This is a genomic window from Paraburkholderia ginsengisoli NBRC 100965 (assembly GCF_000739735.1).
Classification (GTDB): Bacteria; Pseudomonadota; Gammaproteobacteria; order Burkholderiales; family Burkholderiaceae; genus Paraburkholderia; species Paraburkholderia ginsengisoli.
Window position 1 is genome coordinate 113,410 of sequence record NZ_BBJF01000008.1, and the last position, 56,401, is coordinate 169,810.

The 56,401-nt window shown below is 62.2% G+C and carries 53 protein-coding genes and 1 riboswitch (1 of these 54 cut by a window edge); of the genes, 16 read left to right on the plus strand and 37 right to left on the minus strand.

Translation table 11 applies throughout. The features are described 5' to 3' along the window. Positions 1-146: 146 nt before the first annotated feature. From BGI01S_RS16445 to arsH, 3 genes are read right to left on the minus strand one after another with little or no spacing between them, the layout of a single operon-like run. The gene (locus BGI01S_RS16445; protein ID WP_042327019.1) at positions 147-620 is read right to left on the minus strand and encodes an ArsI/CadI family heavy metal resistance metalloenzyme; all 474 of its coding nucleotides are present in this window, start codon (positions 618-620) and stop codon (positions 147-149) included. Next, a complete protein-coding gene (locus BGI01S_RS16450; RefSeq protein WP_084585397.1) occupies positions 621-959 on the minus strand; it encodes an ArsR/SmtB family transcription factor in 339 nt (112 codons plus the stop codon). It lies immediately after the preceding gene. Between the two features lie 9 nt (positions 960-968). Next, complete coding sequence (gene arsH, locus BGI01S_RS16455) at positions 969-1,658, minus strand: arsenical resistance protein ArsH (protein WP_232624384.1); 690 nt, start codon at positions 1,656-1,658, stop codon at positions 969-971. Positions 1,659-2,094: 436 nt separating this feature from the next. Here arsH and BGI01S_RS16465 point away from each other — a divergent pair, with 436 nt between their 5' ends. The 3 genes from BGI01S_RS16465 to BGI01S_RS16475 are packed head-to-tail and all read left to right on the plus strand — an operon-like array spanning position 2,095 to position 4,351. Next, complete coding sequence (locus tag BGI01S_RS16465; protein WP_042327021.1) at positions 2,095-3,345, plus strand: MFS transporter; 1,251 nt, start codon at positions 2,095-2,097, stop codon at positions 3,343-3,345. Positions 3,346-3,375: 30 nt separating this feature from the next. Further along, the gene (gene arsN2 / locus BGI01S_RS16470; RefSeq protein ID WP_042327022.1) at positions 3,376-3,810 is read left to right on the plus strand and encodes an arsenic resistance N-acetyltransferase ArsN2; all 435 of its coding nucleotides are present in this window, start codon (positions 3,376-3,378) and stop codon (positions 3,808-3,810) included. A 19-nt stretch (positions 3,811-3,829) separates the two neighbouring features. Continuing rightward, positions 3,830-4,351, plus strand: coding sequence for a gamma-glutamylcyclotransferase family protein (locus BGI01S_RS16475; protein WP_042327023.1), 522 nt, complete (start codon positions 3,830-3,832; stop codon positions 4,349-4,351). 256 nt (positions 4,352-4,607) lie between these two features. On the opposite strand, the gene BGI01S_RS16480 is transcribed toward BGI01S_RS16475, so the two are convergent. From BGI01S_RS16480 to BGI01S_RS16500, 4 genes are all read right to left on the minus strand, one after another. Next, on the minus strand, positions 4,608-5,402 hold the full coding sequence (locus BGI01S_RS16480; RefSeq protein ID WP_052400490.1) for a hypothetical protein: 795 nt from the start codon (positions 5,400-5,402) through the stop codon (positions 4,608-4,610). 177 nt (positions 5,403-5,579) lie between these two features. Further along, positions 5,580-5,822 (minus strand): BPSL0761 family protein, encoded by a 243-nt coding sequence (locus BGI01S_RS30590; protein ID WP_167335655.1) that lies wholly within the window; start codon positions 5,820-5,822, stop codon positions 5,580-5,582. Positions 5,823-6,143: 321 nt separating this feature from the next. Then, a complete protein-coding gene (locus BGI01S_RS30250) occupies positions 6,144-6,608 on the minus strand; it encodes a hypothetical protein (RefSeq protein ID WP_157004206.1) in 465 nt (154 codons plus the stop codon). Between the two features lie 586 nt (positions 6,609-7,194). Further along, the gene (locus BGI01S_RS16500) at positions 7,195-7,809 is read right to left on the minus strand and encodes a hypothetical protein (RefSeq protein ID WP_052400491.1); all 615 of its coding nucleotides are present in this window, start codon (positions 7,807-7,809) and stop codon (positions 7,195-7,197) included. Between the two features lie 205 nt (positions 7,810-8,014). On the opposite strand from BGI01S_RS16500, the gene BGI01S_RS29630 reads away from it, so the two are divergent. After that, positions 8,015-8,251, plus strand: coding sequence for a helix-turn-helix domain-containing protein (locus BGI01S_RS29630; protein ID WP_084585398.1), 237 nt, complete (start codon positions 8,015-8,017; stop codon positions 8,249-8,251). Positions 8,252-8,342: 91 nt separating this feature from the next. Here the strand turns inward: BGI01S_RS29630 and BGI01S_RS31130 are convergent, their stop codons facing one another. Together BGI01S_RS31130 and BGI01S_RS30840 are read right to left on the minus strand one after the other, a co-directional pair. Continuing rightward, positions 8,343-8,894, minus strand: coding sequence for a hypothetical protein (locus BGI01S_RS31130; protein ID WP_232624326.1), 552 nt, complete (start codon positions 8,892-8,894; stop codon positions 8,343-8,345). A gap of 395 nt (positions 8,895-9,289) precedes the next feature. Then, the gene (locus BGI01S_RS30840; protein ID WP_084585400.1) at positions 9,290-11,716 is read right to left on the minus strand and encodes an SEC-C domain-containing protein; all 2,427 of its coding nucleotides are present in this window, start codon (positions 11,714-11,716) and stop codon (positions 9,290-9,292) included. A 366-nt stretch (positions 11,717-12,082) separates the two neighbouring features. On the opposite strand from BGI01S_RS30840, the gene BGI01S_RS16515 reads away from it, so the two are divergent. Continuing rightward, the gene (locus tag BGI01S_RS16515) at positions 12,083-13,978 is read left to right on the plus strand and encodes a hypothetical protein (protein ID WP_232624325.1); all 1,896 of its coding nucleotides are present in this window, start codon (positions 12,083-12,085) and stop codon (positions 13,976-13,978) included. A gap of 438 nt (positions 13,979-14,416) precedes the next feature. Here BGI01S_RS16515 and BGI01S_RS30260 read toward each other — a convergent pair whose 3' ends face one another. From BGI01S_RS30260 to BGI01S_RS16555, 8 genes are all read right to left on the minus strand, one after another. Continuing rightward, positions 14,417-15,049, minus strand: a complete 633-nt coding sequence (locus tag BGI01S_RS30260; protein ID WP_157004207.1) for a hypothetical protein — start codon at positions 15,047-15,049, stop codon at positions 14,417-14,419. 276 nt (positions 15,050-15,325) lie between these two features. Then, on the minus strand, positions 15,326-16,375 hold the full coding sequence (locus tag BGI01S_RS16525) for a hypothetical protein (protein ID WP_174447414.1): 1,050 nt from the start codon (positions 16,373-16,375) through the stop codon (positions 15,326-15,328). A gap of 73 nt (positions 16,376-16,448) precedes the next feature. Then, positions 16,449-17,378, minus strand: a complete 930-nt coding sequence (locus BGI01S_RS16530; protein ID WP_084585401.1) for a DUF2971 domain-containing protein — start codon at positions 17,376-17,378, stop codon at positions 16,449-16,451. Positions 17,379-17,678: 300 nt separating this feature from the next. Beyond that, positions 17,679-19,496: a glutamine--fructose-6-phosphate transaminase (isomerizing) gene (gene glmS, locus BGI01S_RS16535; protein WP_042327031.1), complete on the minus strand. Its 1,818-nt coding sequence runs from the start codon at positions 19,494-19,496 to the stop codon at positions 17,679-17,681. A gap of 66 nt (positions 19,497-19,562) precedes the next feature. Beyond that, positions 19,563-20,924, minus strand: a complete 1,362-nt coding sequence (gene glmU / locus BGI01S_RS16540) for a bifunctional UDP-N-acetylglucosamine diphosphorylase/glucosamine-1-phosphate N-acetyltransferase GlmU (RefSeq protein WP_042327082.1) — start codon at positions 20,922-20,924, stop codon at positions 19,563-19,565. A gap of 126 nt (positions 20,925-21,050) precedes the next feature. Continuing rightward, on the minus strand, positions 21,051-22,049 hold the full coding sequence (ttcA, locus tag BGI01S_RS16545) for a tRNA 2-thiocytidine(32) synthetase TtcA (protein WP_042327032.1): 999 nt from the start codon (positions 22,047-22,049) through the stop codon (positions 21,051-21,053). Between the two features lie 3 nt (positions 22,050-22,052). Further along, positions 22,053-22,448 (minus strand): dihydroneopterin aldolase, encoded by a 396-nt coding sequence (locus tag BGI01S_RS16550; RefSeq protein ID WP_007179890.1) that lies wholly within the window; start codon positions 22,446-22,448, stop codon positions 22,053-22,055. Positions 22,449-22,494: 46 nt separating this feature from the next. Continuing rightward, positions 22,495-23,313 carry an SDR family oxidoreductase gene (locus BGI01S_RS16555; RefSeq protein WP_042327033.1) on the minus strand — a complete coding sequence of 273 codons (819 nt, stop codon included), beginning with the start codon at positions 23,311-23,313 and terminating at the stop codon, positions 22,495-22,497. Positions 23,314-23,326: 13 nt separating this feature from the next. Between BGI01S_RS16555 and BGI01S_RS16560 the strand changes: the two genes are divergently transcribed. Beyond that, positions 23,327-24,517 (plus strand): class I SAM-dependent methyltransferase, encoded by a 1,191-nt coding sequence (locus BGI01S_RS16560; RefSeq protein ID WP_042327034.1) that lies wholly within the window; start codon positions 23,327-23,329, stop codon positions 24,515-24,517. 32 nt (positions 24,518-24,549) lie between these two features. Beyond that, positions 24,550-24,744 (plus strand): DUF2905 domain-containing protein, encoded by a 195-nt coding sequence (locus BGI01S_RS16565; RefSeq protein ID WP_042327035.1) that lies wholly within the window; start codon positions 24,550-24,552, stop codon positions 24,742-24,744. A 77-nt stretch (positions 24,745-24,821) separates the two neighbouring features. Here the strand turns inward: BGI01S_RS16565 and BGI01S_RS16570 are convergent, their stop codons facing one another. The 4 genes from BGI01S_RS16570 to BGI01S_RS16585 form a co-directional block, all read right to left on the minus strand. Beyond that, positions 24,822-26,054, minus strand: a complete 1,233-nt coding sequence (locus BGI01S_RS16570) for a multifunctional CCA addition/repair protein (protein WP_042327036.1) — start codon at positions 26,052-26,054, stop codon at positions 24,822-24,824. Then, the gene (locus BGI01S_RS16575; protein ID WP_042327037.1) at positions 26,051-26,704 is read right to left on the minus strand and encodes a glutathione S-transferase family protein; all 654 of its coding nucleotides are present in this window, start codon (positions 26,702-26,704) and stop codon (positions 26,051-26,053) included. The genes BGI01S_RS16570 and BGI01S_RS16575 overlap by 4 nt, the downstream gene beginning before the upstream one ends. A 61-nt stretch (positions 26,705-26,765) precedes the next feature. Beyond that, positions 26,766-27,719, minus strand: a complete 954-nt coding sequence (locus BGI01S_RS16580; protein WP_042327038.1) for a complex I NDUFA9 subunit family protein — start codon at positions 27,717-27,719, stop codon at positions 26,766-26,768. A gap of 81 nt (positions 27,720-27,800) precedes the next feature. Continuing rightward, positions 27,801-29,768 carry a lytic transglycosylase domain-containing protein gene (locus BGI01S_RS16585; RefSeq protein ID WP_042327039.1) on the minus strand — a complete coding sequence of 656 codons (1,968 nt, stop codon included), beginning with the start codon at positions 29,766-29,768 and terminating at the stop codon, positions 27,801-27,803. Positions 29,769-29,845: 77 nt separating this feature from the next. Here BGI01S_RS16585 and BGI01S_RS16590 point away from each other — a divergent pair, with 77 nt between their 5' ends. After that, the gene (locus BGI01S_RS16590; RefSeq protein ID WP_042327040.1) at positions 29,846-30,388 is read left to right on the plus strand and encodes a 5-formyltetrahydrofolate cyclo-ligase; all 543 of its coding nucleotides are present in this window, start codon (positions 29,846-29,848) and stop codon (positions 30,386-30,388) included. 52 nt (positions 30,389-30,440) lie between these two features. On the opposite strand, the gene BGI01S_RS16595 is transcribed toward BGI01S_RS16590, so the two are convergent. Then, on the minus strand, positions 30,441-30,953 hold the full coding sequence (locus BGI01S_RS16595; RefSeq protein WP_042327041.1) for a winged helix DNA-binding protein: 513 nt from the start codon (positions 30,951-30,953) through the stop codon (positions 30,441-30,443). A gap of 206 nt (positions 30,954-31,159) precedes the next feature. On the opposite strand from BGI01S_RS16595, the gene pxpB reads away from it, so the two are divergent. From pxpB to BGI01S_RS16625, 6 genes are all read left to right on the plus strand, one after another. Further along, complete coding sequence (pxpB, locus tag BGI01S_RS16600) at positions 31,160-31,813, plus strand: 5-oxoprolinase subunit PxpB (protein ID WP_042327042.1); 654 nt, start codon at positions 31,160-31,162, stop codon at positions 31,811-31,813. Further along, complete coding sequence (locus BGI01S_RS16605) at positions 31,810-32,862, plus strand: 5-oxoprolinase subunit C family protein (RefSeq protein WP_042327043.1); 1,053 nt, start codon at positions 31,810-31,812, stop codon at positions 32,860-32,862. The genes pxpB and BGI01S_RS16605 overlap by 4 nt, the downstream gene beginning before the upstream one ends. A gap of 19 nt (positions 32,863-32,881) precedes the next feature. Continuing rightward, positions 32,882-33,634, plus strand: coding sequence for a 5-oxoprolinase subunit PxpA (pxpA, locus tag BGI01S_RS16610; protein WP_042327044.1), 753 nt, complete (start codon positions 32,882-32,884; stop codon positions 33,632-33,634). Between the two features lie 331 nt (positions 33,635-33,965). Continuing rightward, positions 33,966-34,712 (plus strand): DUF969 domain-containing protein, encoded by a 747-nt coding sequence (locus BGI01S_RS16615; protein WP_042327083.1) that lies wholly within the window; start codon positions 33,966-33,968, stop codon positions 34,710-34,712. Next, complete coding sequence (locus tag BGI01S_RS16620) at positions 34,709-35,665, plus strand: DUF979 domain-containing protein (protein ID WP_042327045.1); 957 nt, start codon at positions 34,709-34,711, stop codon at positions 35,663-35,665. The genes BGI01S_RS16615 and BGI01S_RS16620 overlap by 4 nt, the downstream gene beginning before the upstream one ends. Positions 35,666-35,847: 182 nt before the next feature. Continuing rightward, positions 35,848-37,704 (plus strand): tetratricopeptide repeat protein, encoded by a 1,857-nt coding sequence (locus BGI01S_RS16625; RefSeq protein WP_084585402.1) that lies wholly within the window; start codon positions 35,848-35,850, stop codon positions 37,702-37,704. On the opposite strand, the gene BGI01S_RS16630 is transcribed toward BGI01S_RS16625, so the two are convergent. The 7 genes from BGI01S_RS16630 to BGI01S_RS16660 all read right to left on the minus strand — a co-directional run bounded on the left by BGI01S_RS16630 (position 37,649) and on the right by BGI01S_RS16660 (position 46,459). Then, complete coding sequence (locus tag BGI01S_RS16630) at positions 37,649-38,821, minus strand: TraB/GumN family protein (RefSeq protein ID WP_042327046.1); 1,173 nt, start codon at positions 38,819-38,821, stop codon at positions 37,649-37,651. The genes BGI01S_RS16625 and BGI01S_RS16630 overlap by 56 nt on opposite strands. Next, positions 38,814-39,833: a peptide ABC transporter ATP-binding protein gene (locus BGI01S_RS16635; protein ID WP_042327047.1), complete on the minus strand. Its 1,020-nt coding sequence runs from the start codon at positions 39,831-39,833 to the stop codon at positions 38,814-38,816. Before BGI01S_RS16635 ends, BGI01S_RS16630 begins: the two co-directional genes overlap by 8 nt. Next, the gene (locus BGI01S_RS16640) at positions 39,830-40,834 is read right to left on the minus strand and encodes an ABC transporter ATP-binding protein (protein ID WP_042327048.1); all 1,005 of its coding nucleotides are present in this window, start codon (positions 40,832-40,834) and stop codon (positions 39,830-39,832) included. The genes BGI01S_RS16635 and BGI01S_RS16640 overlap by 4 nt, the downstream gene beginning before the upstream one ends. Before the next feature lies 1 nt (position 40,835). Beyond that, the gene (locus BGI01S_RS16645; RefSeq protein WP_042327085.1) at positions 40,836-41,753 is read right to left on the minus strand and encodes an ABC transporter permease subunit; all 918 of its coding nucleotides are present in this window, start codon (positions 41,751-41,753) and stop codon (positions 40,836-40,838) included. An 88-nt stretch (positions 41,754-41,841) separates the two neighbouring features. Beyond that, positions 41,842-42,852, minus strand: a complete 1,011-nt coding sequence (locus BGI01S_RS16650; RefSeq protein WP_042327049.1) for an ABC transporter permease subunit — start codon at positions 42,850-42,852, stop codon at positions 41,842-41,844. 138 nt (positions 42,853-42,990) lie between these two features. Then, positions 42,991-44,619, minus strand: coding sequence for an ABC transporter substrate-binding protein (locus BGI01S_RS16655; RefSeq protein WP_042327050.1), 1,629 nt, complete (start codon positions 44,617-44,619; stop codon positions 42,991-42,993). A 196-nt stretch (positions 44,620-44,815) separates the two neighbouring features. Further along, entirely contained in the window at positions 44,816-46,459 is a 1,644-nt protein-coding gene (locus BGI01S_RS16660; protein ID WP_042327051.1) for an ABC transporter substrate-binding protein, read from the minus strand. Between the two features lie 195 nt (positions 46,460-46,654). Between BGI01S_RS16660 and BGI01S_RS16665 the strand changes: the two genes are divergently transcribed. Next, positions 46,655-47,287, plus strand: coding sequence for a class I SAM-dependent methyltransferase (locus BGI01S_RS16665; protein WP_042327052.1), 633 nt, complete (start codon positions 46,655-46,657; stop codon positions 47,285-47,287). A 44-nt stretch (positions 47,288-47,331) separates the two neighbouring features. Here the strand turns inward: BGI01S_RS16665 and metF are convergent, their stop codons facing one another. The 6 genes from metF to BGI01S_RS16695 form a co-directional block, all read right to left on the minus strand. After that, a complete protein-coding gene (gene metF / locus BGI01S_RS16670) occupies positions 47,332-48,162 on the minus strand; it encodes a methylenetetrahydrofolate reductase [NAD(P)H] (RefSeq protein WP_042327053.1) in 831 nt (276 codons plus the stop codon). Positions 48,163-48,172: 10 nt separating this feature from the next. After that, positions 48,173-48,526: a phage holin family protein gene (locus BGI01S_RS16675; RefSeq protein ID WP_042327054.1), complete on the minus strand. Its 354-nt coding sequence runs from the start codon at positions 48,524-48,526 to the stop codon at positions 48,173-48,175. A 139-nt stretch (positions 48,527-48,665) separates the two neighbouring features. After that, a complete protein-coding gene (ahcY, locus tag BGI01S_RS16680; RefSeq protein ID WP_042327055.1) occupies positions 48,666-50,087 on the minus strand; it encodes an adenosylhomocysteinase in 1,422 nt (473 codons plus the stop codon). A gap of 33 nt (positions 50,088-50,120) precedes the next feature. Beyond that, positions 50,121-50,257: riboswitch (S-adenosyl-L-homocysteine riboswitch) on the minus strand. Between the two features lie 85 nt (positions 50,258-50,342). Then, positions 50,343-51,107, minus strand: a complete 765-nt coding sequence (locus tag BGI01S_RS16685) for a glycosyltransferase family 2 protein (RefSeq protein WP_042327056.1) — start codon at positions 51,105-51,107, stop codon at positions 50,343-50,345. 415 nt (positions 51,108-51,522) lie between these two features. Then, the gene (locus tag BGI01S_RS16690) at positions 51,523-52,245 is read right to left on the minus strand and encodes an LrgB family protein (protein WP_042327057.1); all 723 of its coding nucleotides are present in this window, start codon (positions 52,243-52,245) and stop codon (positions 51,523-51,525) included. Between the two features lie 36 nt (positions 52,246-52,281). Then, positions 52,282-52,749 (minus strand): CidA/LrgA family protein, encoded by a 468-nt coding sequence (locus BGI01S_RS16695; RefSeq protein ID WP_042327058.1) that lies wholly within the window; start codon positions 52,747-52,749, stop codon positions 52,282-52,284. 114 nt (positions 52,750-52,863) lie between these two features. On the opposite strand from BGI01S_RS16695, the gene BGI01S_RS16700 reads away from it, so the two are divergent. Then, the gene (locus tag BGI01S_RS16700) at positions 52,864-53,835 is read left to right on the plus strand and encodes a LysR family transcriptional regulator (protein ID WP_042327059.1); all 972 of its coding nucleotides are present in this window, start codon (positions 52,864-52,866) and stop codon (positions 53,833-53,835) included. A gap of 56 nt (positions 53,836-53,891) precedes the next feature. On the opposite strand, the gene BGI01S_RS16705 is transcribed toward BGI01S_RS16700, so the two are convergent. Together BGI01S_RS16705 and BGI01S_RS16710 are read right to left on the minus strand one after the other, a co-directional pair. Further along, positions 53,892-55,661, minus strand: coding sequence for an OmpA family protein (locus BGI01S_RS16705; protein WP_042327060.1), 1,770 nt, complete (start codon positions 55,659-55,661; stop codon positions 53,892-53,894). A 170-nt stretch (positions 55,662-55,831) separates the two neighbouring features. After that, a protein-coding gene (locus tag BGI01S_RS16710; RefSeq protein ID WP_042327061.1) for a GMC family oxidoreductase crosses the window boundary here: on the minus strand, positions 55,832-56,401 show its 3' end. Its footprint extends 1,089 nt past the window's final position; 570 of the gene's 1,659 nt are visible here — the last part of the coding sequence; its start codon lies beyond the right edge, outside the window — the gene reads right to left on this strand; the stop codon is at positions 55,832-55,834.

Sequence of the window (56,401 nt, forward strand, 5' to 3'; positions counted from 1 at the left end):
GCCCCCTAGAAACGAGGCGCCGTGGGACGTCGAAGCACATCGCCACTGGGCGACCAGTCCCACCTGAATTGAATTCCGTTCGAAACCGGCGAAAATTCGGCCTCCGACGGCCGCCTTGGGCGGCCGTTTGTTTTGATGCTGCGGATTCAGCCGCAGCAGACCTTTTTCTCAATCACAGCGGGGATGGAGGTGGCGGGGGCGCAGCACGCGCCACTGGACTCCGACATGGCCGCCTGTCGGCTGTCTGCGCCGAACACAGGAATGTTGCCGAGCGTGTGATAAGTCTCCCATGGCACTCCAGCGGGGTCCTGCGTCCAGTACTTGTTGGAACTCGCGTAGCAGCACTGCGCGCCAGGCTGGTCCTCGACGGTGACGCTTCCCGCGACAACCTGCGCGCGCAGAGCCACCAGCTCCTCGTCGCTGTCGACCTGGAAGCCCAGGTGATTGACGCCAGTCTCGCCGCCGCGCGCCGAAATGGCGAAATTCATGCGCGGGTCTTCGAGCATCCATTTCGCGTAATCGTCTTTAAGCACAGACGGCTCGGCACCGAACATGCTGCTGTAAAACCGCACGCTTTCGTCGAGTTTCGGGACAACAACGTGCACGTGAAATCGCTTCATTCAAGCCTCCGTTTCGTTGGTCGCGCAGCCGCATTGCTCTGCTTGCTCGGCCGCGCAGCAGTTTTCCATCAGGAAATCCATGAGCGTCTGCATGTGGTCATAGCTGGCGCAATAGATGATGAACCGGCCCTGACTCTTGCCTTCGATGAGCCCTGCGTGTGCGAGCTCCTTCAGGTGGAATGACAGCGTGGGCGCAGGCAGCCCCAGCTTTTCAGCGATGGCGCCAGGACTCATACCCGACCGTCCAGCGGTTACCAGAAGGCGAAAGACCGTGAGACGGGTCTCGTGCGCAAGCGCCGCGAGCGCCTTGACTGCCAACTTCGAATCCAGGGTTGCCATCACAGTCCTTTATTGGTTACTCGCCTGAACTTCCTTGCGAGAATGGTCGGCGATTGCCCGGGAAGCTAGGTCGGTCGCGGGGTCGAGCGGACGACCGTCCTTCACCCGTTCGCTGTAACGGTCGACCAGATAGTCGGCACGGCCGCGAAGCAGCAGCGTGAACTTCACGAGTTCCTCCATGACGTCCACCAGTCGGTCGTAATATGACGACGGTTTCATCCGGCCGTCCTCTTCAAACTCTTCAAACGCCTTGGCAACCGACGACTGGTTGGGGATGGTGAACATACGCATCCATCGTCCCAACTGGCGGAGTTGGTTCACCGAATTGAAAGATTGCGAACCGCCGCTGACCTGCATGACGGCAAGCGTGCGACCCTGCGTGGGGCGGATGCCGCCGCTGACCAGCGGCAGGTGGTCAATCTGCGTCTTTATCAGACCGGTGATGGTGCCGTGCCGCTCCGGGCTGCACCACACGTGCCCTTCTGACCATAGCGACAACTCGAGCAGTTCCTTCACTTTCGGATGGTTCTTCACGTCGACGTCGTCTGCGTGCGGCAGACCGCGCGGGTCGAAAATCCGCGCTTCCGCACCGAACGTCTGCAACAGGCGAGCGGCTTCCTCGACAAGCAACCGCGAATACGACCGCTCCCGCAGCGAACCGTAGAGCAGCAGAATTCTTACCGGCGGCTGCCCCTCCATTCCGAGGCGTGTTGCGATATCGGTGTCGAAAATATCTGTCCTGGCGGCCGGGAAGCTCTGGTCGCCATTGATTGCGTGAACTGTCATCTCATTACCCTGCTATTTGACATTTCCAATTATATGGAGGCGTTTGGTCGATTCAAGGCGCTTTGCAGCGCCTCGGAGCACGACCGTCATCATCTCATTACTTGCATTCTACTACATTTCCGGTATTCTAGAAATATGAAATGCTTGGGGCTGTCATGGACTGCGAAGACCGGGTTACGACGGAGTCGCTCCCGCCTGTGTCGGGAAGGGGCCCCCTTCACGAGCGGGTCGCCGCTGTCATCACGCATAGATTCGCGTCGACAACATTTTTTTGCTACGCCACCTTTCGCACCGGCAGCGGCACCGTCCACAAACTGAGCCAGATGAGGGGCTGAAAAAATTGAGCACAATGTCGAGCCGAAGTGAGAACGTCAGCGGAAACACCGCTCCCCGAGATAGCAAAGACAGTCTGGTTACATGGGCGTTGGCGTTAGCGCAGCTAGTCTCCTGGGGCTCCGTCTACTATTCATTTTCCCTGCTGGTCGTGCCCATGGAGCAATCCATGGGCTGGAGCAGAACGGCGACAAATGCGGCCCTTTCGGTCGGGTTGCTGGTTTCCGGGTTTGCCGCATATCCAATTGGTCGCTGGATTGACCACGGATTCGGGCGCCGCGTGATGGTGGCCGGTACGGTCATCGCAGCCGGAATGCTTTTGCTTTGGGCCGACGCGCAGTCGCTGACGGTGCTCTTTGTTGCATGGATTGGCCTGGGAATTTCCATGGCGGCCACGTTCTACGACCCTGTCTTCGCCGTCGTCACGCATCGTTATCCACGAAGCTTCCGAACCAAAATCACGCTCATCACGTTGGTCGCTGGATTCGCCAGCACGGTCTTCATACCGTTGACCCAGTTGCTGGTTGGCTCGGTCGGGTGGCGCACGTCGCTGGTTGTTCTCGCGGCATTGAACCTGATTATCTGCCTGCCAATTCACATACTGGCAATTCGCTCTTCGCGCGCGGACGTGGGCTCCCAACCGAATAATGGCGCTGTGAAACTTGCGAACGATGCGGCCACGCGTCGCGCGCTGCGCACACCGACGTTCTGGGCGCTTGCCGTCTGCTTCACTGCCTACTATGCGACGTTCGCGGCGCTCACTTTCCATCTGGTGCCGCTGATGTTCGAGCGTGGCGTGTCGAATGCAGTGCTCGTCACGACCATGGCTCTTATCGGTCCTGCCCAGGTGGCCGCGCGTGCGGTGTGGTTCACATTCGGCCGCACGCTACACGCCAGCACCGTGGGCATCGTTGTCGTGACGCTGTTCCCGCTGTCGACCATCGTCCTCATATCCGCAGGCCATTCCGCTGCGCTGCTCTGGTTGTTCGCGCTTTGCTATGGCGCCGCGAATGGGATGATGACAATCCTGCGCGGCACCATTGTCCAAGACCTGATGTGGACGGAAGGATATGGCGCAGTAAGCGGCATGCTTTCGTTTCCCTCAAATGTCGCCAAGGGGATAGCGCCGATAGCCGCCGCGAGCATCTGGAGCTTCACGCACGGCTACGTCGCTGTTGAATGGACGGTGTTTCTCGTCTCGATACTGTCTGCAATAGCCTTCTTTGTCGCTGTCCGAGCCGCTCGGCGCGCAATAGCGAGCGCTTGAGACTGCATTATTTCTGCGACGGCATAAACTATGAAAATTCGTGCTGCTTTTAGCGAAGACCTCGACGTCATTAAAACATTGCTCACAAACAACCAATTGGTGGCTTCTGACGTCCACGTGTCCCTGCTCGACAACTTTCTGGTTGCTGAAAGTGAGGACGGCGCGCTCGCCGGTAGCATCGGGTTAGAGCGATTCGGCCAAGATGCGCTGCTGCGGTCGCTAGTGGTCGCGCGCAGCGCTCGCGGCATGGGTCTTGGAGGCAGTTTGCTTTCGCGGATGGAACTGCATGCACGCGCAAGCGGCGTTTCCAACCTATGGTTGTTAACCACAACAGCTGGGGAGTTCTTCCGGAAGAAAGGATACGATGTTGTAGCCCGAGAAAGCGCTCCGATTATGCTCCAGACAAGCTCACAGTTCGCAGACCTCTGTCCGGCAACTGCCGTCTGCATGCTCAAATGGCTGTGAATCATACCGCCAGCAAAAAATGACGCTAACCACAAGACCAGACCATTTCTTGTATTTCGCCTATGGCTCGAACATGTGCGTCGGGCGTCTTAGTGCGCCCGAAAGAGCTCCTTCCACAGCCGTTATCTGTTCGGCATACGTGGCGGGTCGGCGATTGACTTTCGACAAGACAAGTAAAGACGGGTCGGCCAAATGCGATTGTGAATACACCGGGAACGCGACCGACCGGGTGTATGGCGTCGTCTTCGAGATTCATGGCAGTGATAAGGCCGCGCTCGACCGCGCCGAAGGGAAAGGCTATGGATATGATGCGTTAGATATTGAGGTCACCGCGCCAACGGGGCCAGCGGTCATGCTGACGTACATCGCGACGAACAAGAAGGCTGGACTACGCCCTTATGACTGGTACAAGCAGCATGTTCTAGATGGCGCATCGGCAGCGAACTTGCCCGGCGATTACATTAGCATGATTGCCGCCGTTGAATCTATTCCAGACTCCGACGACGTCCGAAGTGCTCGGGAAAACGCGATTCGATGTTGAACGTCCGTGCGGGCGTGGGGAGCATGAATTGCTGACAGCCAATTTGACCGGACGAGCCTGTCGAAGCATCCGCGCGACATGTTCAGTACGCGCGCGGCTTCGTCGCTGCTCAAGTGCGTGACGCCACATCGTATGCTTGAGCTTGCGCATCTTCATTGAATTTCCCTCTAGTCGATTTGTCGAGGGCTCGAGAGTGCATCGGCTGGCCCGTTCAGCGGCCCTGCTCATCTGCTCATGTATCTTCCCTGAAACTACTTTATCGCGACTTTGACTCGCTCTTTCTCGCGGCTACAGCAAAGCGAAGTACGACGTCGACTATGCTTTCTTCGTTCGCGACCTGGATTGAGTCCAGTTCGTAAGTCGGCCCTTCGTGGATGGCGATGACCGCACGCGCTATACCGTCAACTACGCTCACGTCGATACGCGCTTCAGAGGTGGCCCGTGCCTGCCCGGCGGGATGGCGGGCGATGAATACAGTAGCCACAGGTGCACGCGGATACGGCCCGCACGGATGGATGTACCCGCCCGATTGTAGGGCGCCCACCGTACGTTTCCAGATATTTACTCGGGGGTCGACTTCGTCAATTGCAGTCAACGTGGGTTCCGTATCACTGGGCTCATTCTGGTGACGGCCTACGTAAATCGTGACGGAAGTTCGCGACCACTCCGCTGCGTACGCGTGTGCCATCCGGCGAAGCAACCGGTATTGACTCTCATCGCGAAGCGCTTCGATGGGCGAAGTGCCCCCGATATTAGCGTGCCTTGACGACAGATACCCGAGCCTGCAGGATGGTGGCGCCGGGCTGAGGATGCGGCAAACTGCATGCAATCGTTTGAGGTCAATGTTGGGGGCCGACAGGAGCGATGGGTAATAATCGACGCAATCAACTTCTATCGTGAAAACGCTTCCCCTTGCAACCATGCGCGCGAAATGCCCCGCGCTGACGTTGAGTTGCTCGCGGAATTCGTCCTCACTCAGCAGCTCGCCGGAACGCACCATCTGGCGCCTAGCGGCAAGTGCCCGTTGTTCGATTTCATCCCAGAATATCATTGCTATTCAACCCTCGTGCTTCGACAAACCAATGAAATTGAAGACAACGCCGTACGTTTTATCGTTTCGAAAACTCGTGCACAAGCGCTAATAGCGTACAAATTCAGTTCGCCAAATGCTCAGAGCGTTATCTGGCAATGAAGACTTCGTTCTCCTGGGCTTTGCGCATCTCTATCTCTATATCCGTCTTGGCATGTCTAGCCACACTGTTTCCATGGCGATGAGCGCTACCATGCCGTTGTCGAGATAGTGACGCAACACGTGCTTGGCACGCTCCCGCAACATCTCCGTGTCAACGCTTCCTCGCGACTGCGATAGCTCAACCAACAGTTCGCGCGCACGGATTACTGCGAGTGCCCTCTCATCCGGCATCGTCATTTTCGCGCCCTCGTTCGCCATCGGGTTAGACAACTCTGTCATATTTGAGATTCGTTGGACCGTTCGACATTACAACCACGTGCTCGCGCGTTTGGGTTACGTCGTGGCAGTCGTCATCGGCCCGTCGTGGATGGCCAGGGTACCGGACTTCATACCTGGCTCCGAGGCAATAGCCTTTTTCGTATGTCCACAGCTCGGAATCGATAAAGACTTCACGAATTTCGTCTGACTCGTCACTATCGGCATACGAGTCAAGAAACACGACGACGCTGTCCGGGTCAGCGTCTGCCAGCACAGCGATGAGTTCGCGAACTCTCATTGGCAACCTTCCTCCACCTCTTATCTCGGCAGTCGAGATTCCCATCAGAGACCAAGGTGCATGGGAAAAATCGTTCGGAGAACTTTCAGCACGATGTCCCAGACACCATCTTTGTCGTCGTACGCGACTGGAGGAACGTCTGTGCGAGGCTCGTTCTCAGTCGTAATGCTTACGAATGCGGAATGCCTATCAAGTACAAAGTCGAGCCGTGCGACCAGCACCTTGTGGCTCGTCCAGTGGTTTGCAACGCTCTCGACGAACATGGTCATCAGCGGGCTCGGCGCGGTCTTTGGCTCAAGCGGGCGATAGTAGCGGGAAGCTTCGCTGAGATTTATGAGCATTGCAGCTAGGTGGCACGCCGCTTTCGACGACAACAATTCTCGAACATTACGTAGCTCCGCTTCACCGCTTGTTGTACTCAACAACGAGAGCGCATCGCATACTCCAAGGTACTCACCAGCGTGCACGCGAGCAGTCCATAAAACAGGTCTTTCCTCGGCATGGCTCATTCAAGGGCTCCTCACATGGTAGGCCCTCTGACGGTCTGTTGAGTTTAGTGGTCGGATTTACCCTTCGTCCTCGGGCCACTCGATGCGTTGCCGTGGCCGACGGCTACCTGGAATGAGTTCCTCAGTGACATCTTTCCAGGGCTGGCCCTGTCCGATGATTTCCCGGACTCTGTTAAACACATATTCAGCGTCGCTGTTGTACCCACTCGTACCGACCAACTGATATGTTCGCCCACTGGCAGTTCGAGCGGTCCTGGCTTCGATGTTCAGCTCTGTGATTGCGGTGCTCACTCGACCGTCGTGAGTTTCTAGTGAAAATCCCACAAAATGCCGGCCACCGCCAGCAAACTGGCGTATCGACCAAGCCTCAAGGCGCACCGTATCTTCCCCTTCGACGGGAGCGTCATGTAAATATAGAGACACTAGTTTTCTCCAGTTGAAATACCCAGTCCCAAGTCTTCCGCTTCAAGTTCCTCAAGGAATTCAGATACGTCACGAAAGTTTCCCGTTCGAATTTCCATCTGTCATGCTTCCAGGATTTCGCGTAGAGCAGCCGTCTTCGGGTTGTGTTCGTAAGACTTAGAATTCAGGATTCCTCTCTCTTAGTATCGAACAACATTTGCGCAAGACGACGTTGAAAAGCGACGTCTTGATGTGCTCGAAGCGGAGACCGAAAGTTTCGCGCCTTGCGCAGCGCGACGGTGGCGACCGTCGCGCGCAAAATATCGTCATCGGAAAGGTGGGTGGTCGCACGAGTACCGAAACCGCGCAGGTGAACTTCAAGCGCCGCGCGTGTGATTTCGTCAAACCCGCGCTCCTGGTCGACATCAATGCGGGATGAGGCGGTCCGGTGCGTAAACTCAAAATCTCGCGACGCGAGAATGACGAATGGGTCATCGCGATTCGCGAGGAAGTCCAGCACAGCCTGCTCCTTCGTACCTCCGACGGTGTTGAGGACATTGACTACACGCCTCCCGAACCCATGACCCGCTTCCCGCAGATTCCTGAGGTCGTAATACAGCGGCCAGTCGTTCCCGACCACAATCACCGTCCCTGGATACGCGCTGAGTGTTTTCCCGAGCAGCAGGACATCCCTCTCCAGCGAGCGGGTGGCCTCCGGCGCATTTTCACAAGTCGTCAGTGCTGGATGGCGACTCATCGAGCCGAGCACGCCACTTACACAGAAAAAGACGAAGACCATACTAGCTCCGACCATTCAAGAGCGACGGCAAGGAGAACCGGCCCAGGACAGGGGTTATCAATTCGCGTCGAACAAGCGTTGGGCGCTTTTCAGCTATCCCGTGGTATATCCGACAATTGAAATTGTAGATGTTTACGCAGTATGTGTAAACACGGTAGATGTTTGAAGAGTAGACGAAGGTACGACGTTCGGCCACGCTCCGGGGATGGACGAAATTGATAAGAAGGACCTCGACCCCTGGCTGCGACGTAGGCTCGCCCATAACGTTCGCCGACTGCGAACAGCGAAAAAACTGTCGCAGGAACGCCTAAGTGAATCCTGTGGATTTCATCGGACCTACATCAGCCAAGTTGAGCGGTCGGTGACGAACATCACCTTAGATAATTTGCAGCGGATAGCAGAAGCGCTGGGCGAAGAGCCGCCGGTTCTGCTCAAGCCATAGACCGGCGCTCAGGCGCTCGCCAGGCACCCCGATGGGTGCATATCAAATTGCTATCGCGGGAGTACGCCAGTCGTTGGCTGGCCGGATACTCTTAAAGGCACCAGCCGATTTCTCTGAGAACGAATCCCGTTGCATGCAGTGCAAGTTCGGCGTCTTCGTTGGATACCTCTCGCAATTGGTAACGCTGACGCTCGTTCTCTTTCCCACGAGGATGAAGCAGGTTTACGGCTTCAAGTGCGGCACGGACGAGACGTTGATTTTTTTCGCCAAAGTGGTCTCTTACTGCTGTTATGCAAACGCCAAGGTCATCTTCGAGCGATTTCTTATTTCCCGTCAGGTGAAACAGCCACCGAGCGCCAACCACCGCGCAGAGATTCCGGCATTGGTCTACAACCGATGTCGGCGAATCACGATATGCGACGTTCATGACCCGGGTGTAGGCCTCAGATACTGCTTTGTGGCTATATTCAGGGATTACCGACAGGTCGAGGGACGGCAGAACGCCGAACGCGGATTCTGCTCGAAGAGTCACCAGAACGTCCTGATTAACCGTCAGCTCAGTTTGCAGGATTCGCCAAAGGGAATATGCCCCTACTCCACCGATTGCCAGTTGCAGACCTTCCCCGCGCTCGGGACGGTTCAAGAGAGCAGTGCAGTGAATGAATACGCTTAGTTCTTTTCGTACTCGACCGTCACTTCTACCCTGGCCGAAGTCAGACGATGAAAACGGATGAGCATCAACTGTGACCCACTCCCAGCTTATGTTGCTGGAGGTTTGGAATAAACGGCCCCGTCGGACTCGAGACACTGGGTCAAATGACTCTTCTCGGAAAATCCAATGGAAGGGGTCGCTGTCCATCCCGCGTGGCATGCTCGCTAGGTCTGACGTCGACTCAATCAGCTTGCACTGTGAAACCATTGGTGTAGGGACCGCAAGACGGCTCGGATTCTCTTTGCCCTCGTAAATGAAGCCGTTCTGCCGTTCTATTCCTAGGCGGGACATAGGTTCCTCTCGGTTTGTATCTTTATCCGACGCATCTAAGCGCCCCTCTGTTCGTCATCAGGCAGATGGCACTTCTTGTATTTAACGCCACTCCCGCACCAGCACGTATCGTTTCGCCGAGGGAGCTTCGCCGGTCGTTCTTTCGGAAGAGCAGGTCCCGACGCAGACTCCGGGAATCTGAAAGGCACGGGTGCTGGGACAGCGGGGAAGGCCGGCCGCGCCTTTTGGCGCATTTCTGCTGAGCGTGCTTCTGCCACCGTACGACGATGCGAACCCGGCATCGGAGCTTTCACTACCCGAAGGAAAGCATCCACGACGCGACTTTGCATGTCATAGGTGATGACAAACGCCTGGACCGGCTCCTCGTCTTGCATGACTGAAAACGCTTCTGCTTCCGAGTTCATTCTTTCGAGACCGGTGTCAGCGTTTTGCCTCTGCAAGAAAAGCATCGCCGGCTGCCCCGCCAACGAGAGCAATGTCCATCGCTCCCGGTGCTCCCGTAACGTAGGCGCCAGCTTCCGCAACTGTGAGGCCAGCAGCTGTCTGGTGTCTGACGCGCAATCCAGCAGCAGGGCTTGGCCAGCCAACCAGCCCGGCTTTCGCGCCTCGTCAAGCGCGTCGCACAGAGCCCGAAATTCGGCTGGGGCTTCCTGGCGAGGGCGTGCCCGCAACGGCCATTGGTTGTCACGAAAATAGCTATCAACGACATCGGACAGACCACCGGTAACTATCTGGTCGGCCTGGTCCAGCATCTCACGCAGTTCGACGTCGAACCGGTTCTTCTTGATATAGAAGCCAAGGTGGTCGAGTTCGTCGAATATCATCGTCCCGCGAATCCCGGCGGCCTGCTGGCGGACCGACAGATAGTGAAAAAACTCGCCCGCTCCAGGCAACAGTTTTGTGAGAACAAACAGGTCGTCAATCGAGAGCGATACGAACGGATGTTTGCCCAGTATAGCTTCGACATCCGGAAGCTCCTTGCACATTGCAGAAAACGGCGAGAACGACTCGACCGTTAGACCAACAGGAATACACACCCGGTAATCGCTGAGTCGAAGACGTACCACTTCTTCGTAGTGACCTTCACGAAGCCGAAACAGCGGCACCTCTTCCGCTGATGATGCGTACGCGAAGAATCGCTTTGTCTGCTCATACGCTGCTGTCACCAGTTGCTGGACCGCCCGGACATGATTGTTGAAGTTCGTCGCAGGATTGTGCATTGGCATCGCGCCAGCTTTCGCCTCAAGCTGAACGAGAACATCGTCAACTAGCACAAGAACATCGTTCTCCACCCATTTGCCGGTTACCGGATGAGGGTAGTAGACCTCCTTGAAAACGCGTGCGCCGCGAAGCTGTCTCGCGCATATCTTCTCGAACGCCTCTTCGGACATGCGTTGCTGCGCGTCCTTCCACCGCTGGCGGTCTCCGGGAAGCCTCGCCTGAAGACCCCATTGAATGGCGCGGTAGGCGCTGTCGCGTACAAAACTTAGGTCAGGAGCGTAGTACCCGTCATCCAGCCTCACTGCCGGCCGAATCCGCGCCGGAAGCGTGCGCAGCGGCGTGCCACAGAAGTCGCCAGGCGCAAAGAATTCATCGTTGCCGCCACGTTCGAAGGCAAGGTCTGCCAGCAACGCCTGGGGCAATGCCGTCTTCCTTGAGAGGTTGCAGATACCGCCTTCGAACAAGTCCAGCGCTGCCTCCTCTCCCACCGCCGCAAACTGCGGATTTTCGTCCACCAGCGACCGCCACGCATCATCCACTGATACGCCTAGCTTTGCCGCCAAGGCTTCGAGCTTAGCCTTTTCTTCTTTCAAAGCGGCATACGCTTTCGAATGCCCGGACATCATGGAGTCAGTGATTTGCTGGATGCCGTCCGCAATTTCGTTCGCTCCGACGCCATAAGCCTGTCGCAAAGCTTCTTCGTGTGGGCCAAGTACGTAGCAGAAAAACTCCTTCTCCAGCACCTGGTAGCGATGGCCGCGCAAACTGACCCAACTTGTCTTGGCCCAAAACTCAATCTGTCCAGTCTCGGGCCCAAATGCCCCGTCGCCATCAGATTTCGTGCTCGCGACTGCGAACCAGTAGGAAGAAGCACGCATCTTCTCGCATAGCGCGATGAGTTCTTCCGCAGCCCTTTCGTCAAACTGCGCTTCCTCCTGCTCCGGTCTGAAGCACGACAAAATCGCATGAATATATTCGAGTGCGAGCTGCGGCGCCTGACTGGTCGAAGCAACGGAGTCTGCCTGAGCTTCGTGGTCGTTCGTCACCCGGAGAAGAAGGCCCCACATATACCCAAGCAGATGCCTCGGGTTATGCGAAAGGACGTTCGCCTTGATTTTGTTTGCTAGCTCCTCCATTTCGATGCGAACCGCATCGCCGGCATTTTCTGGGAGGGCAAATGGAATCGCCGGTTGCGCGTCCTGCGGTGCGGCTGGTCCCGGCTCGTTATTGTCGTGGGTCATGATTTAGACCAGCATCTGTTCGAAATTGTCATAGACAGGGAGCGCACGGAGATAAAAAACTTCGCCAGCACTTATTTTTTGTTCGCAGACAATTAAACCGCAGCATATCTTCTCCACGCAAGACGCTCATCCGCGACGCAGTGGCACCAGCCGGGGCAGCGGCCTCCAGCCGTATCGGCTGCGACTTGACACCATCGCAAACACCCCGTATGTTTTCAGCTATGGGCTAGTTGCCGCCCGTCAGCGTGTGCGCTCCCTCCCGGGAGTACGGCAAAGGCAGATTCTGTAGCACCTCAAAACCGAGTTTCCGTCCCGGAGCCCGGCAATGCACACCGTCGATATTGGCTCTGCTGACTGGAGACTGATATGTCCTCCCCTATTGCCATGCCTTTGGAGGCTCAAGCCTCCGCCCTCGTGTCGTTCCTCGCACAAGCACAGCAAACCTTGGCCACATCGGCTGCACTTGAGATTTGCGGCGGTATGCGAGCCGCGAAACTACCTCCCGCACGCTTCCTGAAAGCCGCGCTGGCTGAACAAAACATCGAACTCAAGCACACGTCCTGCCTGAAAGCCATTGCATTGATGGACGGTTTCGCGGGACACGTATCGCGACCGAAACCAACCTGGCTAGTGGCACGATATATCTTCGAGGCGCCTGCCATCACCCCCACGGTAAAGAGTCATCCAAAGGGAGCAGATGCCACGGCTGACCTGTGCACACGTCTCGCTGATGACCTGTCCGACACAAAGGAACGGCCATACGGCTTCGTGTTTCGTGCGTCTGACTATATCGAATTCATTTTTGAAGGCGAACCGCAGCCCGACGCGCGCTACATCCTCTCCTGTAAGGGGCCCGGCGATTCGCCGGCGGTACTTGAAGAAAGCGAAGCCCTGAATGCAATAGAACGCGTACGACGCGTTGTCGAAGGCCAATTCAACGGATGGCTCGACGGTGCTGCGAAAATTGCTCAGCCGAGAACAGGCAGACTGCGGCTGCTTAAAGACGGTATGGTCATAGCCGAAGGCATGGAATCGGCCATACTGGCTGCGTGTGAAGCCGACGGCGATTTTGACCTCCAGTCTGAGTCGCTCCTACGTCTGCCAGCAGATGGTCGCCGCTATCGGGTTTTTCATGTTGTCGCCGGCAGCGACCAGCGTGTGCCGGTTGAAGATGAAGTACTTGAGCGACTTTGGCGGCGGCTGGAGGCGTTCTATCGATTCAACGAAACCGACTTCTCGTGGTTTCTCGGTCGTCGACAAGAAGAACACAAAGAGGGCCGCTTTGTATCCGACGGCTTTGACGAAGAGCGTTTGTCCTATGAGCTCCAATCTCGAGCCATTTCACCCGGCGAGGCAGCCGCGCTAGCTGGCGTTAGCTCAGAGGAGTGGCAGGCCGCGATGGAGCGGGGTGAGTTGCTCCGAACATCCCTTTTTAGCCTAACGAGCGGCCTGGGACTGTCCTCGGCTAATGACCTCTATGTCGATTCAAGGGCACCGGTCTGGATGCCAGTTTCCGGCGGTGAGGAAATAGCCCTCTGGATGCGAAACTTTGACCACCTCCGTCTGACTGTATCTGGGGTTGCCAAAGGCGCCCCACTTGCAGAGCGGAGTCTCGAAAAGCTGATGAAGCTATACAGGCGCGCACCGGACCCTATCTCTTTGCAAGCCGTGCTCACCGAGGCGGAAGCAGCCGGACTTCGACTATGCGCCACAATCGAGAAACGGTTCGTCAGCGACTTGCCAATCGCGCGGGAGCGGCTGGCAATGGTAGGTCATCTATCGATTTGGGACGGCAAGGAGATTGAGAAGCTCGGCCCTCCGAAGGCAGGTACCGACGATGATAACGAGGGTGAGGAATGGACCACTATCGACGAGGAATATCTGGTCCGGTTCAACTCCGCCTCTGTCACGGTTGATGATTTGATTGCCCTTCAGGAAGAGGTCACGCGCGCTCGCCACGAAGGACAGGAGCCCGGTTGGGAAACAGCGACGTTTGCCGCAGCAAGGGTGTTCAAGGGGCGCGCCGGCGCTGCTCACCTGGCACACACAGCAATCACACGCATGACCGCCATGAGTCATCTCATTCAGACAGGCGCTCTTGCAGCTTGGATGGAGAAGTCAAATGAGGCGGACGTCGAACTCGTGCCGAAGAACGTCTTGAAAGCTGCTGCGCGGTGTCCCTTGGTTCGCGTCAGAAACGAAGCGGGATTTGACGCGGCGACGTTTCGACATTTCGCGCTGGAGTACGCCGCCGGAAATTGAAGTCCCATTCGACCATCAACCTGATGAAGCGTTGCGGCTAGTTACGATGGCGCACCGGAAATCGCTCGGTGCGTCGTTTCACCGCCAACTTGGTTGCCGCATGGCTTCGTGTCGTCAATCGGCTAGCGGCAGTCACTCCGTCATAGCGTTGGCCTTCGGTCTCGGCGCTGCTCCTCGGATTGTGCCCTTCGTACAGCAGGCGCGCGGGCATTCATTTAAAACTATCTCCTATAGGACATGCGAGTCGGTCACCGACAATCGCAACATCCATCAACACGAGGAGGAGTAAATGCAAACCAAAGAGCTAAAACAAACAGGAACGGCGGAGCCGAACCTGCCTTCCGTCGAACCAGCGTCACCTCCCGAGAAGGACGGCAACTGGCCTATCTACGTGGCTATTATCGGATGGGCACTCTGGATTTGGGGGTTTTTTCGGCACTAGTCCAACCACCACGTCTTCACAAGCAGCATCGCTGTACCAAAAATCAGCATGCCTACGCCTTGCCACGCTCTTTTTGACGCAGTTGCGGCCGCCGCCTTCAATATGGCGAGCGATTCGCTAACGTTGGTATTAACGCTGGTCACAAGTTTCTGCGTTTCCTGATTGGAAAGGATAACTCCCGAGGCCGTCCAGAGAGCGCCTAGCGCTAAAGCCAGGTCGCCCGCTGTTTCGATGAGCTTAGCCGATGCTTTCAGAGCTTCCTTCGCGTTTTCCGTCGACTCATGGCCGGCAACGCCGTTCTTTACAAACAGGCTGACGAAAACTACGCCTGCGAGTGCCATCACACAATAGAAGAAGAGCGTCGTTACTTTGTGCTCAGTCTTCAATGCGTGTTTCAACTTCTTCCAGCCGACCCATACTTCGTCCGGAAATTGGAGGCAGTTCCTCAGCAGCCGACATGCTGGCGACTTGCACCTTCCACGGTGGCGCAGAGTACAGCGGGCAACATCGGCACGGTAAAGATACAGATGTCCATCCGGTACAGGCGGTTGTAGAAGCGAAGCAGGCGCGACTGCTGCACGTTCGTCCTTTGTCAGGTTGCCGATTTTTATTAGCTTTTCGTCTTGCATCTTTGCTTGTCAGGTGCCGCGAAAATCGTTGCCATTCTGGAAAGCATGGCCTCGTGGCAGAGGTTAATATTCGTCCACCCGATTATCGGCATGCGTACGAGGACCTTTAGCCTTAGGGGCACCGCAACCTGTTGTCTTCGACGTACCCGCCCCGTACCCGACCAGCACAATCGTCAAGAGCACCGCACTGCCTTGCCATGAGGATGAGGTAACCTCGCCGCGAGTCGCTCGGTGCTCTCCTACAATGTCAGGCGAGCCATGGCAGGCCCGCGTCCTTCAACCCACCTCAGCGTTGCCCTGCTGTTTCGTCGCCGCCTGCATCGCGTCCTTCACCCATGGGGGTGTGAGCGCGTCGGATATTTCGGCCAAAAGGTTATCGGTTCCATCGAACTTCGCCTCAGGAAACGTCCAGGCACAGTCCGTCGACCGCTCGTAGACCACAATGCCCTCAGGTACAAGTCTCAGTGAAAAACGAGCATCCGCTCGGTGCGCCTCCGGTAAAGCCACATGGAACTGGCCGTTCGAATCGAGCACCAATTGCGCTAGCGCGCGCAGATTGCGTCGCAATCTCATCATCTCGTCCGTCACCTTTCCGGGAGTCGACGCAGACGTCACGCCATGGCCTGGCGAAAAGTAGGCCTTTCCGTCTATGAGCAGCGGCGCCTCGATACCCGATTTTCGAAGCAGCTTCCGGTCTTCATCGCTAATTTCGCGCTCAGGAATTACAACACCACGTTTGAGTTCGAATGGTTCCATCACAGACGGCCAATTTCGAGCCACGACCCTGATTAGGTCTTCTCGCGCGAAGCGTAACGGGTCGCCATGCAACGGATGTGTCGAATGGGGTTGTATGTCGACGAAGAGTGCGACGTCTCGACCGAACACCGCGAACAAGAGGAAGTCTCCACGGGCAGAGAAATAGGCATCTCCGTCTGTCTGTTTTTCAGCGACATGCAGATGATGAATTCCCCAGTCAGCCCAAAGCAAGTCGGTTCTCTCATTCCGGTTCTTGCCACTGGAATCGGACCGCATCAGGCCCTTGCCTTGAAACGGATTGATGTCCTCGCCATTCAAAATTGCCTGCTCGAGTGCTCGAAGCGCACGAGCGGTGGGCTCATCAAGTGACTTTGGGAACCGGTCGGAAACATAGATTTGGCGCGGACGCGGGTCGATTACCCTCAGGCGATAGTCTAGCCACCGCAGCAGTGGAGCATGCAGCCCATCGACCGCTCGGCCGTGTTTCAGGCCGAACCCGGCAATAAGTTCGGTCGCAATCTGGTCGGCATTTTTAAGAAATTCCCCGGTCAATCCCTCTAGCGTCTGCACATGTTTTCCTTCTGTATGTACGACTGCTCCTCGTAGCTCATAGTCCGTCTATTCATGCTTCGGACGGTGCGCTTCATTTGAGCGTGCGTCCAGAAATCTCCCCGGTCGCAGTCATTGGGTCGAACTCAAAATCGTCCATGGCGAAGTGTGCCGACTCACGCAGGCCAAACGCCTCAATCTCCCAAGGGTCGATTTGGTACCGCGCAAGTTTGAAGCCGTCATCCCGCGAAGTGACTTTATAAAATTTTGGCTCTTCTCGAGACTCGGCAAACAGTTTAACGATAGTCGTGACGATAGCGGCGTCGCAGCGCAATCCAAAGTGAACGGAGCCAATCCGGAACGGCCGGTCTTGCTTTCCGTTTGTCTTCGACACCGCGCGCCATTCCCTTTCGTATTTCCACTGCGGTGCCTTTGCGAAAAAATACTGGTCGAAAATCTTTTTCTTGGCCGAGGTTGAGCGCCTGAGCAACCACTCAATCAAGTCGCTGACGTTGACGTATCGACTGGAGTTGTAGTCCACCGGGCCAAGCACTTGGCATCTGTGGTCATCGGTCAGATATTCGACGCAAATTCCTCGATGCTCTTCCGCATAGTGGCTCCACATCAACGGATTGTCCCAGCGCGAAGCCGCTGAAAAAACGCCGAAGTCCTTGAACTGTTGTTTAAGGAAAGCGTCAATGTCGCGAACTAGGAACTGCGTGTAAGCCCGCGTTCCGTCCGCGCCGTCGGCGTACTTGCCGCCGTCCTCAGTCGCGCTGTAGCGATAACTGCTCATTGCGTCGACAGCTCGCTCCCTGCCAAGTTGCTTGAGGGCAATACTCTTCCAGAGGCGCTCGACTTCTTTCCACTCTACGTCAACAAATACGGTCGGATTGCAATCAAAGGGGTCATTGAATGTGGCCGGCTTTGCAAAGAAGACTTCCGCCTCACTCACCATACGCAGCGTGTGGGTGCTGAACGAACGGTACTTATAGAGCCTACGTGGTGGCGGCTTCATATCCATTCAAATAGTCTCAGCTCAAACTATAAGCACAAACGGCCACCGAAAGGTGGCCGCTGCTTGGGGGTCATAGGGCCATTGCCGGCGCACTAGTCGTGGGGAACACCGCACGCCGAGGCGCGATTCTGGAACATACGTATCCTTGCCTTATATCGCGAAAGATTCGAACAATTTTCTATAAAAATCAATTGCTTGACCGTTCAAACCATCAAGCTAAATCCGGCTAAATTGCACAATATTTTTCACTGAAAATTGCAGAATATTTTTTGGCGCCCCAATTCAACCTGGGTACCCGTCGCGCCCTCACTCCACCGTCACCGACTTCGCCAGATTGCGCGGCTTATCCACATCCGTCCCTCGCGCACACGCCGTGTGATACGCGAGCAATTGCAGCGGCACCACATGCAGAATCGGCGACAGCAGGCCATAGTGCTCCGGCATCCGGATCACATGCAGCCCTTCGTCGTTGACGATCTTCGTATCAGCGTCGGCGAACACATACAGCTCACCGCCGCGCGCGCGCACTTCCTGGATATTCGACTTCAGCTTTTCGAGCAGCGCGTCGTTCGGCGCCACCGTCACCACCGGCATCGCTTCAGTCACGAGCGCGAGCGGCCCGTGCTTCAGCTCGCCGGCCGGATACGCCTCGGCGTGAATATACGAAATCTCCTTGAGCTTCAGCGCGCCTTCGAGCGCGATCGGGTAGTGCAAGCCGCGCCCGAGGAACAGCGCGTGTTCCTTGCGCGAAAACTCTTCCGACCACGCGATGATCTGCGGCTCCAGCGCCAGCACGCTGTTCAATGCCGCCGGCAAATGGCGCAACTGTTTCAGGTAGCCGGCTTCCTGCTCGTCGCTCAGATGCCCGCGCAGTTTAGCCAGCGTGGCCGCCAGCACGAACAGCGCGACCAGCTGCGTCGTGAACGCCTTGGTCGACGCGACGCCGATCTCGCGACCCGCGTGCGTGAGGAACGACAACTCGGTCTGACGCACCATCGCGCTCGTGCCGACATTGCACACCGCCAGCGTGTGCTTGTGTCCGAGGGACTGCGCATGCTTGAGCGCCGCGAGCGTATCCGCCGTCTCGCCCGACTGCGAGATCACCACCACCAGCGACTTCGGATTCGGCACCGACTCGCGGTAGCGATACTCGCTGGCGATCTCCACCTGGGTCGGAATTTTCGCGATCGATTCGAGCCAGTACTTCGCGGTCAGTCCCGAGTAGTAGCTCGTGCCGCACGCAAGAATCAGCAGGCTGTCGATCTCCGCGAATACCTTGCCCGCGTCTTCGCCGAAGATCGAGGGGTCGAACGAATCCGCTTGCGGGATCGTGTCGGTGATCGCGCGCGGCTGTTCGAAAATTTCCTTCTGCATGAAGTGACGATACGGGCCGAGTTCGACCGCCCCGCCATACGCCGCCACCTGACGCACTTCGCGCTGCGCTTCGTTGCCGTCGCGATCGACGATGCGCACGCCGTCGAGCGACAGCTCGCACACGTCGCCCTCTTCCAGGAAGATGAAGCGTTCGGTGCTGCCCGCGAGCGCCAGCGCGTCGGACGCGAGGAAGTTCTCGCCGTTGCCGAGCCCGACCACCAGCGGCGAGCCCTGCCGTGCGCCGACCACCGTGTGCGGCTGATCCTTGTGCAGCACCGCGATCGCGTACGCGCCGTGCAATTGCGCTATCGCTTCACGCACGGCGGCGAACAGGTCGCCGCGATACACGCTGTGAATCAGGTGCGCGATAACCTCGGTGTCGGTCTGCGAGACGAACTCGTAGCCCTTGCCCCGCAGCATTTCACGCAGCGTCTCATAGTTCTCGATGATGCCGTTGTGTACCAACGCGAGCGCATCTTTCGAGAAGATCGGGTGCGCGTTGTCGGTCACCGGCGCACCGTGCGTCGCCCAGCGCGTATGCGCGATCCCCGTGATGCCGTCGAAATGCCCTTCGTGCACCTGCTCGTCGAGATCGGCGACGCGCGCGACGCTGCGCGCGCGGCGCGGCCCGTTCTCGCCCAGCACCGCGACGCCACACGAATCGTAGCCACGGTACTCGAGGCGCCGCAGTCCTTCGATCAGGACGGAAACAATATTACGTTGCGCAACCGCGCCGACAATGCCGCACATGGCTCATTCCTTTTTCATGCTCATGCTGGGTTTCAGGGAGCGCGCTTCGCGCACGCGTCGTGCCCATCAGCTCTTCTTTTTTACCGGGCGGACATAGCCCGTTTTGCTTGTTTGCGTTTTATCGTTCAGAACCAGCGCGTCGGCTTCGACGTCCTTCCACACCGTGGTGCCCGCCGCGATCGTCGCGCCGCGCTTCACGCGCACCGGGGCGACCAGCTGCGTGTCCGAGCCGACGAACACGTCGTCCTCGATGATCGTGCGGAATTTGTTCGCGCCGTCGTAGTTGCAGGTGATCGTACCCGCGCCGATATTCACGCGCGCGCCGACATCCGCGTCGCCGATATACGTGAGGTGGTTCGCTTTCGAGCCGCGCCCGAGCACCGCGTTCTTGATCTCGACGAAGTTACCCACATGAGACTCGTCTTGCAGCGATGCGCCTGTGCGCAAGCGCGCATACGGTCCGAGCACGACGTTCGCGCCGACCTCGGCGCCTTCGATGTGCGTGAACGCATCGACGCGCGTACCGGCGCCGATGCTCGCGTTGTGGATCACGCAGTTCGGTCCGACGGTGACGTTGTCGGCCAGCGTCACGCGGCCTTCGAACACGCAGTTCACGTCGATCGACACGTCGCGGCCGCATTCGAGCGTGCCGCGCACGTCGACGCGCGCCGGATCGGCGAGCGTCACGCCTGCGACCAGCAACGCGTCGGCAACGTTGCGCTGATGAATCCGTTCGAGTTCGGCAAGCTGCTGTTTGCTGTTCACGCCGAGCGTTTCCCACTCGTCGTCCGGCTGCGTGGTGACGACTTCGAGCCCGGCTTCGATCGCCATTTCGACCGCGTCGGTCAGATAGAACTCGCCTTGCGCGTTATCGTTCTTCAACGCCGCGAGCCAGCCGGCGAGACGCTCGGTTGGCGCGACGATGATGCCGGTATTGATCTCGGCGATCTTCAACTGCTCGGCGTTCGCGTCTTTCTGTTCGACGATGCGCTGCACCTTGCCGTGCGAATCGCGCACGATGCGACCGTACCCGGACGGGTCGTCGAGCGTGACGGTGAGTACGCCATAGCCGCCCTGCCCCGCGCGCTCGGTGAGCACGCGCAGCGTGCTGGCGCGCGTGAGCGGCACGTCGCCGTACAGCACGAGCGTGGGCGCGGACGGATCGAGCAGCGGCAGCGCCTGCTGCACCGCGTGGCCGGTGCCGAGCTGCTGCTCCTGGACGGCGAACTGGACGTCCGGCGCCGCGACGGCCTCGCGCACGGCTTCTGCGCCGTGGCCGATCACGACGACGAGTCGCGCAGGCTCGAGCGCGCGAGCCGTGTCGATGACATGAGCAAGAAGCGGCCGGCCGGCCAGGGGATGGAGCACCTTGGGAAGCGCGGACCGCATGCGCTTGCCGGTGCCTGCCGCCAAAATGACGATGTTCATGGCGTCGGCAATGAGTGAGTTTGTGGCCGACGATTCTATCATGCGACCTTTCGTGCAAAAGGCGCGCTGGCGCGCATTTCCGGCAGGTGGATTAGCGCGAAAACGCCCATTTTCCGGGCGTTTCCGTCAGATATCGTCGAACTGGACGATGGAGATCGATTTCGCCGCGCCGAGCGTTGCGCCGTCGTCGTTCGCGGTCGAACACGGCTCTTCGTCGAACGCGATATCGCCTTGCGGATCGGCCTCGCCGGTCGCGCGCAGGCCCGCGAACGGGAACAGCTTGTGATCCATCAGATGCGACGGCACGACGTTCGACAGCGCATTGAACATGTTCTCGATGCGTCCCGGGAAGCGCTTCTCCCAATCGCGGATCAGCGCCTTCATTTCGGCGCGCTTCAGATTGGGTTGGCTGCCGCACAGATTGCACGGAATGATCGGGAATTCGCGCAGCTCCGCGTACTTTTCCAGATCCGTTTCCTTCACATACGCGAGCGGGCGGATCACGATGTTCTTGCCATCGTCCGATTGCAACTTGGGCGGCATGCCCTTCAGCTTGCCGCCATAGAACATGTTCAGCAGCAGCGTTTGCAGGATGTCGTCGCGATGATGGCCGAGCGCGATCTTGGTCGCGCCAAGCTCGCCCGCGACGCGGTACAGAATCCCGCGCCGCAGCCGCGAGCACAGCGAGCAGGTGGTCTTGCCTTCCGGCACCAGCCGCTTGACGATGCTGTAGGTGTCCTGATTCTCGATGTGAAACGGAATGTCGAGCTGCTTCAGATACTCCGGCAGGATGTGCTCCGGGAAGCCCGGCTGCTTCTGGTCGAGATTCACGGCAACAATGTCGAAGTTGATCGGCGCGCGTTCGCGCAGCCGCATCAGGATGTCGAGCATCGCATAGCTATCTTTGCCGCCCGACAGGCAAACCATCACCTTGTCGCCTTCCTCGATCATGTTGAAGTCGACGATTGCCTCGCCGACCTGACGCGCGAGGCGCTTGAACAGCTTGTTGTTCTCGTACGCTTCTTTTTGCTCACGACGCGTGAGCGGCGACTTGGCCTTCGTGGCGGATTGCGAGGCGGCTTGCACAGCGTCCAGCGTGTCGTTCAGGATTTCCGGCGCATTCATGGCTCAATCCTCTTTGATGCGGAAAACTTCGACGCCCACCGCGTCGCAGTCGGGGTACACGTCCGGCTTCTCGGTCGACACGCGCGCGGCGCGCACCTGCGGATGCTCGAGCATCGTCTTCACGAGGTCGTCGCACAGCGTTTCCTGCAAGTGGATATGCCCTTGCTCGACGCGGCGCGAGATGGTGGAGCGCATGAAGTCGTAATCGACCACTTCGTTCAGCTTGTCGTGAACCGGCGTGGACAGCGCGAGCGGCACGAACAGTTCGACGTTGATCACGACGCGCTGCTCGCCGCGCTTTTCGAAATCGTGCACGCCGATGTTGATGTGCACTTCGTAGTTGCGCAGAAAGAGCCGGCGGCAATCGGCGAGCCGGGGGTGCGAAAGAGCGGCAAACATGTTCGTTCCAGTCGAAAAAAGCGTGCGGGGCACGCAAGGGGGCGCTTCAGGCGCCCGTCAAAAACATTACGTCGCGCGGCAGCGGCACGAGATGCTGCCCGCCGTCGACCACCAGCGTCGTTCCGGTGACACCGGCCGCATCCGCGAGATACAGCGCGGCGGCGACAATATCCTCGGGCCGCGACGCACGGCCCAGAGGCGTTACACGGTGAGCGGCCGCGAAGCCGTCCTCGGTTTGATCGGCGGATTGCATCGTGAGGCCCGGCGCGAGCCCGACCACGCGCACTTTCGGCGCCAACGCCTGGGCCAGCGCGACCGTGGCTGTCTGCAACGCGGCCTTCGACAGCGTGTACGACAGGTAATCCGGATTCATGTTGTACAGCTTCTGATCCAGCACGTTGATGACCACCGTGCGCTGGCTTTCGTCGCTGCGCGCGGCCTCCGGCGTCGCCTCGTACAGCATGCGCGCGAGCACCAGCGGCGCGCCGAGATTCATCGCGGTCAGCTTCAGCAGCAGTTCGTAGCCGACGTTGTGCGCGGTGTCCTCCTCGAAGCGCGACGCGTTGTTGACGATGCACACCGGCCGGCCCAAGGCCTCCGTACAGGCTGGAAGCAACCGCTCGACCTGCGCCTCGTCGCTCAATTCCGCGTGCAGCGCGACCGCCCGGCGGCCGAGCGCGGCGATTTCCGCGACCACTTCGTCGGCTTCTTCGCGCGACGCGCCGTAGTGGACCGCCACGTCCCAACCGCGCGCGGCAAAGCCGAGCGCGAGCGCACGCCCGATGCGGCGCGCGGCGCCGGTAATCAGCACGACGCGCGGCGCGGCGGGGGTACGGTCAGCGGCGGTGTCCAGAGAGACGGTCATTTACAATGCGGGGATGAATCCGAAAGCTCACCAACCCGATAGTTTACCTGCTCCCGGCCCAGGCGCGCTCGCGCAGTCCGAAGCGCTGGTCGCGCACATCCGCGCCGAGCTCGACAGCGCCGGCGGCTGGCTGCCGTTCGACCGCTACATGGAGCGCGCGCTGTACGCGCCGGGACTCGGCTATTACAGCGGTGGCGCACGCAAATTCGGGCTGCGCGGCGACGACGGCAGCGACTTCGTCACCGCGCCGGAGCTGTCGCCGCTGTTCGCCGCGACGCTGGCTCGCCCGCTCGCCGAGGCCTTGCAGGCGAGCGGCACGCGCGACGTGATGGAGTTCGGCGCGGGCACGGGAAAACTGGCTGCCGGTCTGCTGAACGCACTCGATGAGCTGGACATCGAGTTCGACAGCTACTCGATCGTGGACCTGTCGGGCGAATTGCGCGAGCGTCAGCGCGAGACGATCGCGGCGGCGGCGCCCGCGCTGGTCGCCAAAGTGCGCTGGCTCGACGCGCTGCCGGAGCGTTTCGAGGGTGTGGTGATCGGCAACGAGGTGCTGGACGCGATGCCCGTGCGGTTGTTCGCGTCGACCGGCGGCGTCTGGCAAGAGCGCGGCGTGGTGTGGCGCGACGGGGCGTTCGCCTTCGACGACCGGCCGGTGTCCGCAGCCGCGGACCTCGCGCTGCTATCGGAAATCGACACCGCCGGCGACGACTACCTGACCGAAACGCACGAAGCTGCCAGCGCGTTCACACGCACCGTGTGCACGATGCTCGCGCGCGGCGCGGTGTTCCTGATCGACTATGGTTTTCCGCGTCACGAGTACTACCACGCGCAGCGCGCGCAAGGCACGTTGATGTGTCATTACCGGCACCGCGCGCACGGCGATCCTTTTTTGTACCCTGGCTTGCAGGACATTACCGCGCACGTGGAATTCACGGGCATCGCCGAAGCGGGTGTCGAGACCGGCGCGGACCTGCTCGGCTTCACGTCGCAAGCGCGCTTCCTGCTGAATGCAGGGATCACCGACGCGCTGTCGGACATCGATCCGTCCGACACCGCGCGCTTCCTGCCCGCGGCGAATGCGGTGCAGAAGTTGTTGTCGGAAGCGGAGATGGGCGAGCTGTTCAAGGTGATCGCCTTTTCGCGCGGACTGGACGACACGCTGCAGGCATTTTCCAGCGGCGACCGTTCGCATACGCTGTGATTTTTTGCCCTGTCGGGCGTTAGGAATTCGTGATGATCCGCTGGCTGTTGACCACGTTCGTGGCCGTTGCGGTGCTGTCGAGCTGCTGGCCCTGGCTCAGGAAGCTCGGCATCGGCCGCATGCCCGGCGACGTGACCTTGCGCATGTTCGGCCGGGAGTATCCGTTCCCGTTCATGTCGACGCTGGTGCTGTCGATGATCCTGTCGTTGCTGGCGAGAGTGCTGTAGGTCCGGTTGGCCTTCGAGCAGCGCGGCATGCGCCGTCGTGCTCAAAGGCCAAAGGCAATCGCCCCGAACCGCCCTGCCTACTCGAGCGCCGCTTCCACCGCGCGCACCCGCTCCTGATGCACGGCATCCTTGATGCCGGCCGGCGCATCGGCCAGCCGTTTAGCGACCGCGCCGGCATCCACGCCGCGCGCCGCGACGAGTGCCACTCTGAGCCGCTCGGCCTGCGGATAGTCGCGCATCTCGAAGCCCAGCCTTCCGCGCGCATCCGCCTCGCAGGCCTGCAACGCTTCGGCGAAGCGCGCCGGTTTGCGAATCGCGTCGCTGCGTTCGAGCAATCTCACCAGCGCGGCCGCCCCCATCTCCGTTACGCGATGAATGTTGCCGTGCTCGCGCGCCACCAGCAGCGCGAGGTCGCGGCAGTCGTTCGGCACCCGTAGTCGCTCGCAGAGCGGCCTCAGTAGGTCGACACTGCGCCCTTCATGGCCGATGTGCCGCGGCAGTATGTCCTCGGGCGTGGTCGCCTTGCCGAGGTCGTGCGTCAGCGCGGCAAAGCGCACCGGCAGCGCATAACCCTGCTGTGCCGCATGGTCGATCACCATCATCACGTGGATGCCGGTGTCCACCTCGGGGTGATAGTCGGCTCGCTGCGGCACGCCGAACAGCGCGTCGATTTCCGGCAGAATGCGCGCCAACGCGCCGCACTCGCGCAGCACCTCGAACATGCGCGACGGCTTCTTCTCCATCAAGCCGCGCGACACTTCCTGCCACACGCGTTCGGCCACCAGCGCGTCCACTTCGCCGTCGGCGACCATCTTGCGCATCAGCGTCAGCGTTTCCGGCGCAACCGTGAAGTCGACGAAGCGCGCCGCGAAGCGCGCAATCCGCAAAATCCGCACGGGGTCTTCGAGGAACGCGTCGCTCACATGCCGGAACAACCGCGCCTGCAAATCGGCCTGACCGTCGAACGGGTCGACAACCGGCCCCGTCAATTCGCCGTCCGGACGCAGCTCGCGCGCCATCGCGTTGATGGTCAGATCGCGCCGCGCGAGATCCTCTTCGAGCGTCACGTCCGGCGCATAGAAGAACTGGAAGCCGTGATAGCCCGCCGCCGTCTTGCGCTCGGTGCGCGCGAGCGCGTACTCCTCGTGCGTCTGCGGATGCAGGAACACCGGAAAGTCCTTGCCCACCGGACGATAGCCCTGCGCCACCATCTGTTCGGGCGTCGCGCCGACCACCACGTAATCGCGGTCCTGCACCGGCACGCCCAGCAACTCGTCGCGGATTGCGCCGCCTACCGCGTAGATATTCATGGGCATACGTCTTGGTACGGAACCGCGTGAGTCTCGCGACGCGCGGCGTCGATCCATGCTTGCACCGCCGGCAACGCGGTGATCCGCTCGACGTATGCCGTCGCGGTTTCGGACAGCGCCGGGCGCCACGTATTGAAGCGCATCGCCACCGGCGCGTACATCGCGTCGGCAATGCTGAACTCGCCGAACAGGAAAGGGCCGCCATGCGCGTCGAGGCAGTCGCGCCAGATCGCCTCGATCCGCGCGATATCGGCCAGCACGCCCGGCGTCGCGTTCTTGCCTGGGAACGACGCGCGAATGTTCATCCACATGTTCGAGCGCAACTCGCCGAAGCCCGAGTGCATCTCGGCGCTCACGCTGCGGGCGCGAGCACGCGCCGTCGCGTCGCGCGGCCACAGCGCATGCTGCGGGAAACGCTCGGCCAGCGTCTCGGCGATTGCCAGCGAATCCCACGTTGCGTGCTGCGCATCGTCGATCAGACACGGCACCTTGCCCGCTCCCTGCGGCGTGTGAGCGAGGATCGCCTCGGTCGTGCCGGGCTGGTTCAGGTGGATCAGCACTTCTTCGAACGGAATGCCGAAGTGCGTCAGCAGCAGCCACGGTCGCATCGACCATGATGAGTAGTTCTTGTCACCAATAAGCAGTTTCATGCTTCGTATCAATTGCAGAGAAGAGAAAGGGATGCAACGAAGGGGACCTCGCGTTCACCGTTCAGCGTCCGGCGGTGGCGCGAAACGTGTCGAAGCGCGAACGCGTCGACACACCGGTCAGATACACGGGCGCGATCGCTTCGATGCTGGCCGGCTCCAGGCCAAGCTCGGGCGCGAGCGGGCCGCTCAACACGTTGTCGACTTTCATCGAATCGAGATTGTCGCGCGAGATCACCGGTTCGCCAGGCGCCATTTCGAAGGTCAGCGCCTGCAGGCGCGCCAACGCGTCCGGCAAACGGATGATGCGCGCATGCTTGCCGATCACGTCGCCGCAATACGTGACGAGGTCTTCGAGCGAGTAGACGGTCGGGCCGCCGAGTTCGTAGGTCCGGCCGCTCGCGGCATCGAGGTCGAGCACGTTGACGATCGCCTTCGCGACATCGTCGACATACACCGGCTGGAACTTCGCGTCCGGCATCGCGAGCGGCAGCACTGGAAACACCCGCTGCAGGAACGCGAACTTGTTGAGGAACTGATCCTCGGGACCGAACACGACGGACGGCCGGAAGATCGTCCACGCGAGGTTCGCCGCGTGCACCGCTTTCTCGCCGTCGCCCTTCGAGCGCGAGTACATGCTGGGTCCATTCGGATCGGCGCCGAGCGCGCTGATGTGAATCAGCCGATGCACGCCCTTGCCTTCGCACGCGGCGACGATGCGGGTCGGCAATTCGACATGCGCGCGCGCGAACTCCGGACCATACGGCGTGCGACGTTTGCCATTCAACGTGGCCACGAGATTGATCACACAATCCGCGCCTTCGACGAAGCGCGCGAGCTGGACCGGATCGAACACGTCCGTTTCGATCACGTCGATGGGCAGCATGGTGAGATGGCGGGCGTTGTAGCGCCGCCGGGTGGCGATGCGCACGTCTTTGCCCAACTCGACGAGCGCGTTGACGAGGTGGCTGCCGATAAACCCGGAACCGCCGATGATCGCAATGGCTTGATGTCGCATTTTCGACTCCCTGGTGGAAGCCGCGGCAACGGCTGGCGTGGCGCGCCGGGGCCTCGGGCGAGGCCGCGGCGGCACGGCGCTTTACGGCGCGATATAACCCAGACGCGCCTTCAGCGATTGCGGACGGCCTTCGAACAACGCCGCGTAGTAGACCGTGTTGGACAGCACGTTCTTCACGTAGTCGCGGGTTTCCTGGAACGGAATCGCCTCGGCGAAGATCGCGCCTTCGACCGGACGCTGCAACGATTGCCGCCAGTTGCGCGGACGGCCCGGGCCTGCGTTATAGCCGGCGGTAGCCAGCACGGCCGACCCGTCGAACTGATTGTAGATCATCGACAGGTAGTTGGTGCCGAGCAGGATATTTGTGTTGATGTCGTTCATCTGCTCGCGCGAAATCGGACCGAGGCCGATCTTTTTCGCGACCAGTTGCGCGGTGCCCGGCATCAATTGCATCAGCCCGCTCGCGCCGACGTCCGAGCGCGCGTTCATGATGAAGCGCGACTCCTGGCGAATCAGCCCGTACGCCCATTCCACATCCAGCCCATTCGACTGCGCATCGCGCTCGACGATATCGCGGAACGGCGACAGATAGCGCAGCGAGAAATCGTGCTCGCTCTTCGTGCGGTCCGCCGTGTTGACGGTGCGGTCATAGAGCTGGATACGGCGTGCGTATTCGGCGGCCGCGAGCAGTTGCCGGTCGCTCATCGTGCGCAGCGGCCAGTTCCATTCGCGATTGCCTTCGAGCCGCAGATTCAGCGCATAGAAGCGCTGCGCCAGATCGAAGCCCGGCGTGCTGCCGGCCTGCTGCACTTCCGCGTCGCTCACCGCGGTTTTCGGCGGCACCGTGATCTTCTGGCCGAGTTCCTCGGCAGCCAGTTGACCGTAGAAGTTGTAGCCCTGCGCGATCGACTCGAATTCCTGGTTGGCCGTGGTCGTGTCGCCGGCCTGCTTCAGCGCGCGCGCGTGCCAGTATGTCCACGACGGCTGCTTGCGCAATGCCTCCGGCATCTGTTCGATCGACCAGCGCACCATGTTCCAGTCGCCGGCCAGCAGCGCGGTGCGGGTGCGCCACTCATACGCGGGATTCGACAACGGAGCGTTCGCCGACAGCCGGTACCAGTCCACCGCGCTCGGCATCTGCTTGGCGGCCGCCTGATAGGCAATCGTGCCCCAGCCGATCGCGCGCTCGGGCGAATTCAGCGACGGCGCCACCGACGAGAACGTGGCCGCAGCCATCGCCGGATCGTTGCGCGCCATACGCGTGATCGCCAGCAGCGCCAGTTGATGCGACTGCGCATCTGGACCGACGCCGCGCGCGAGCAGCAACGGCGGCGTGCTGGTTGCCTGGCCGAACAACACCGGGTCCGGTGCCTGGTCGCCTAGCGCGTCGAGCAGCTTGCTGCCCGTGCCGGTGTAGTTCTGTTCGTACGCAAGACGGATCTGCTGCCAGACGTCGTCGGCGCTGAACTGGCGGTTCGTGCCGAGCACGGTGATCAGATCGACGCAGCCGTCGCCGTACCATTTCGGATCGACCAGCAGCGCACGCGCCGCATCGGCAACGTTTTCGCCGCGCGACGCACGCGATTCGAGCGCGTAGCACTTCACCTGGGTGTCGTCGTTCAGCACGAAGCGCGCATATTGCTGGTCGAAGTTACGCCAGTCGTGACGCGTGCCGAGCACCGTGAGGTAGTCGTTGCGCATGCGGTCGGCAATCGCCTGGCCGTCGTACTTCTGCAGGAACGCGAGCACCGGCGCATCCGGCGCGTCGACGCGCGCATGCCCGGTCGAATCGAACAATTGCGGCTTGAGCTGGAAGTACTCCAGATACGAAGGCGCCGGATAGTTCGGGATCATGCTCGCGAGTTGCGCCGCGCGTGCCGCGTCGTTACTGCGGGCAGCCTCGCGCAACTGGACGAAAATCTGGTCGTCGTTGGTGAGTTGTGCAAGGGGAATGGGCTTGACGGCAGAGGCCGTGCTGCACGCGACGAGTGCCGCCGCGGCGAGCGCCAGACCGGCCGCGCGATATACTCGATAAATGCGTTTTGACATCGTTGTTTCTGGAGCGCGAATTGGACCCAAGCATAGCATGCAACCCCGTTCCGGCCGCGAAAAAGGCGCTGCGTCGGATGCTATTGGAAGCGAGGCTGCAAGCGGCTTCCGAGCCGGCGCACAATGCCGCGCTCGGGCGCCGCGTGCTCGATGCGTTGAAGCGCTATGGGGGGGACAGCATAGGATTCTACTGGCCGCTTTCCGGTGAATTCGACGCACGCCCTGCGATCTCGGTGTGGCTGGCGGCCGACGCACGGCGCGAAGCAAGTTTGCCGATTGTCAAAGAACGTGGCACGCCGCTCGAATTCCATGCGTGGACCCCCGATACGCAGATGAAAATCGGCCATCACAAAATTGCCGAGCCGATCTCCGGGCAAGTGGTGATTCCCGAGCTGCTGTTCGTGCCATGCGTCGGCTTCGACGAAGACGGCTACCGGCTCGGTTACGGCGGCGGCTACTACGATCGCACGCTGGCCGCGTGGCCGGGTTCGGCACGGCCACTGACGGTTGGCATCGCGTATGAAGCCTGCCGCACATCTGCGCTGCAGCGCGAAGCGCACGACATTCCGCTCGACCTGATCGTCACCGAGGCCGGTCTCTATCCTCGCGCGGCAAGTTGAGCCGGGCATGCGCGCGCATCGGCATGAGCCGCCGCGCCGCCGAGCCCTTCGCTCAGAGCGACGCCGCCGCCCGCGCGGCCGTGTCGTACAGACCGGACGCGTTGCGCATCAGCTGCGCCGCGTCGCCGATCTGCTCGTTGGTCAGCCCGCTTTCCTTCAGCGTCGAAATCAGACAGCTCTCGCGCACCTCGCGATACTTCAGGCACAGCTCGCGGCCCGCCTCGGTCGCCGAGAAGAACACTTCCTTGCCGGTTTTTTCGCTTTTTACGTACCCTCTAGCTACGAGCTTCTTCAACGCGTAGGTCGCGACGTGCGTGTCTTCGATGTTCAGCACGAAGCAGATGTCCGCCAGCTTCTTGCGACGCTCGCGATGGCTGACGTGGTGCAGGAGGGACACTTCGATGGCGGTCATGTCCTTGTCGCCGGCCGCCGACATGCATCGCACCATCCACCGGTTGAAGGCGTTGCCCGCCATGATCAGCGCGTATTCGAGTTCGGACAGTTCCGCGCTGGTCTCGGAGACGAGATGTTCCGAGGAGACGATCTTGGTGGGATGGCGCGACATAACGAAGAGTCCCGGGAGACAGGATGAGAAGGTGTCGGGAGTGTACGACGCGCGGCCGATCCCGGCGAGCCTGGCAAAAACGCTTATTGAGAAATTGTTGATATTTTATTGATAATGTACGCTTCATTCATCGCATACCCGGCGCGCCCGCGCGTCAGAGGGTCTACCGTGCCCGAACCCTCCCACTCGACCTGGGCCGATAAGCCATGAGCCAACCAAGAATCTTTCCGCTCGGCGATGCCGCGCTCGTCTGCGAAACGCCGCCGCCCGCCACGCTGGAGTGTCAGCGGCGCGTATGGGCGGCCGCCGAATCCGCGCGCGACTGGCCGCATGTGCTGGAGGTCGTGCCGGGCATGAACAATCTGACGCTCGTGTTCGATCCGCTCGAGGCCGACCGCGAAGCGCTCACCGAGCAATTGCTGGCCGCCTGGAACGCCGCGGGCAAAGCGGCGGAAGCCGGCCGCGAAGTCGAGATTCCGGTGCAGTACGGCGGCGAGTTCGGCCCCGACCTGCAGGCGGTCGCCGATCACACGGGCCTCACCGTGCGTGAAGTCGTGCAGCGTCACGCCGACGGCGAGTACGTGGTGTTTTTCCTCGGCTTCCAGCCGGGCTTCGCGTACATGGGCGGCCTCGAACCCGCGCTGCACACGCCGCGCCGCGCGTCGCCGAGGCTCGAAGTGCCGGCGGGGTCGGTGGGCATCGGCGGCGAACAGACCGGCATTTATCCGGCCGTCTCGCCCGGCGGCTGGCAGCTGATCGGCCGCACCGAGCTGCCGCTGTTCGACCCGGCGCGCCGTCCGCCGACGCTGTTGCAACCGGGCGACCGGGTGCGCTTCACCATCGCGGGGATACACGCATGATCGATGTGATTCGCGCCGGTCTGTTGACCACGATTCAGGATCTCGGCCGACACGGCCACCGGCATCTGGGCGTCGCGATGGGCGGCGCGCTCGACCGGCTGTCGCTCGAAGTCGGCAACCGGCTAGTCGGCAACCGGCCCGACGCGGCCGGTCTGGAAATCACCTTCGGCCCGACCGTGCTGCGGTTTCTGCGCGCGACCCGGGTCGCCATCACCGGCACCGAATTCGGCGCGACGCTCGACGGTAAGCCGGTCTATTCGTGGTGGAGCCTGCCGGTGCAGGCCGGCCAGGAGCTGGTGCTGAATGCGGCGAAGCGCGGCATGCGCGGCTACGTCTGCGTGGCGGGCGGCATCGACGTGCTGCCGATGCTCGGCTCGCGCAGCACCGACCTCGCCGGCCACTTCGGTGGACTCGGCGGCCGCGCGCTGCGCGACGGCGACCGCTTGCCGGTCGGCGCGCCGCAGCAGCGCGGCCATGTCGGCTTCTCACCCGAGGCGCCGGAGTTCGGCGTGAAGGCGCCCAGCTGGTGCAAGTTCGTGCTGGTTCACGAGCCGCTGCGGCGCGGCCGGCATCCGTCGGGCGTGCCCTGGGCGGTGCCGATCCGCGTGCTGCGCGGGCCCGAATACGACAACTTCACCGACGCGGCGCACGAATCGTTCTGGGCCGACGAGTGGCTCGTCACGCCGAACAGCAACCGCATGGGTTATCGCCTCGCCGGCGCCGCGCTGGAACGCACGCGCAAAACCGACCTGCTCTCGCACGCGGTGCTGCCCGGCACGATCCAGGTGCCGCCGAACGGCCAGCCGATCGTGCTGATGAGCGACGCGCAGACCACCGGCGGCTACCCGAAGATCGGCGCGGTGATCCAGGCCGATCTATGGAAGCTCGCGCAGGTCCGTCTGAACGCGTCCGTGCGTTTCATCCCGACGACGCCGTACGAGGCGCGCCAGGCTTTGCTGGAAGAACGCACGTATTTGCGGCAGATCGACGCGGCGATCGCGATGCATGAAGAACGCTGCGCGCGCCAGTCGGCGGTCGCGGCGCTGTAACACTGAGTAGGGGAACACCATGGAAATCGATTTGAACGCCGACCTCGGCGAAGGCTACGGCTCCGACGAGGCGCTGCTCGACCTCGTCAGCTCGGCGAACATCGCGTGCGGCTGGCATGCGGGCGGCCCCAATGCGATGCGCGAATGCGTGCGCTGGGCGGTGCAGAAAGGCGTGTCGATCGGCGCGCATCCGAGCTTCAACGATCCGGAGAATTTCGGCCGCAAGGAAATGGATCTGCCGGCCGGCGAGATCTACGCGGGCGTGCTGTACCAACTCGGCGCGCTGTCGGCGATCGCCCAGGCCGAGGGCGGGCGCATCGCGCACGTCAAGCCGCATGGCGCGCTGTACAACCAGGCCGCGCGCGACGCGAAGATCGCCGACGCGATCGTGTCGGCGGTGCACGACTTCGATCCGTCGGTGACGGTGTTCGCGCTCGCCAACAGCGGTCTCGTGACGGCCGCGCGCAACGCGGGTCTCGTCGCGATCGAAGAAGTGTTCGCGGATCGCGGCTATCGCGCCGACGGTTCGCTCGTGCCGCGCAAGGAACCGGGCGCGCTGCTCGACGATGAAAACGAAGTGCTGGAGCGCACGCTCGCGATGATCCGCGAGCAACGCGTGCAGGCCGTCGACGGTCAATGGGTGCCGCTAAACGCGCAGACCATCTGCCTGCACGGCGACGGCCCGCATGCGCTGGCGTTCGCGCGGCGCATTCGCGGCGCGCTGGAGGCCGCCGGCATCGAAGTGCACGCGGCCGGCGCCGCACGCGTCTGAGCGACGGCTTCGACGCGAGCCAGCACAGACAGCGCGAATCGACGCTTCCGACATCTCCAACGCCCCGCCTTCGAGCGGGGCGTTTGCCAGGGGCGGGACGGATTGCGGTAGCGGCGGCGAACCGGTCACGACAAACAGCAGCCACGGGAAAGCGCCGCGACCACAAATGCAGGTGCAGGTGCAGTTGCAGGTGCAGGTGCAGGTGCAGGTGCAGTTCGAAGCAAACGCGGCCATCAAGAGCCGCGGCAACAAGACGGCGCACGGAACACCGCGCGCCTTCCCAAGTCAGCCGCCACCCGCGGCGAGGTTAAAACCCTGTTTGGAGATCCTGATGCAGTCAACCGTCAGTCTATGGCCGCTTATCGGCGTGGCCGTCATCATCGTCGGCTTTCTATTGCGGTTCAATCCGATGCTGATCGTCGCGGTCGCCGCGATCGTCACCGGTCTCGCCGCGCACTTCCCACCTGAAAAAATCCTCGCGCTAATCGGCACCGGCTTCATCAAAACGCGCAACATCCCGCTGATCATTCTCCTGCCGCTGGCGGTGATCGGCCTGCTCGAACGGCACGGGTTGCGCGAGCGCGCGCAAGCGTGGATCGCCGGCATCAAGGCGGCCACCGCCGGGCGTCTGTTGATCGTCTATCTGCTGGTGCGCGAGCTGACCGCCGCGGTCGGCCTGACCGGCCTCGGCGGCCATCCGCAGATGGTGCGTCCGCTGATCGCACCGATGACCGAAGGCGCGGCTGAAACGCGCTTTGGCAAGATCAGCGACGCGGTGCGCTTCAAGTTGCGCGCGTACGCCGCGGCCACCGACAACGTGGGCCTCTTCTTCGGCGAAGACATCTTCGTCGCGTTCGGCGCGATCGTGCTGATGACGACCTTCCTGAAAGAAGCGGGCATCGTCGTCGAGCCGATTCACGTCGCGCTGTGGGGCATCCCGACCGCGATCTGCGCGTTCATCGTGCACGGCTTCCGGCTGTATCTGCTCGACCGCCGGCTCGAACGTGAGCTGCGCGGCAATGCCAGCGGCGGCGCCGCCGTTTCGCCGACGCAATCCGCTGCGGGAGACAAAGCATGACGTTCACGATCACCTATCTGTTCTGGCTGCTGGGCGTGGTGCTGCTGATCGTCGGCGGCATGATCGTCACGGACAGGACGCACCCGCGCCGTTTCACCGCGGGCGGCTTCTGGATTCTCTACGCGCTGATCTTCCTGATCGGCGACCGATTGCCGCCGGCGGTGGTCGGCGTCGCGGTGATCGTGATGGCGCTGATCGCCGGCTTCGGCGGCGTCACGGCGGCCAGGCCGAAAACGCTGTCGCTCGAAGCGCGCAAGGCGAGCGCCGCGCGTCTGGGCAACAAGCTGTTCGTGCCCGCGCTGACGATTCCGGTTGTCACCGTGATCATCACGCTGTCGGCGAGCCATCTGGTGTTCGGCGGCACGCCGCTGATCGAGAAAGCCAACGTCACGCTGATCGGCTTCGGAATCGGCTGCGTGATCGCGCTCGCGGTGGCCTGCGTGATGACGCGCGACACCGTCGGCCAGTCGATGAAGGAAGCGCGGCGTCTCGTCGATGCGCTGTCGTGGGCCGCGGTTCTGCCGCAGATGCTCGGCATGCTAGGCCTCGTGTTCTCCGACGCGGGCGTCGGCAAGGCGGTCGCGCACGTGACCACGTCGTACATCAGCCTCGATTACCGCTTCGTCGCGGTGGCCGTGTACTGCATCGGCATGGCGCTCTTCACGATGGTGATGGGCAACGGCTTCGCCGCGTTCCCGGTGATGACGGGCGGCGTCGGCGTACCGATTCTGGTCGGCGTGTTTCATGGCAACCCGGCGGTGATGGTCGCGATCGGCATGTTCTCCGGCTACTGCGGCACGCTGATGACGCCGATGGCCGCTAACTTCAACATGGTCCCTGCCGCGCTGCTTGAACTGCCGGACAAGAACGCGGTGATCAAGGTGCAGATTCCCACCGCGCTCACGATGCTGGTCATCAACATCTTGCTGCTGAATTTTCTGATGTTCCTGTAGGACGTCGGCAATGTATGGCGGCCAGTGCCGCTGTATCGCACGCGCTTTGCGGATCGGACGCGACCGAATGAGGAAGCGTCCGATCATCGCGACAGGGAGCGGCACATAAGATCGTGGATGGTCTCCCATCCACCGCGTCGGTGCGCGCAACGCGCGCCGCCTGCGCTCCCCAGCAGGTGTCCATGGAACATCCATCCCGTCGCGACGGCGGCACCACTGCGCGGTCGTCCGCCGCCCACGTCACCCCATTGATCGACGCCGCGCTGGCCGCGCACCGGGCAGGCCGGCTCGACGCCGCCGAACCTCTTTACCGTCAAGCGCTCACGCTCGATCCGAACCATGCGCCGGCGCTGCACTACTTCGGCATCCTGCACTATCAGCGCGGCGAGCATGACACCGCCGCGAGCCTGATGAGCCGCGCGCTCAAGCTCGACCGCCACGACGCCGCGTGCTGGAGCAACCGCGGTCTGGTCGCCGCCGCGCTCGGCCATCTCGACGAAGCGACGATCTGCTACGACCAGGCGCTGCAATTGCAGCCGGATTTCGCCGACGCGCGCAACAACTTCGGCGTCGCGCTGCAAGCGCAAGGCTCGCTGAGCGAAGCGCTCGAACAATACCGGCTCGCGCTGGCGTCGAACCCGGGGATGATCGACGCGCATCTGAACCTCGGCACGGCGCTGAGCAAGCTCGGCCGTTTTGACGAAGCGCTCGCGAGCTACCGCGACGTGCTCGCGATCGACCCGAACATGGCGGAAGCGCATTTCAACGCGGGCAATGCGTATCAAGCGCAAGGCCGCCACAACGCGGCGATCGCCAGTTTCGAGCGGGCGCTCGCGCTGCGCGCCGATTACGCGGAGGCGCACGTCAATCTGGGCAGCCTGATCGGCCGGCTCGGCGACTATGCGGGCGCCGAAGCGCATTACCGGCGCGCGGTCGCGCTCAGGCCGAATCCGACGCACCTCGTGTGTCTGGGCGGCTCGCTCGCCGCGCAAGGCCGGCCCGACGAGGAGGAGGTTTTCTATCGCCAGGCGCTCGCGCTCGATCCCCACCACGCGGACGCGCATCAGAACCTCGCATGGCTGCTGCTCAAGCGCGGTGATTACAGGCAAGGCTGGGCGGAGTTCGCGCTGCGCTGGCGCAAGCGCGACTACGACGCAATCGCGGTGCTGGGCGTCGCCGAATGGCATGGCGAACCGCTCGACGGGCGGCGTCTGCTGGTGGTCGGCGAACAGGGCTTCGGCGACCACTTCCAGTTCCTGCGCTTCGCGAGCGTGCTGCAACAACGCGGCGCGACGGTCGACCTCTGCGTGCGCGAGCCACTACTGCCGCTGGTCGAACGGATCCCGGGCGTGAGTCGCGCGTTCAGCGGCCAGCCGCAAGGCGACTATGACTTCTGGGTGCCGATGATGAGCGTGCCGTCCTGCGTCGGTACCGAGCTGTCCACCATTCCGGCCGGGTTGCCCTACCTGTTCGCGGACAAGGCGAAGGTGAAGGCATGGCGCAAGCGCGTGGGGCCGGTCAACCGGTCGAAACGCAAAGTCGGGCTGGTGTGGGCCGGCAGTCCCACGTTCGGCAACGATCGCTACCGGTCGATGACGCTGGCTGACCTGAGCGCATTGAGCGAACTGAAGAGCGTCGCGTGGTATGCGTTGCAAAAAGGTCCGGCACATGCGCAACTGGCCGACGCGCCGTCGGCTTTCCGCGCGCACGATTTCACCGCCGAGTTGAGCAGCTTCGACGAGACCGCCGCGCTGATCATGCTGCTCGACCTGGTGATCGCCGTGGATACCGGCGTCGCGCATCTTGCGGCCGCGCTCGGCAAGCCAGTGTGGCTGCTGCTGCCGGCCAACTCCGACTGGCGCTGGCTGGAAACGCGCAGCGACACGCCGTGGTATCCGGGCATGAAGCTGTTCCGGCAGAAAAAGGTTGGGGATTGGGCGGCCGTGGTGGCACAGGTTGCCAAAACACTACAGGCGACTCACGTCACCCCGGCTCCACCACAAACCCGCGCTGCCGCAAAAGCTGCAGCACGCCCTTAGGCCCGCCCAGATGCAGCGCGCCGATCGCGACGAACACCGGCTTGTTTGGCGCGGCGATCTGCAGCATCCGCGAGACGAAGCGCCGGTTGCGTTCATAAACGATCCGGTTGTCGATCGAATCGGAAATGCGCTGGTCGCGCGCGAGGTTTTCGGACTTCGCGGCCTGCCACGCGGCGATTGCATCGGCGTCGCCGACCCGCCATAGCCGGTGCAACGCGCGTACGTCGGCGACGTTCTGCGCGGGTGTCTGCACCAGATCCTGCGCGAGCATTTCGCGCTGCTGCGCAAGCGAGAGGCCCGTGAACGCGCGCATCTGTTGCGGCAAGGTTTCGAGTCCAACGATCTTGCCGCGCGTCTTCAGATAGACGTTCTGCAATTGCGCCTCGGTGCCGTACTCGGTTTGCAGACCGGCGCTCAGCGAATCGTAGGTTTCGACCACTAGCGACGCGAGCCACGGCCGCATCTTCTTGATCGCATCGAGCGCGGCGGGATTGCCCCGCAGACGCAAAGCCAGCTTGTGCCACAACGGCTCGGGCAACGAACCGGGCAGACAGTCGCGCTTGCACACGCCGTACTTCGACACGTCGTCTTGCGAGATCAGCAGTTCGTCGGGGGAGAGTTCGAGCGCCAGGGTCGGGGAAGCAGCCAGTGCGGCGAGGATCGGTGCGCGAAACGGCTGCGCGGCGGGATAGTCGGCGGGGTCGCCGACATGCAGCGTGCCGAGCACGTAAATGGTGGTCGTGCCGCGCGTCGCGACATAGAACGGCATGCGCGCCGGCTGAGTGCGCACCGGGCCGCTCGCCGTGGTGCCCGGTGGCGCGGATGACGCGGGCGGCGGATTGAAGCCCGGCACGCTAGCGCGCGGCGGTTGCGCGGGCGACGGCTGCACGCCGGGCACCGGCACCGCCGGGCGCCCTGCCTGGGCCGGCGCAGTGGCCGCCGCGCCCGCCGCATACGCGAGCTCGGCGGGTGCCGAGCCGAGACACAGCGCAACACACACGCCGACGAGCGCGGCACCGTTCAGCGCACGCGCTCGCCAGCGCCGCGAGAAAGCAGCACCGCAGCCGCCATCACGCAAGCGGCGCGTAAGACGACGCGCCGCCACCGCATCAGGCATCCACGTCCCCCACCTCCTCGGCGCGGTGACACGACACCTGACGGCCATCCACTTCACGCAGCTTCGGTTCCTCGCTGCGGCAGCGGTCGATGGCGTACGGGCAGCGTTGATGGAACGTGCAGCCCGAAGGCGGATTCAATGGCGACGGCATTTCACCTTGCAGCTTGATCTTGATGCTGCGATCTTCCTCGAAGATCGACGGCGTCGCCGACATCAGCGCACGCGTGTACGGATGGCGCGGCTTCGAGAAGATACGCTTCTTGTCGCCGAGTTCGGCCACGCCGCCGAAGTACATCACCATCACGTCGTCGGCGATATGCTCGACCACCGACAAATTGTGCGAGATAAACACGTAGCTGGTCTTGAACTGCGCCTGCAAGTCCATGAACAGATTCAGGATCTGCGCCTGGATCGACACGTCGAGTGCCGATACCGGTTCATCGGCGACTACGATCTGCGGATCGAGAATCATCGCGCGCGCAATCGCCACACGCTGACGCTGACCGCCCGAGAACATATGCGGATAGCGCTTCGCATGCTCGGGACGCAGACCGACGGTGCGCATCATCTGCGCGATCCGTTCGGCGCGTTCCGAGGCGCTCATTTGCGTGTTGATCGCGAGCGGCTCGCCGAGCGTCTGCTCGACGGTCTTACGCGGATTCAGCGACGCAAACGGGTTCTGGAACACCATCTGCACGCGCCGCCGCAGCGCCGCGATCTTCGCGTGATCCGCACCAGCCACGTCCTCGCCGTCGATCAGCAAACGGCCCGCCGTGGGCGCTTCGATCATCGTGAGTTGGCGCGCGAGCGTGGACTTGCCGCAGCCGGATTCGCCGACCACCGCCAGCGTCTTGCCGCGCTCCAGCGCGAACGACACGCCGTTGAGCGCCTTCACCGTGCCCGACGTGAACATGCCGCGCTTGACCGTGTAGTAGCGCGCGAGCTGGTCGGCGACCAGCACGTGATCGCCCGTCGGTTTCGGCTGGCGCCGCGTTTCGGGTACTGCGTTCATCGTGCGCCTCCGCGGGTGTGAACGTTGGCGTCGCCGCTCAGGTTCAAGGGTTTGATGCAGCGCACGCGCGCCACTTCCGCATGGCCTTGCATCGGCGCAAGCGCGGGCCGCGCCTTCAGGCAATCGTCGACCACGTACTTGCAGCGCGGTGCGAACAGACACCCTTTGGGCCGATCGTCGCGCCCCGGCACCATGCCCGGCAACGCGGCCAGCCGCACCGCGCCGACGTTGTGCTCGGGAATCGCCGCCAGCAGCGCTTCCGTGTACGGATGATGGGGCGCCGCGAAGATGTCCGGCACCTTGTTCGTTTCGATCACTTCGCCAGCGTACATGACCGCGACGCGCTGCGCGACCTCGGACACCACCGCGAGGTCGTGCGAAATCAGCACGAGCGCCATGCCGCGTTCCTTCTGCAAGCGGATCAGCAGCTCCATGATCTGCGCCTGGATCGTCACGTCGAGCGCGGTGGTCGGCTCGTCGGCGATCAGCAGCTTCGGGTTGCAGGCAATTGCCATCGCGATCATCACGCGCTGGTTCATGCCGCCCGACATCTGATGCGGAAACGAGTTGATGCGCCCTTTCGGATCGGGAATGCCGACCTGGTCGAGCAGTTCCAAAGCGCGCTTGTCCAAAGCGCTGCCGCGCAGACCTTCATGCAGCTTCAGCACTTCCTTGATCTGATAGCCGACCGTGTAGCTCGGATTCAGACTGGTTAGCGCATCCTGGAACACCATCGCGATGTCCTTGCCGATGATCTTGCGGCGTTCCTTCGCCGACGCCTTCAACAGGTTCTTGCCGTTGAAGGTGATCTCGTCGGCCGTCACTATGCCGGGCGCGTCGATGAGGCCCATCAGCGCCATCATCGTCACGCTCTTGCCCGAGCCCGATTCGCCGACCACGCCCACCACTTCACCGGGCGCGACGTCGAGATTGATCCGGTCGACTGCCGGCAGACCGTTGAAGTTCACCGCCAGGTTGCGGATGGTCAAGAGTGAGTCCATGTCAGGCCATCCGTTTCAGTTTGGGATCGAGTGCGTCGCGTAGCCCGTCGCCGAGCAGATTGATCGCGAGCACCGAGATCAGGATGGACAGACCCGGCATCGTGACGATCCACCAGGCGCTGTCGATGTAGTCGCGCGCCGAGGCCAGCATCGCGCCCCACTCCGCCGACGGCGGCTGCACGCCGAGGCCGAGGAAGCCGAGCGCGGCGGCATCGAGAATCGCCGATGAAAAACCGAGCGTGGCTTGCACGATCAGCGGCGCGGTGCAGTTCGGCAGCACTTGCGAGAACATCAAGCGCAACGTACTGGCGCCCGCCACGCGCGAAGCCGTCACGTATTCCTTTTGCAACTCGCCTTGCGCGGACGCACGGGTCAAACGCACATAGCCGGGCAGCGCGACGATCGCGATGGCGAGCATCGTGTTGACGAGACCTGGGCCGATGATCGCGACCACCGCGACCGCGAGCAGCAGTGACGGCAACGCGAGCAGCACGTCCATGATGCGCATGATCGGTGTGTCGGCCCACTTCTCGAAGAACGCGGCGATCAAGCCGAGCACGATGCCCGGAATCAGCGCGAGCACCACCGACACGAAGCCGATCCAGAACGACAGCCGCGCGCCGTACATCAGACGCGAGAGGATGTCGCGGCCCGCTTCGTCGGTGCCGAGGATGAACTTCCAGTTGCCGCCGTCGAGCCACGCGGGCGGAATCTTCACGAAGTCGCGGTACTGCTCGATCGGGCTGTGCGGCGCGATCAACGGCGCGAAGATCGCGACGAAGATCAGCACTAGAACGATGATGCCGGCGCCGACCGCGCCTCGATTGCGCGAGAAGTTCGCCCAGAATTCACGGGCGGCGATGGCGCGGCCGCTGGGCGGCGTCACTGCCTGGGGGACTGTATTTTGTATGTCTGCCATTTTGTTCATGCCTCCCGCCGAGCCGCCTCGAGGGAGGCATGCGCCCCCTCGGGGGGCAGCGAACGCAAGTGAGCGTGGGGGTTCATATTCACCTCGTATGGCGGATGCGTGGGTTGAGCACGCCGTACAACAGATCGACGACGAGGTTCACGACGATCACCAGCGTGGCGATCATCAGGATACCGCCCTGCACGACCGGATAGTCGCGCCGGCCGATCGCGTCGATCAGCCATTTGCCGATGCCCGGCCACGAGAACAGCGTCTCGGTCAGCACCGCGCCCGCGAGCAGCGTGCCGACCTGCAGGCCGATCACCGTGACGACGGGAATCAGCGCATTGCGCAACGCGTGCACGACGATCACGCGTCCCGGTGACAAGCCCTTCGCGCGCGCGGTGCGGATGTAGTCCTCGCGCAGCACTTCGAGCATCGACGAACGGGTCATCCGTGCGACCACCGCCAAAGGAATCGTGCCGAGCACGATGGCCGGCAGGATCAGATGGCTCAGCGCGGATTTGAACGCGCCTTCGTCGGTGGACATCATCGCGTCGATCAGCATGAAGCCGGTCACGTGCGGAATGTCGTATTCGACCGCGATGCGGCCCGACACCGGCGTCCAGCCAAGTTTCACCGAGAACACCATGATGAGGATCAAGCCCCACCAGAAGATCGGCATCGAGTAGCCGGTGAGCGCGGTGCCCATCACGCCGTGATCGACGACCGTGCCGCGCCGCAGCGCGGCAAACACGCCCGCCGGGAGGCCGACGATCAGCGCGAACAGCATCGCGCAGATCGACAGTTCGACGGTGGCGGGAAAGCGTGCGAGGAATTCGCCCATCACGCTGGTGTTGGTGATGATCGAGGTGCCGAGGTCACCGTGCAGCGCGCGTCCGATGTAGTGGACGTACTGCATCGGCAAAGGTTCGTCGAGCCCGAGGCGGTGCATGGCGGCTGCGTGCATCGCGGGATCGACGCCGCGCTCGCCCATCATCACTTCGATGGGGTCGCCCGGTATCAGGTGAATCAGCGCGAACGCGAGGATCGTGATGCCGATGAACGTCGGTATCACCATGCCGATGCGGCGCAAAACAAAGCGGAACATGGTTCGTCCCTATGGTCTTGATGAAGAAAAAACGCAACCGGCGACGAGGGCTTGTGACCCCGGTCGCCGGACCATTTCGACCAGTTTTCTAACCGTGCGAAAAGCGTACTGCGCGAAATTTACGACTGGCTTGCCAGCTTACTTGAGGCTCACGCCGTCGAAACGCGCATAGCCGAGCGGTTCGATGCGCATGTCGACCACCTTCTTGCTGACCGGCTGGTAGACCGTCGAGTGTGCGATCGGCGAGAACGGCAACTGCTGCCCGAAGATTCGCTGCGCTTCGACGTAAGCCTTGGTGCGCGCGGCCACGTCGGACGTCACACGGCCCTTCTGGATCAGATCGTCGAACGGCTTGTAGCACCACTTCGAGAAGTTGTTGCCGTTCACCGCTTCGCAGCCGAGCAACGTGCCGAGCCAGTTGTCCGGATCGCCGTTGTCGCCGGTCCAGCCGATCAGCATCGTGTCGTCTTCGCCGGCGTGAGCGCGCTTGATGTACTCACCCCATTCGTACGTGACGATCTTCGCCTTCACGCCGATCTTGGCCCAGTCGGCCTGGATCATTTCCGCCATCAGACGGGCGTTCGGGTTGTACGCGCGCTGCACGGGCATCGCCCACAGCGTGATGTCGAAGCCGTTCGGATAGCCGGCCTGCGCGAGCAATGCCTTGGCCTTCGCCGAATCGTACGGGGCGGCCTTCAGGTCCTTGTAGAACGACCATTGGGTCGGCGGCATCGGGTTGGTGGCGAGCTGGCCCGCGCCCTGGTACACCGATTCGATGATCGCCTTCTTGTTGATCGCCATGTCGAGCGCCTGACGCACTTCGACCTTGTCGACCGGCTTGTGCGTCACGTTGTACGCGAGGTAGCCGAGGTTGAAGCCCGGCTGCGACGGCATGTCGATGTTCGGCTCGGCCTTCAGCGGCGCGATGTCGGCCGGACGCGGATAGCTCATCACCTGGCATTCGTCGCGCTTGATCTTCTGCACGCGCACGCCAGCGTCCGGCGTGATCGAGAAGATCAGCTTCGAGATCTTCACCGCGTTCGGCTTCCAGTAGTTCGGATTGCCATCGAAGCGGATCGTCGCGTCCTTCGTATAGCTGCGGAAAATGAACGGGCCCGTGCCGACCGGGAACTGGTTGATGTCGGACGCTTTGCCGGCCTTCAACAGTTGATCCGCGTATTCGGCCGACAGAACCGACGCGTATTCCATCGCCAGATTCTGGATGAACGGCGCGTTGACTTCCTTCAGCGTGAACTTGACCGTGTACGGGTCGACCTTTTCGACGCCCGTGATCAGCTTGTCGAGACCCATGTCGGTGAAGTACGGGAACTGCACCGGATACGCCTTGCGGAACGGCTGGTTCGTGTCCAGCATGCGCTGGAACGTGAACACGACGTCGTCGGCGTTGAATTCGCGAGTCGGTTTGAAGAACGACGTGGTCTGGAATTTGACGCCGTAGCGCAGATGGAACGTATAGGTCTTGCCGTCGGCCGACACATCCCATTTTTCCGCGAGACCCGGCTCGACCTTCGTGCCGCCGCGTTCGAATTCGACGAGACGGTTATAAACGGTGAACGTGTTGGCCGTGAAGTCGACCCCCGTCGTGTATTGAGCGGGATCGAAGCCCGCCGGGCTGCCTTCCGAGCAGTAGACGAGAGTTTTGTTCGGAATCTCCGCGCGCGCGTTGTTCGCGCCCACCAGCGATGCCGCTGCAGCTGCGACGAGCGTCGTAATACGCGCGGCGCGCAACAGATTGTTTTGCTTCATGTTTCCTCCAGGTTCAGGGCCGGCTCCCGCCAGCGTAGCGCGATATTACTTGAGCTTGGCTCGCAGCAACAAGCGGAGGAAATTCCCCCTGTTGACGATCGGAAACACTTCGTGCATGGAGGCAGCCGCACGCCGACCGGGGGCCGGAGCGTGCGGCTGTAGCGGACAACGGGAGCAAAAAGAAGTCCCGCCGCGCTTATTTCAGGCCGACGTTCATGAATTGCGTCGGGCCGAACGGGTCGATCTTGAAACCCACCACGTTCTTGCTAATCGGCTGATAAACCGTGGAATGGGCGATCGGCGTGAATGGCACCTGGTCTTTAAAGATTTCCTGCGCCTGCGTATAAGCCTTGGTGCGCTCGGCTATATCGGTGGTGCCGCGGCCTTTCTTGATCAGATCGTCGTAAGGCTTGTAGCACCATTTGGCAAAGTTACTGCCATTCACCGCGTCGCAACCGAGCAAGACCGCGAGCCAGTTATCCGGATCGCCATAATCGCCGGTCCACCCGATCAGCATCGCTTCATGCTCGCCGGAATGGCCGCGGCGAATGTACTCACCCCATTCGTACGTGCCGATCTTCACTTTCACGCCGATCTTCGCCCAATCGGCCTGCAGCATTTCCGCCATTAGTCGCGCGTTCGGGTTATAGGGCCGTTGTACCGGCATCGCCCATAGCGTCAGGTCGAAACCGTCGGGATAACCGGCCTGTTTTAGCAGTGCTTTCGCTTTTTCGACGTCGTACGGGGCGTCCTTCAGGTTCTTGTCGTAGCTCCACTGGGTCGGCGGCATCGGGTTGGTCGCGGCCTGACCGGCGCCCTGGTAGACCGACTCGATAATCGCATTCTTGTGAATCGCCATATCGAGCGCGCGACGCACCAGCACGTTGTCGAGCGGTTTCTTCGTCGTGTTGTACGCGATATAGCCGAGGTTGAAGCCGACCTCGCTCGGCATCGCGAGCGAGGCATCCGCTTTAACGGTCGGAATATCGGCGGGACGCGGATACGCCATCACCTGGCATTCGCCGCGTTTCAGTTTTTGCAGCCGCACCGCCGGGTCGACGGTAATCGCGAATATCAGTTTGCCGACTTTGACCACGCCCGGTTTCCAGTAATCGGGATTACCGTCGAAGCGAATCGTGTCGTCCTTCGTATAGCTGCGGAAAATGAATGGGCCGGTGCCGACCGGATACTGGTTGATATCGGACGCTTTGCCCGCTTTCAATAATTGATCGGCATATTCCGCCGACAGGATCGACGCGAACGGCATCGCGATCTGCTGAAGGAACGGCGCGTCGACTTCTTTCAGCGTGAAGCGCACCGTGTACGGATCGACTTTCTCGATCTTCGTGATGTTTTTCGACAGGCCGAGATCGGTGAAATAGGGAAACGGCACCGCGTACGCCTTGCGGAACGGCTGATCGGGATCAAGCATTCGCTCGTAGGTGAAGACGACGTCGTCGGCGTTGAACTCGCGGGTCGGCTTGAAGAACGACGTGGTCTGGAATTTCACACCGTGGCGCAGATGGAACGTATAGGTGAGGCCGTCCGGCGACACCTCCCATTTTTCAGCGAGGCCCGGCTCGATGTCGGTGCTGCCATGCGCGAACTCGATCAGCCGGTTGTAGACCGTGTACGAGCCGGCGCTGAATTCGACGCTCGTCGTGTATTGCGCGGTGTCGAAGCCCGCCGGACTGCCTTCGGAGCAGAACACGAGGGTCTTGTCGGGCAGCGTGGCCGCCTGCGACGCGACGGGCGACATGCCGCTCGCGGCGACCGCGAAGGCGGCAAGCGCGGGCAGGCAGAACTGGTGAACCGCGAACAGCTTCCGTGACACTGTCATATCGTCCTCCGCACAGCAGCCGGGTCAGCTGCGCTTCGATCATAGACAGCACAAAAATGAGCTTCAACAGGGACTTACCACGCTGTCGGAGCGAGAATGGGGCAATGCCGCCGCGATACGTCCGGCATGCGTTCATCTTTTTTGAAATAACCGGCGCGACATAATGGCCGATTAGGCGATCCTTTAATTGGCACCATGACCTCGTACCAATTCACCAACACCTGGTTCGACACGCTCGCCAAAGGCGTGTGGGACCGGTTGATCACGCACTACGCGCCGGCCCGGATTCTCGAAATCGGCTCGTACGAAGGCGCCAGCGCCCGCTATCTGATCGACGCGCTGGCGCCCCGCCAGCCGATCGAGCTGCATTGCATCGACACTTGGGAAGGCGGCGTCGAACACCAGCCGGGCGGCGACGCGCCCGCCGACATGAGCGCGGTCGAGGCGCGTTTCCATCACAACGTCAGACTCGCGGCCGGGAAATACCCGGACCGCGTGCGGGTCACCGTGCATAAGGGATATTCGGACGAATGCCTCGCGCGTCTGCTCGCCGACGGCAAAAAGGGCTATTTCGACTTCGTGTATGTCGACGGTTCGCACCAGGCGGCCGACGTGCTGGCGGATGCGGTGCTCGGTTTCAGGCTGTTGAAGGTGGGCGGCATCATCGCGTTCGACGACTATCTATGGTCGGAGCAGTTGCCGTCCGGGAAAGACCCGCTGCGTTGCCCGAAGCCCGCGATCGACGCGTTCGTCAATCTGAACTTCCGCAAGCTGGAAGTGCTGTCCGCGCCGCTGTATCAGCTCTACGTGCGGAAGTTGTCGGATTAGGCCGCGCGGCCGTTGCAGCCGCGCGGTTTTTATAGCTCGCCAGATCAGGCGCCGAGCCGTTCGCAGATCGCCTTGGTCGCCGCGGCGCCGTTCAGCGTATAGAAATGCAGCCCCGGCACCTTCGCGTCGATCAACCGTTCGCAAAGATCCGTGACCACATCCAGCCCGAACGCGCGAATCGACTCGCGGTCGTCGCCGAAACTCTCCAGCCGGCGCGCGATCCAGCGCGGCACTTCGGCGCCGCACATTTCCGAGAAGCGCGTCAGCTGCGAGAAGTTCGTGATCGGCATGATGCCCGGCACGATCGGCACGTCCACGCCGAGCTTGCGCGCGTCGTCGACGAAACGGAAGTACGCGTCCGCGTTGAAGAAGTACTGCGTAATCGCCGAATTCGCGCCGGCCTTCACCTTGTTCGCGAAGTTTTCCAGATCGTGACGCGGCGAGCGCGACTGCGGATGGTATTCCGGGTAGCCGGCCACCTCGATCCAGAACCAGTCGCCGAACTCGGCGCGAATGAAGCTCACCAGCTCCGACGCATAACGCAGTTCGCCGACTTCGCCCATACCGGACGGCAGATCGCCGCGCAGCGCGACGATATGGCGAATGCCATGCGCGCGGTACTCGTTGAGGATCGCGCGCAGGCTCTCTTTGGACGAGCCGATGCACGACACGTGCGGCGCGGCCTCGAGGCCTTCCTTCGCCATGTCGATAACGGTGTCGAGCGTGCCCTGTTGCGTCGAGCCGCCGGCGCCGAATGTGACGGACACGAACTTGGGCTTGAGCGACGCGAGTTGCGCGCGCGTGGCGCGCAGCTTGTCGACGCCTTCCTGCGTTTTCGGCGGGAAGAATTCGAATGAAAGTTCGATCGGGTTCATGATCAGTAGCTCACCCTAAACTGCGGTTGCCGAAAATAAGCGCGGACAGCAGCCACGAAACGATGCTGTATAGAATCGAACCGAAGAACGCCGACCAGAAACCCGACACTTCGAAACCCTTCAGCAGCGACGCGCACAGCCAGAAGCACAGCGCATTGACCACGAGAATGAAGAGTCCGAGCGTGAGGATCGTGACGGGCAGCGTCAACAGGATCAGCACCGGACGCAGGACCGTATTGATCAATCCGAGCACGATCGCAACGATCAGCGCGGTGCCGAAACTGCGGATATGGATCGACGGAACGAGGTAGGTGATGATCAGGAGCGCCAGCGCGTTGATCAGCCAGGTCAGCAGCAGGGTCATGTAGGGCTCCTTGGCAGGATGTCCGGTAACTTGGAAAAGCGCGAGGAAAGACGCGCAGGACGGCAGCCATGGCGAACAAAGCGGCGCATTACGCGCCGCCCTGTAGTCAGACCGTCATGCGTTCAAATCGCCCGCGTGCTCAATAACGGTAGTGGTTCGGCTTGAACGGACCGTTCTTGTCGACGCCGATGTAGCCGGCCTGATCGTCGGACAGCACGGTCAGCGTTGCGCCGATGCGCGCCAGATGCAGGCGTGCGACCTTCTCGTCCAGATGCTTCGGCAGCACGTACACCTTGTTCTCGTACTTCTCGCCCTGCGTGAACAGTTCGATCTGCGCGAGCGTCTGGTTCGTGAATGAGTTCGACATCACGAACGACGGATGGCCCGTCGCGCAACCCAGGTTCACGAGGCGGCCTTCGGCCAGCAGAATCACGCGCTTGCCGTCCGGGAAAATGATGTGGTCGACTTGCGGCTTGATGTTGTCCCACTGGTACTGACGGGTCGACGCGACGTCGATTTCCGAATCGAAGTGACCGATGTTGCAGACGATCGCGTTGTGACGCATCGCCTTCATGTGGTCGTGGCCGATCACGTGGTAGTTGCCGGTTGCCGTCACGAAGATATCGGCCTTGTCGGCGGCGTATTCCATCGTCACGACGCGGTAGCCTTCCATCGCCGCTTGCAGCGCGCAGATCGGATCGATTTCGGTGACCCACACGGTCGCGCCCAGACCGCGCAGCGATTGCGCGCAGCCCTTGCCCACGTCGCCATAACCTGCGACCACCGCGATCTTGCCCGCGATCATCACGTCGGTCGCGCGCTTGATGCCGTCGACCAGCGACTCACGGCAGCCGTACAGGTTGTCGAACTTCGACTTGGTGACCGAGTCGTTGACGTTGATCGCCGGGAACGGCAGGCGGCCTTCCTTTTCCATCTGATACAGACGGTGCACGCCGGTCGTGGTTTCTTCGGTCACGCCCTGGATGTGCGCAAGACGCGTCGAGTACCAGGTCGGGTCCGCGTCGAGGTGCTTCGCGATCGACTTGTACAGCGCGACTTCTTCTTCGTTGGTCGGCTTCGAGATCACCGAACGGTCTTTCTCGGCCTTCGATCCGAGGATCAGCAGCAACGTGGCGTCGCCGCCGTCGTCGAGGATCATGTTGGCGAATTCGCCGTTCGGCCATTCGAAAATGCGGTGCGAGAACTCCCAGTATTCGTCGAGCGATTCGCCCTTGAACGCGAACACCGGCGTGCCGGCCTTGGCGATGGCGGCGGCCGCATGATCCTGGGTCGAGAAGATGTTGCACGATGCCCAGCGGACGTCGGCGCCGAGCGCGGTGAGCGTCTCGATCAGAACGCCGGTCTGGATCGTCATGTGCAGCGAGCCTGCAACGCGTGCGCCCTTGAGCGGCTGCTGCGCCTTGTACTCTTCACGCGTTTGCATCAAACCGGGCATTTCGGTCTCGGCAATGGTGAGTTCCTTGCGACCCCAGTCGGCGAGCGACATGTCGGCAACGATGAAATCTTTGGAAGCTTGCGAATCGATAACTGCGGCGTTCATCACGCCCTCCTTTCTAAGAAATTGACTAGAAATTTGACGTGAGCGCGGTTCGATGCGGTGGATAGGACAGCGCAATGCGCATCCGAGCCCTCCGATTGAAGCCTTCGAGCCTGGCGGGCGGCCGGCGAATATGCTGATTCGCGGTACCCGTCGCAACGCTCCTCGAAGACGAACGGCGATTGTAGCAAATAGAGATGGCTTCGGGGCGTGCGGGCGGAGAGGCGGGAGCGCCCCGCTTCGCGGACGTCGCGCGTGTCAGCCGTCGATCACCCGCGCCGTGCGCAGCTGTGCGATGCCCGCGCGAGCGGTGTCGAGGAATTGCCGCGAGTAATGAAACGCGTCGGCGACATCGGCGGGCGGCGGAATCTGCAGTCCCAGCGCAACGCGGAAGTAACGTTCGGCGTGGATGCCGGTGTGGTAGTGCATGCGTACGCGCTTCACGTCGTCGAGCCGCGGGTTGCCGAAAATCTCGCGCAGCGCCCACGAGAACGCGCCGTCCTCGCCGCCCAGGCGCCGGAAGACTTCGTCCATCGGAAAGCCGCCGAGCGCCAGGTACACCGCGCGGCGAACGATCAGGCTGCTCGGCACCGTATTGCTGAGCGTCTGCGCGTGCTCGGCGAAGTCGGGGTGCGCGGTGAGTTCGACGGGGAAATCCGTGTACTCGACGTCGAGCCGCACCGACACTTCGGCCGGATAGTGCGCAAAAAACGCGCTCGCGGCGCTCAGGGCGCCGGGCAGATATTCGTCGTCGGCGTCGAGGAAGGCGAGCAGTTCGTGTGTGGCGTGCAGCGCGCCCCAGTTGCGCGCGCGCGCCGCGCCACCGTTATATGGCATGCGCAGCAGACCCACACGCGGATCGAGGCGGCCATAGTGAGCGACGATGTCGGCGGAGGCGTCGGTCGAGCCGTCGTCGATCACGACGATCTGCGCCGCTTCCGGCTGAATCAGGCAGCTTTGCAGCGCGCGAGCGAGTGTCGCCGAACCGTTGTAGCAGGGGATCAGGATCGAGATGGGCGTCATGGGTCGAAGCTGGCGCGCGGGTCCACGGTGGAAAGCTGTCGATGTTAGCGGGCTTCGCGGCGCGGCCATCTTGAAAACGGGGAGGCGCGGAGCGGTGTGGGCGGCTTTGAGTGCGCTTGTGCTTGCCCGGGCGCCAGCCTCGAATGCGGCGAGCCATGCGGCTCTCTGGTGAACGGGTGATGTGCGCCTGCGGCGCGGCGCGCGTACCCTGCGGTAGCAGTGCGATTGGTGGCCTGAAGTCGTCTGGCTTGGTGGGGGGCGCGACTCGCGGCGCAGACGACGCCTTGCGCCGTCCCGCGCTAATGCGGGGGCCACGCACTCTCTTCAGCAGGGTGCAGCCTCGTGCAACCAGCCTCGCGCGCCACCGACAATGCGCACCCCGCGATACGTCCAATCCGCGCCAGAGGCCGCAACCTCAAATCGGCAACAACCCGAGCATCGGCGCGAGCAGCACCATCACCACGCCGGCGATCATCATCGTCAGGCTGGCGACGACGCCTTCTTCGCTGCCGAGTTCGCGCGCCTTCGCGGTGCCCACGCCGTGCGCTGCCGCGCCGAACAGCGCGCCGCGCGCGAGCCGCGTGCGCAGCGGCACGAGGCCCAGCACGAGTTCGCCGAACAACATCCCGCAGACGCCCGTGGCGATCACGAACAACGCGGTGAGATCCCTCGGCGCGTGAATCCTGTCGGACACGGCGAGCGCGAACGGCGTCGACACGGAACGCGTCATGAGACTGCGCTGCAATTCCGGCGACAGATGCAGCAGCTTCGCCAGCATCAGCGAACCGCCGACCGCCACCACGATCCCCACCGTCACGCCGACCGTCAGCGAAATCCAGTGCCGCTTCAGCAGTTCGCGGTATTCATAGATGGGCACGGCGAACGCGACCGTCGCGGGACCGAGCAGCCACATCAGCCAGCGCGTGTCCTGGAAGTAGACGGGGTAAGGAATGTGGGCGAGCACGACTATTGCCGCGAGCACGGCCGGCACCGCCACCAGCGGCGTCAGCCACGGCGAGCGGAAGCGCGCGTACAGCGCCTTCGACGCGAAATACAGCGCCACGGTCAGCACGAAACAGCCGGCTGCGATCAGACGCGCGGCATCGTCGGCGAACAGGGACGAATAGAGCGTGCTCATCGATGGGCCTCGGGCGGAAATGGCGGATGCGAAAAATCAGACGCGTGACGCGTGCCGCGCGACCATCACGCGGCGCAGCGCAAGGCGTCGTTCGAGGCGGGCGGCCTGCTCGACCGCGAAGGCCACCGCGACCATCACCATCAGCGTGCCGCCGACCACCACCAGCGCGAGACGCCAGCCATCCTCGCGGAACAGCCCGCCGTATTGCACGGCGGCGACCGCCGCCGGAATGAAGAACAGCAGCATATCGGAGAGCAGCCAATCGGCGCCCGCCTTGACCCAGCGCGGCGCGATGCCACCGCAGAACAGCAGCGCGAGCAATACGACCAGCCCGACCACGCCGCCCGGCACCGGCAAATGCAGCATGCGCACAGCGAAATCGGCGACCACCCATAGTCCCGCCAGCGCGGCGCTTTGCACGGCGATCCGCGCGACGCGCATTGCACCGCTAGCGCGGCCGGCATGAGCGGAAGGCGCGAATCGAGCGGCAGTGGGCGTCGTCATGGCAATCCCCGGGGTGACTTCGAATGAAAGCGAGTATAGGTTGCACCGCAACATAAATATAATGACTTACAATCATTCAAATCATTCCAATTTGGAATTTCGGAGGCCGAAATCGTGGAACTACGCGCGCTGCGATATTTCGTCGAAGTGGTTCGTCAACAGAGTTTCACCGTCGCCGCCGAGCAGATGTTCGTCACGCAGCCGACCATCAGCAAGATGGTCAAGTCGCTGGAAGACGAGATCGGCTCGCCGCTGTTGCTGCGCGACGGGCGTCAGATGGTGCTGACCGATGCCGGCCGGATCGTCTATCAGCGCGGTCAGGACGTGCTGGCGGCCCACGCGCAATTGCAGGCCGAACTGAACGATCTCGACACGCTCGGCCGCGGCGAACTCACTATCGGCATTCCGCCGATGGGCGGATCGCTGTTCACGCCGGCGATCGCCGCGTTCCGGCAGCGCTATCCGAAGATCGAACTGAAGCTGTTCGAGCAGGGTTCGCGCGCGATTGAAACGGCGCTGATCAACGGCGAACTCGAATTGGGCGGCGTGCTGCAACCCGTCGACCCGGAAAATATCGAGGTGCTGCCGATGACGCGCCAGTTGCTATGGCTCGTCGCGCGTACCGGTTCGCGCTGGGACTCATTGCACGAGGTGCCGCTCGCGCAACTCGCCAGCGAGCCGTTCGTGTTCTACGGCGAGAGTCTCGCGCTCAACGACGTGGTGCTGAACGCGTGCCGCACGGCCGGGTTCGCGCCGACCATCGTCGGGCGAAGCGGGCATTGGGATTTCATGGCGGCGCTGGTGCTGGCCGGCGTCGGTATCGCATTGCTGCCGGCGCCGTATTGCCGCCGGCTAGACCCGGCGCAGTTCACCTGCCTGCCGGTCGTGGAGCCGGAGATTCCGTGGGAAATGGCGATCGGCTGGCGGCGCAACGGCTATCTGTCGCATGCCGCGCGCGCGTGGCTCGAAGTCGCCCGCGAGGCGCTGCCCGGCCAGGCCGGCGACGATTTCATGGTGGGGCCGGGGATCGGCATGACCGGCATCGCGGCGCCGGGTTCGACCTCGGCGCCCCCGCCGGCGGAATGACGCGAGACCGGCCAGCGCGAACCCGCCGCCACCGCCTGCCGCGCCTCGCGTGAGACCTACGGCTGCGCGACGAATTCGATGCGGCGGTTGGTGAAGCGCCCGCCAGCCGTGTCGTTGCTCGCGACCGGACTCGCCGCGCCGTAACCTTGCGCGATCAGCGAGCCGGCCGGCACGCCCTTCATGACCAGGTACGCGCGAACCGCCTGGGCGCGCTTCTTCGACAGTTGCAGATTGGCCTGCGCGCCGCCGACGTTATCCGAATAGCCCGCCACTTCGAGCCGCACCGTCTTGTCGCCGCGCGCGCAGGCGCTCAGCACCTGCGCCGACAGGTCCAGGTCGGTCACCGCCGAGTTCGGCACCCGGGCGCTCGCGCTCGGGAAATTGATCACCTGCACGTTGAGCACCTTGGCGATGTCGGCCGCCGCGCACGTGCTGTTCGGCGCGAGCAGCCCCTTGACCGCGCTGTGGAAGTCTTCGGCGGCGTTGGCGACCGCGTGCTCGACATCGAACGTACCGACCTGATAGGACGCGCCGAACAGCGAGTTCAGCTTGTCGAGCCAGCCGAGCTTCGCGTCGGCCGCACTGCCGCTGAGTTCGATGCGCGCGCCCTCCACTTTCACTTCCGCGCCTGGCAGCATCATCAGCGGCAACAGCGCGTTGAGATGGGCGAGCCAGTCGGCAGGCTTCACGGCCGGATCGACGGTGACGTTCTGGACGAAGCCTTGCGGGCCCAGGCGCTTCGACAGTTCATCGAGCATCTGCGCCTTTTCCGCCTCGCTGCCGACCGTGGCGGTCAGCGTCGGCTTGCCGGATGCGTTGACGGTGAAGCTGAGTTGACTGTCCTTGCCCGGCGCGGCCGATGCGTCCGACGCGCCCGATGCGTCCGACTCCGAGCTCGCGGCGACGGGCGCCGTCGCGAAAGCGGCGTCGCGCGTCGACGCGGCGGTATCGCTGGCCGTCGCCGCGGTTACGGCCGATGCCGCTGCCGTTACCGATGCGGCCTGCACGGCCGCCGCCGTTTCCGTATCCATGCGCGCGGCAGCCCGATCGCCGGCCTGCTCGCCATGACAGCCACGCAGGAACAGAAACGCCAACACTGCCGCGATCAGCGCGGCCAGCCACCAGAGCCATGCGTGCGAGCGGCGCCCCTCGCGCACCACCGCATCGGGCGGCACCTGGATCGACGCGAACATTTCCGGCACCGGCCTGGCGGCGGGTGTCGGCTGGTCGATATGCGCGGACACCGCTTTGAGTTGCGACAGAATGCTGCCCGTGAAAGCGCCAAGGCCGCCCACACCGAGCGCGCCGAGCAGGCGGTCGTTCAGATACGGCGCAATGACGTGCAATTGCTGGCCCAGCAACGCCGGCAGCTGCCCGGCATTGCCCTGACCGTCGAGAAACTGCCGCTTCAGCAGGCCGAGCAACGTCGCGCCGACAATACCCGTGATCGCATGCGTGGCGTGCACGGGCGCACCGGTTTGCGCGGCCACTTCGGCGCTGACCGCATCGACAGGGCGATCGAGTCCGCGTTCGAGCATTTGGCGCCCGACGCTTTCAAGCTCGCTCGCGCCGCTCGCACTGGCAAGCAACTGCGGCAGGTGTTCACCGACGTGCGCGTCCACCTCGGGCGAGAGAATCGTCGCGAACAGCGAGCGCGCCCCTTCGAGCGTCGCCCCCTTGTGCATCAGGCCGGCGACGAGCGCCGGGGCGGTGCTGGCCAATGCCTTCTGGGCAGCTTCGGGCGGTAGCCCGAGGCGGGCTGCCAGTTGCCGGACGACGTCGTCCGTCAACACGGACTGAACCAACTGGATCACATTGAGATTCATCGCTTCGATTCCTCGAGATTCCGGGCGCGCCACCTGACGCACTCCTTTTCCCGGCGCGATTATAGGTTCGGCAGAATCTCAAAATCGAAGCTGGACAATTTATGACAATTGACCGACGTTGTCCTAATTTGTCCTAACGTAGCAAACAGATCACGTCATATTGATGCGCCTTACGCGGCGCGCGCGGCGACGCCTCCGACGCACGCCGGCACCGCCTTCGAGCCCGGGTCGTCGGCGCGGCGGCGGGCCGCGATCAGCTCGGCCGCGCGCTCGCCGATCATCACTGTCGGCGCATTGGTGTTGCCGCCGATCAGCGTCGGCATGACGGACGCATCGACGATCCGCAATCCCGTCACGCCGCGCACCCGCAATTGCGGATCGACCACGGAGTTGGCGTCGCCGCCCATCCGGCAGGTCGCCACCGGGTGATAAATCGTGTCCGCGTGCGCGGCGATGCTCTCACGCAATTGCGCGTCCGACTGCCTCGCATGCGTGTACAGCTCAGTGCCGCCGTGCAGCGCGAGCGACGGCGCGTCGAGAATGCGCCGCGCCATCTTCACGCCGTCCACCAGCAGATCGAGATCGCGCGCATCGCTGAAAAAACGCGGATCGATCACCGGCGCGGTACGCGCGTCGGCGTTCGCGAGCGTCACGGCGCCGCGGCTATGCGGGCGCAATACGCATACGTGCAGCGAATAACCGTGGCCCCAGTGCATCTGGCGGTTGTGATCGTCGACGAG

Bases quoted from the DNA above. Each gene is read 5' to 3' on its own strand.
- BGI01S_RS16445 (WP_042327019.1), bottom strand. From the start codon at position 620: ATGAAGCGATTTCACGTGCACGTTGTTGTCCCGAAACTCGACGAAAGC.
- BGI01S_RS16450 (WP_084585397.1), bottom strand. From the start codon at position 959: ATGGCAACCCTGGATTCGAAGTTGGCAGTCAAGGCGCTCGCGGCGCTT.
- arsH (WP_232624384.1), bottom strand. From the start codon at position 1,658: ATGGAGGGGCAGCCGCCGGTAAGAATTCTGCTGCTCTACGGTTCGCTG.
- BGI01S_RS16465 (WP_042327021.1), top strand. From the start codon at position 2,095: ATGTCGAGCCGAAGTGAGAACGTCAGCGGAAACACCGCTCCCCGAGAT.
- arsN2 (WP_042327022.1), top strand. From the start codon at position 3,376: ATGAAAATTCGTGCTGCTTTTAGCGAAGACCTCGACGTCATTAAAACA.
- BGI01S_RS16475 (WP_042327023.1), top strand. From the start codon at position 3,830: ATGACGCTAACCACAAGACCAGACCATTTCTTGTATTTCGCCTATGGC.
- BGI01S_RS16480 (WP_052400490.1), bottom strand. From the start codon at position 5,402: ATGATATTCTGGGATGAAATCGAACAACGGGCACTTGCCGCTAGGCGC.
- BGI01S_RS30590 (WP_167335655.1), bottom strand. From the start codon at position 5,822: ATGACAGAGTTGTCTAACCCGATGGCGAACGAGGGCGCGAAAATGACG.
- BGI01S_RS30250 (WP_157004206.1), bottom strand. From the start codon at position 6,608: ATGAGCCATGCCGAGGAAAGACCTGTTTTATGGACTGCTCGCGTGCAC.
- BGI01S_RS16500 (WP_052400491.1), bottom strand. From the start codon at position 7,809: ATGGTCTTCGTCTTTTTCTGTGTAAGTGGCGTGCTCGGCTCGATGAGT.
- BGI01S_RS29630 (WP_084585398.1), top strand. From the start codon at position 8,015: ATGGACGAAATTGATAAGAAGGACCTCGACCCCTGGCTGCGACGTAGG.
- BGI01S_RS30840 (WP_084585400.1), bottom strand. From the start codon at position 11,716: ATGACCCACGACAATAACGAGCCGGGACCAGCCGCACCGCAGGACGCG.
- BGI01S_RS16515 (WP_232624325.1), top strand. From the start codon at position 12,083: ATGTCCTCCCCTATTGCCATGCCTTTGGAGGCTCAAGCCTCCGCCCTC.
- BGI01S_RS30260 (WP_157004207.1), bottom strand. From the start codon at position 15,049: ATGCAAGACGAAAAGCTAATAAAAATCGGCAACCTGACAAAGGACGAA.
- BGI01S_RS16530 (WP_084585401.1), bottom strand. From the start codon at position 17,378: ATGGATATGAAGCCGCCACCACGTAGGCTCTATAAGTACCGTTCGTTC.
- glmS (WP_042327031.1), bottom strand. From the start codon at position 19,496: ATGTGCGGCATTGTCGGCGCGGTTGCGCAACGTAATATTGTTTCCGTC.
- glmU (WP_042327082.1), bottom strand. From the start codon at position 20,924: ATGAACATCGTCATTTTGGCGGCAGGCACCGGCAAGCGCATGCGGTCC.
- ttcA (WP_042327032.1), bottom strand. From the start codon at position 22,049: ATGAATGCGCCGGAAATCCTGAACGACACGCTGGACGCTGTGCAAGCC.
- BGI01S_RS16550 (WP_007179890.1), bottom strand. From the start codon at position 22,448: ATGTTTGCCGCTCTTTCGCACCCCCGGCTCGCCGATTGCCGCCGGCTC.
- BGI01S_RS16555 (WP_042327033.1), bottom strand. From the start codon at position 23,313: ATGACCGTCTCTCTGGACACCGCCGCTGACCGTACCCCCGCCGCGCCG.
- BGI01S_RS16560 (WP_042327034.1), top strand. From the start codon at position 23,327: ATGAATCCGAAAGCTCACCAACCCGATAGTTTACCTGCTCCCGGCCCA.
- BGI01S_RS16565 (WP_042327035.1), top strand. From the start codon at position 24,550: ATGATCCGCTGGCTGTTGACCACGTTCGTGGCCGTTGCGGTGCTGTCG.
- BGI01S_RS16570 (WP_042327036.1), bottom strand. From the start codon at position 26,054: ATGAATATCTACGCGGTAGGCGGCGCAATCCGCGACGAGTTGCTGGGC.
- BGI01S_RS16575 (WP_042327037.1), bottom strand. From the start codon at position 26,704: ATGAAACTGCTTATTGGTGACAAGAACTACTCATCATGGTCGATGCGA.
- BGI01S_RS16580 (WP_042327038.1), bottom strand. From the start codon at position 27,719: ATGCGACATCAAGCCATTGCGATCATCGGCGGTTCCGGGTTTATCGGC.
- BGI01S_RS16585 (WP_042327039.1), bottom strand. From the start codon at position 29,768: ATGTCAAAACGCATTTATCGAGTATATCGCGCGGCCGGTCTGGCGCTC.
- BGI01S_RS16590 (WP_042327040.1), top strand. From the start codon at position 29,846: ATGCTATTGGAAGCGAGGCTGCAAGCGGCTTCCGAGCCGGCGCACAAT.
- BGI01S_RS16595 (WP_042327041.1), bottom strand. From the start codon at position 30,953: ATGTCGCGCCATCCCACCAAGATCGTCTCCTCGGAACATCTCGTCTCC.
- pxpB (WP_042327042.1), top strand. From the start codon at position 31,160: ATGAGCCAACCAAGAATCTTTCCGCTCGGCGATGCCGCGCTCGTCTGC.
- BGI01S_RS16605 (WP_042327043.1), top strand. From the start codon at position 31,810: ATGATCGATGTGATTCGCGCCGGTCTGTTGACCACGATTCAGGATCTC.
- pxpA (WP_042327044.1), top strand. From the start codon at position 32,882: ATGGAAATCGATTTGAACGCCGACCTCGGCGAAGGCTACGGCTCCGAC.
- BGI01S_RS16615 (WP_042327083.1), top strand. From the start codon at position 33,966: ATGCAGTCAACCGTCAGTCTATGGCCGCTTATCGGCGTGGCCGTCATC.
- BGI01S_RS16620 (WP_042327045.1), top strand. From the start codon at position 34,709: ATGACGTTCACGATCACCTATCTGTTCTGGCTGCTGGGCGTGGTGCTG.
- BGI01S_RS16625 (WP_084585402.1), top strand. From the start codon at position 35,848: ATGGAACATCCATCCCGTCGCGACGGCGGCACCACTGCGCGGTCGTCC.
- BGI01S_RS16630 (WP_042327046.1), bottom strand. From the start codon at position 38,821: ATGCCTGATGCGGTGGCGGCGCGTCGTCTTACGCGCCGCTTGCGTGAT.
- BGI01S_RS16635 (WP_042327047.1), bottom strand. From the start codon at position 39,833: ATGAACGCAGTACCCGAAACGCGGCGCCAGCCGAAACCGACGGGCGAT.
- BGI01S_RS16640 (WP_042327048.1), bottom strand. From the start codon at position 40,834: ATGGACTCACTCTTGACCATCCGCAACCTGGCGGTGAACTTCAACGGT.
- BGI01S_RS16645 (WP_042327085.1), bottom strand. From the start codon at position 41,753: ATGGCAGACATACAAAATACAGTCCCCCAGGCAGTGACGCCGCCCAGC.
- BGI01S_RS16650 (WP_042327049.1), bottom strand. From the start codon at position 42,852: ATGTTCCGCTTTGTTTTGCGCCGCATCGGCATGGTGATACCGACGTTC.
- BGI01S_RS16655 (WP_042327050.1), bottom strand. From the start codon at position 44,619: ATGAAGCAAAACAATCTGTTGCGCGCCGCGCGTATTACGACGCTCGTC.
- BGI01S_RS16660 (WP_042327051.1), bottom strand. From the start codon at position 46,459: ATGACAGTGTCACGGAAGCTGTTCGCGGTTCACCAGTTCTGCCTGCCC.
- BGI01S_RS16665 (WP_042327052.1), top strand. From the start codon at position 46,655: ATGACCTCGTACCAATTCACCAACACCTGGTTCGACACGCTCGCCAAA.
- metF (WP_042327053.1), bottom strand. From the start codon at position 48,162: ATGAACCCGATCGAACTTTCATTCGAATTCTTCCCGCCGAAAACGCAG.
- BGI01S_RS16675 (WP_042327054.1), bottom strand. From the start codon at position 48,526: ATGACCCTGCTGCTGACCTGGCTGATCAACGCGCTGGCGCTCCTGATC.
- ahcY (WP_042327055.1), bottom strand. From the start codon at position 50,087: ATGAACGCCGCAGTTATCGATTCGCAAGCTTCCAAAGATTTCATCGTT.
- BGI01S_RS16685 (WP_042327056.1), bottom strand. From the start codon at position 51,107: ATGACGCCCATCTCGATCCTGATCCCCTGCTACAACGGTTCGGCGACA.
- BGI01S_RS16690 (WP_042327057.1), bottom strand. From the start codon at position 52,245: ATGAGCACGCTCTATTCGTCCCTGTTCGCCGACGATGCCGCGCGTCTG.
- BGI01S_RS16695 (WP_042327058.1), bottom strand. From the start codon at position 52,749: ATGACGACGCCCACTGCCGCTCGATTCGCGCCTTCCGCTCATGCCGGC.
- BGI01S_RS16705 (WP_042327060.1), bottom strand. From the start codon at position 55,661: ATGAATCTCAATGTGATCCAGTTGGTTCAGTCCGTGTTGACGGACGAC.